The sequence below is a fragment of the Paenibacillus sp. J31P316 genome (genome assembly GCF_056269105.1).
Window position 1 is genome coordinate 288,357 of record NZ_JBWDNI010000002.1, and the last position, 56,475, is coordinate 344,831.

The window sequence follows — 56,475 nt, forward strand, 5'->3', positions numbered from 1 at the left end:
CGATCCGCTCGCCCAGCAGCTTCGCGGACACTTGCTTGAACCACCCGGACATGCCGTAGATGCGCATGTCTTTGGCAGCTTCGAAGTCCCCTGCTTTCTTGCTGATGTAGCCGAGTTTCCTCTCGATCGGCACCCAGCTGTCTTTATGACGCTGCACCCACTGGTTGTAAGCCCGATTGACGGCATAGTTGACGATCGTGCTGCCGAACAACAGCAATACGACCCATGGACTAAGCACGTTCAGCAAGGCCGAATACGCGATCAAGCCGATGCTGTTGGAACAGAGCTTGACGAGCTGCGCGAAGAATTGCTGCGTCCCGGTACTATCGCCGCCAACGGAGTTCATGGCCTTCTCCATTTTGTGCTGGCCCGAAGTGCGCTCGATGTTGTCATAGTCGGTATCCATGACCTTGTCGATGCTGAGGCCGACGTAGAGGAAGCGATTGTAAAACGCTCGAAATTGAATTATGGTCCCGATGTACATGTTCAATAAGTGCAGGATCAGCAGACCCGCGGAAATGGATGTCACGTAGACGATCAAGGCGCCCGCGGCAGACGACTCGGTCACCAGCTCGACCACGTACTTGGATAGATAGGCGGCCAGCAGCGGCAGCAGGACGATGACAGGGATATGGGCCATCGTCGCGTACACGATCCATTTGTCCATCCGATATGATTTTCGAAGCAGGAACGCTAGATTGCCGATCATGGAATAAATCGGTTTGGGCCGTTCGGTTTTCTTCATAAGACGCACCTCCTGCAGCTAACTTAGCAAACCGATGCGGCGAGCGATCGAAATTGGCACGAACGGTCGAGATTCGAGCACGAACGGTCGAGATCCGAGCACGAACGGTCGAGATCCGAGCACGAACGGTCGAGATCCGAGCATGAACGGTCGACATTCAAACATGATCGATCGTTACCGCGGCATGAATGGACGTTCACAGCGGGAGCATGACTTCCGTGGCAAAGACGCCCTCTTCGGTTTGACGATTGACGTAGCCGTTGTACTTGTCCGCGATGCGGTCGATCCGCATCAGTCCGAAGCCGTGGGACGCGCTGCCCTTGGACGTCAGGAACGATTTGCCGTTCCGAACGACTTCGCCGTCGACGGAGTTCGCGACGGATATGTACAGCTGCTGCTTCAAGAGTCCGATATAGACGCGAATAAACCGGCTGGACGTCGCCGGCTGCTTCAAACAAGCTTCCATCGCGTTGTCGAGCAGGTTCCCGATGATGACGCAGAGATCGATTTCGGAGATGCTCAGCCTGCTTGGCACGACCGCCTTCGCGTTGACGGCGATGCTCTTGGTCGCGATGAGCGACAGCTTGCTGTTTAGTATCGCGTCGACCCTCACGTTGCCGGTCTGGAGCACCGTATCGACGGAGGACAGATCGCTGTCGAGCTGGTTCAGATAATCATCCAGCTCCGTGGTTTGGCCGAGCGCCAAATGGGCTTTCATCGTTTGAATGTGGTTATGGTAATCGTGCCGCCACCCGCGCATCTGATTGTACATATGCTGAACCTCGTCGAAGTGCTTCGCGATCAGGTCCTGTTGATAAGCAGCTATGCGGCGATCCAGCATGCGCCCGAACAATCGGTTGATAAGCCCCATTTTCAATCCACCTTGTAATATTGAATAAACGCCTGGTTGACCTCGTGGTACGAGCGTCTAGCAAGCGGTATGGCCATGTCGTCATCCAGTATGACATCGGTTCTCGTTACGCGTTTGATCGCGTGCAATCCGACGAGATACGAACGGTGACAGCGTATGAAAGCCTCGCCCAGCTGCCCGCCGATCTCCGCTAGCGACAGCTTCGCTTCGAATCGCCCGGCTGCCTTATGGATGACGACGGTATGCGCGAACGCCTCGACGAAGAGGATCTCCTTCACCGGAATACGCTCGCTTTCGCCGCCGACGGCCAACAGGATTGCCCGCTCCGATTTGTTCAACTTGGTGACTGCCTTGTCCAGCACGGCGAACAGCTTGGATTCGCTTACGGGCTTCATCAAATAATGCAGCGCCGAAACCTCGTAGCCGTGCGCCATGAAGTCCGCATACCCCGTAATGAACACGAGTTGAACCGCCTCGTTGTCTTGCCGAATGCGATGCGCGAGCTCCACGCCGTTCATGGCCCCCATCTCGATATCGAGAAGGAGAATGTCCAACGCTTTATCATCGGCATAACGGAATAGGAACGCTTCGGCCGAATCGAATGTTTGCAAGGCTGCCGCATGATGATTGGCATGCGCCCATTGGTTCACCAGCTTCGACAAATAGCGGGTCTCTACCGTTTCATCGTCGCAAATCGCTATTTTAACGTTCATCGCCTGTCCTCTTTCCGACAATTAATCGCATAAAATGAAACACGTTAATACATTTCGAGATAAGGGAGAAAGTTCCTTCTGCTGCCGAACGCATCGACTCGACGAACTTGGGTATCCAAGCATGCAAAAACGGCAGCCATATGCTGGCTGCCGTTTCTTGTGAAGATGGAGCTCCTATTCAAGAAAGTCTAATTAGTCTTCGATCGCCTGATAGACCGTGGTCCAGAAGTCGTGGATCAGCCGCGCTGAATCCGGGACGGACATCCCGACTTGGGTGAGCAGGAGACCCGTGAGTTGGTTGTCCGGGTCCGCATAGGTCGAGGTTCCGCTTCCTCCGTCCCAGCCGAACTGGCCGATGGGCGCATAGTCGCCGCGGTAGGTGCGTACCGCCATCCCCATGCCCCAACCGCCGTGTTGCCCTTGGCCGAATGAGATATGGACGTTGTTGGTTGCCATGGCGTGCCTTGCGGCTTGCTGCTCGGCCGGGAGACGGTTGGTGGTCATCAGTTCCACGGCAGGCTTGGATAAGATCCGTTCGGTTCCGTGCATCCCTTGATTCAGCAGCATCCGGAAATAGGCTTGGTAGTCATCGACTGTGGAGACCAGTCCGCCTCCGCCGCCTTGGAACGCAGGAGGTTGGCTGTAGCGTCCTCCCGCGGCCTCGTCCCACACGTTGAACTCTCCGGTCTGCGGGTTTGGCGCGTAGAGTGGCGGCAGCCGGTCGATCTTGTCGGCGGGCACGTGAAATCCGGTGTCCTTCATGCCCAGGGGCTCGAAGATGCGTTCGCGCAGGAACGTCTCGAACGACTGGCCCGAAACCCTGGCGACGAGCACGCCGAGCAGATCGTTGCTGATGTGGTACTGCCAGCGCTCTCCGGGCTGGTGCATCAGCGGAAGCGTGCCGAGGCGTCGCATCCATTCATCCGGCTCAGGCATCGGCTCGGGCAGATCGGGCGTGAGCCCCTGCTCGAAGATCTTGCCCATGATCGGAGTGCCCAGCGACGTCATGTCCATGCCGAGCCCGAACGTGGAGGTCAACAGATCCCGAACGGTGATGGGCCGCCGCGCCGGCACGGTGTCGTCTAGCGGGCCGTCGATCCGCTTCAGCACCTGCCGGTCGGCGAGTTCCGGCAGCCATGTCTCTGCCAAGTCGTCCAGCCGCAGCCTGCATTCGTCGAGCAGGATCATCGCCGCCGCAATCGCAACCGGCTTGGATGTCGAGGCCATCCGGAAGATCGTATCCCGGCGCATCGGCGCTCCGCCGTCATGACGCATCGTGCCGATCGCTTCGACATGCGTCTCTCCGTCCCGGTTAACCAGGGCGACGAGTCCGGGAATCTTCCCGGAGTCGACATGTCTTGCCAGCACGTCGCGCAATTTGCGCAGCCCGGTGTCGGAGAAGCCGCTGTTTGTTCGTCCCGTCTTCGTTTGCATGTCGTTTCCCTCACTTTGCTTTTTTATATCCAACCTATTGTTTTTCACGACTGCTTCTCTATTGTTGGTTATGCTTAATCCGAATTTCTACTAGGTGTATGTGTCTATGAGGCATCAAAGAGCCGAATGCCGACAATCTAAAACCTGACTCACCTCCTGTTCGGAGTTAACGGAATATAGATAGGTCCCCCATACCATAAAATGGTAGCAGTATGTACCGAATACAGCAATGTGAATAAAGGCTTAATCGGTTGACAGGATCTGTAAAATAAAGCTTGCTTTCCATTTTCGAAAAAGATTCAGAGATCGAATACCGCATACGATCGATTTAATTAGCATCATTAATTATTTTATTTAATATCATTAATCGATTTGTTTGGTTTCACTATTCGCTTTATTTCTTGATCAGCTTATTTCGGCCTCCTCTCACTGTATTCTTTCCGATGTCTTCGCACATATGGCTGCAGACTTGTCTTGTTGTCCAGCCAGCCAACGGGAACGGGATAATGCAAAAAAGCCGCAATTTATGCGGCCTTTCATACGTTCATGTCTTGCCGCAGCTCGGTTAATGCTCTCCTAAACCTCCTGCCGCATCTATATTACTTATGCTTGCTCTGGAAGGCTTCCCGCATGATCAGCTTCAGCATGCTTGGCTGCACCGCAACCGTTGCCACCGCTGCCGTCTTTCGAAGATAACTGTCGCTGGTTAGCTGTCGAAGCAAACAATTCGCCAAATCCGCTCTGGACGTAAACCTGCCTCTGATGTGATTCTCAGCCGTTTGGTAAGGCGTCACTTCCGACGTTTCGAAGAGACCGGATGGTCGTATGATTGTCCAGTCGAGGTCTGAATGTTTGACCATCTGCTCCATGCGTCTCATATCCTCGTACAACGTCTTGCCAATCGTATTGATAATCATCGGCTGCACGATTTTCTCGAAGAAGAAGCCTCCCTGAGGATCGACATGCGGCTCAGTCGCGCTTGAGCTCACGCATAGGAGACGGCGAACGCCAAAGCCGTTCATGGCCTGTATGATGTGGCCGATGCCCTGCGAATAGACATGAATGGGCTTGCGGCTGAAGGGAACGCCAAGCGTAGACAGGACGGCATCTTGCCCGGAAACCGCGTTCTCAACGGACTCGAGGTGAAACACATCGCCGCCCAGCACGCGAAGCTCCTCATGTTCAAGCGGGAATTGCTGCGGATGACGGGTAACTGCGGTCACCGAATGCCCTTCCGCCAGCGCTTGATGCGTCAACAGTCTGCCCGTTGGGCCATTTGCTCCGAAAATGACGATTTTCATTTGGTTACTCCTTCCGTGCGGCTCATCGCAGCCTGTTTGGCAAGCGTAATGGCGCTCCAAAACATACCTATCGCGATTACCGGATGAAGCGCGGACAGGAATCCGATCCGGGACGACAAATCGGCCGTGACAAACATCAATACGACCATCGCCAATTGCTGAAAGCCTTTCAATCGATACGAGAGCGGCAACCGAGCGATGAACGACAACAAAATAATAATGACCGGGAAAACGATAAACACGCGGGCAAAATTCGTATGCGCGGCCCAATAGGCTGAATCCACGAATATCGCCAAGCCAGCGATAAATACTTGCGCCGTGATCGCTAAAGCGAAAATGCGCGCCGTCCATTTCAGAATAGGCAACGCTCGTGCCTCCGTTTGATTTCGACTCGTCAATGTATATTCATCCTTTCCGCTTGAGTGAGCGCCCACTCATTTTACATTAGTGAGTGTGCACTCACTCATCGTATAGGAACTACTTCTCCTTTGTCAAGAAGTAATCTTCAATTCAAGTCGCTACCTCCTTCATCAGGGCCGACAATACTTGATCCACAAACTGACTTCTAGCTTCCTCCGGCTCATCCTCCCCTATAAATTGCACGTGAAAGGCATGCTGAAAACACGCCCCGAGCAATAAATCCGCAACGCTGCGCGGATTCACGTCGGCATTCACTCTTCCGAGCTTCTGTTCGGCGCGAATATACGCGGTTACGATTTCGTTGGCGCGGTGCGGACCTTCGTTGCGCTCCTGAAACCCATCCCGGTGGCGAGTTAGGAAACTCGGTTCCGTAAACAAAGATGCGGTCAGAAAAATAGACAGTAGGAAATAATCGAGCGCTGCGCGCGCCACATCATCCAGATTCTCCTTGACGGTCCGTTTGCCTCGATTTCCGTTCAACTTGAAAAGGGCTGCAAGAAAACCTTCCAGATGCTTTTTCATGACCTGCATGAACAGGTCTTCCTTGCTTTTAAAATGATTATAAAGCGATCCCTCGGAACATCCGGCGATTCGCGCGATTTCCTTCGTGGTCGTCTTGGATAGGCCGCTAGTAAATATGACTTGCTCGGCCGCTTCCATAATTTTATTGCGGAGCTCCATAATATCTACCTCTTCTAGTCATGATCTTCGTTCATTCTATATCAGATTATGAGTGGGTGCTCAGCCAAAGTCAAATTCGGCCCCCTCCCTTGAGAGGGTGTATAAGATGAGTTAAAACGACTTTTACATAGATAACAAGCTTCTTGAACCATATAAATGGATATAAGGCTAATGAATTAGCAGAGAAAGGGTGTCAGGAATGAACGAATATATCAAGAAACAGCTGTTGGACAAAAATGAACGGCTAATAGACATGGTGATTGAACGCGCAAAGAGAGATTTTCCTGACGATATCGCAATCATTGGGGTTACGGGTTCTTATAGCACCGGAGACTTTCACGAAAAAAGCGATTTGGATTTGATTCTCATAACGAACTCGGACCGGGGCTGGGGAATTTCCTATTGCTTCATATTAGAGGATGTTGGTTATGACATTTATTGCACGCCATGGGATTCACGTATACAAGCGCAAGCAAATCTGGAGAGCCCCGGAGTTTCAAGCCTGACAGAGCTCGAGATACGATATTGCGCAAAGCCCGAGTACTTGGAGAAGTTCAATGCATTCAGGCAAAAAGCTCTTGATGCGCTTGCAAAACCAATAGGCAAAGACTGTCTGGATCGGGCGAAAAACTGGATTGACATCGCAAAGCAAGAATACGCAGGGACGATGCTGGCAGATGAGATCGGTCCCGTGCGCTATGCGTCCGCTGCTATGTTGTACAATCTGGTCAATGCCTTGGTCAGCATGAATAACGCTTGCATCAAACGAGGAATCAAAAGGTATTTAGAAGAAATACGGATGTATCCCTATATTCCAGACCATTTCGAATTCATATACTTGTCAGTAATCGAGGCAAAGACCGTAGATGAGATCAGAATTGCATCCTTGAATGCCTTAAAAAGCGTAACCCAATTATACAACTCCATGTGCGACAGCTTCGTGGCGAAACCTACTCCAACCTTTGATAATCTTAGAGGAACATACGAAGAATTATGGTGTAATTGTCGAAATAAGATCATGAACAGTGTCGAAATCCACGATAGATCGTATGCTTTTTTGGCGGCGCTAGGCGCTCAAAATTATCTGGACGAAATGACTGCGGAAAGAGGAACTCCAAAATTCGATTTGATGCAGTACTTTGATGCAAGCAATCTACAACTGCTCAAAGATAGGTTTCTTGAAATGTCGGATGAATACTTAGCCGAATATAATCAGGTTTGCAGAAAGGTCGAACATTTCGAGACCTTCGAGCAGCTCTACGATCATTACTTGAAAATATAGTTTCATATATAATCTAAATGCTTTTCCAGGAACGCCGGGACAGAAGGATCAATACACGGCTGTCTGTTCGCCCGGCGCTATACCCAAAACAAAAAAAGAGCCGCCTCGGTATAGCAACTCTTCGGCTCTTTGGCTCTTTGACGGGCAACGCGCAACTCCCGGGATGTGCTGCTAAGCCGCATTCGACTTTACACGGGACTTCGCTCCATCAATAGCGAGAGAAACTGCCGGGTACGCGCCTCGCGGGGCTGGCCGAAAATCTGCTCCGGCGGCCCTTCCTCCACGATGACGCCGCCGTCGAGCAGCACGATGCGGTCCGCGACTTCGCGGGCGAACTTCATCTCATGCGTGACGATCATCATCGTCCGTCCTTCCTCCGCCAACTCCCGAATGACCTTCAGTACCTCCCGCACGAGCTCGGGGTCGAGCGCCGACGTCGGCTCGTCGAACAGCAGCAGCTCCGGGTCGATCGACATCGCCCGCGCGATGCCGACCCGCTGCTGCTGGCCGCCGGAGAGCTGATGCGGGTATGCATCCGCCCGGCCGGCCAACCCGACCTTCGCGAGGAGCTGCAGCGCTTTCTCCCTTGCTTCGTTCTTCGGCCTGCGCCGCACCGTGATTTGCCCCTCCATCACGTTCTGAAGCGCCGTGAAATGCGGAAACAAATGATACGCCTGAAAGACCATGCCCGACTGGCGGCGCAGCGCGAGCACGTCCGCCTTCCGCGGCTTCGCGTTCGGGCGGAACTCCAGCCGCGCCTTCCCGATCACGACCGTGCCCGAGGTCGGGACCTCCAGTACGTTCAGGCAGCGCAGCAGCGTCGATTTCCCCGATCCCGACGGTCCGATCACGACGAGGACCTGGCCCTGTTCCAGCGTCAAGTCGATGCCGCGAAGCACGGACGCATCGCCGAATGATTTGGTTAAGTCGCGAACTTCGATCATGCGGGGCAAAACCTCCTTCGGCTTGGGCGATGCGAATCGTCAGACCGTGGTATAACGGTCGAAATACCGTTCGAGCTGTCGCTGCAGCACCGCAAGCACCGTGCAGAATATCAAATAAATCAGCGCGACCTCGCAGTAAATCAGCAGCGGCTTATAGACCGCCGCCGTGATTTGCTGTCCCTTCTGGAACAGCTCCGTCACCGTCACCGTCGCCGCGAGCGACGTATCCTTCACTAGCGATATGAACGAATTGGACAGCGGCGGCACAGAGACGCGCGCGGCCTGCGGCAGGATAATCCGGCGCAGCGCCTGCAGTCTCGTCTCCCCCAGCGAATACGCCGCTTCCCATTGTCCTTTCGGAATAGAGACGATCGCCGCGCGGATGATCTCCGATCCGTAAGCGCCGACGCTGAGCGTGAAGCCGATGACCGCCGCCGGGAACGCGTCGATTAGAATGCCTAGGCTCGGCAGCCCGTAGAAAATGATGAATAACTGGACCAACAGCGGCGTTCCGCGGATGATCCAGACGTAGAACCCCGCCACCCAGGCCAAAGGACGAAAATCGGACAACCGCGCGAGCGCCGTCAGCACCGCCAGCACCAGCCCGAGCGCAAACGATATCAGCGTGAGCGGCACGGTAAACATAATCCCTGCCTTCAGCAGCGGCAGGAATGAATCCGTGAATATATCCAGGTTCGTTCGTTCGCTCATGATGCCTGCCCGCCTTTGTTCACTTCGAGACGTCTTCGCCGAAATAGGTGTTGGAAATTTCCAGGTACCTGCCATCCGCCTTCATGTCCGCAAGCGCCTTATTGGCGGCGGTAACGAGCTCCGAATTCCCCTTGCGGAACAGTAAGCCGCTCTGCGACACGTTGTCCGTCTCCGCCACTACCTTGATCGGCACGTCGGGACGCGCTTTCTTCAGATCCAGAAACGACAGCTTGTCGTTGATGGTCGCATCGATCCGGCCCGACGTGAGCAGATCGATCGCCTGGTTGAACCCGTCGACCGCGACGAGCTGCGCGCCGTTCGCCTTGGCGATGTCGCCAAGGTCGCTGGTGAGCGACTGGCCGGACTTCTTGCCTTTAAGATCCGCCAGGCTCTTGATGCTCGAATTGTTCTGCTTCACGATCAGAACCGCCTTGGAGAGAATATAAGGCTCCGAGAAATCGTACTTCGCCTTCCGGTCGTCCCGGATCGTGACTTCGTTGGCGACCATGTCGAAGCGCTTGGCGTCCAAGCCGGCGAGCATGCCGTCCCACTTGGTTTCCATGAACTTCGCTTTGACTCCGATTCGCTTGGCGACCTCCTCCGCGACGTCCACGTCGAATCCCGTCAGCTTGCCGCTCTTGTCATGGAAGCTGAACGGCGCGTACGTGCCTTCCGTGCCGATCGTGATTTCGCCGGCCGACTTGATCGCCGCCAGCGAACCGTCCGTCGCCGAAACCGCATTGCCGTTGCCGGCCGTGTTGTCCGTCCCGGAGCCCGCGTTGTTCCCGGCATTATTGCCGGTATTCCCGCCGTTGTCGTTGTTCTTGGTGCCGCATGCCGTTCCCGCGAGCAGAATCGCCGCGGACAGCATCGCGACGCCGATGCCTCGCTGCCAAGATTGCATAGCAAATCCCTCCTTTATTCGAGGATAGTATGCCAGCTGTTCCCTTGGTTTATCCCGCCAGAGTGCCTGACAACAACAACTTGAGCATCGTAATTAAAGCTCCAACGCAGCCATCCCTTTAGAAAGAAAGGGCATGGCTTTCGCGATATATTCCTCTGCCGTAAGCGGGCTGTTCATTTGCCAGTCCAAGCAAGCTCCGTAAATTTCCCAACTCAGAAGGACCGACCAGATTCTCGCTTTATCCGTTTCCGATTCCGGGTACTGTTTCGCGATCAGATGGCTGAACACGGATTTCAGCTCTTCTTTGATCTTGTCTTCGACCATCGGGCGAATCGACTCGTAGCTTCTTTTGCAGGTTACGCTTAATTCCTTCTGAAACTTGGCGATGGCGAGGAACACCTTGCCGATCGAATCTTCGTTCAACAGCGCGTGGCACTGCAGACTGTCTCGTACGTTTTTGGCGAGATATTCGCTCAGGACCGCGTCCAGCAATTCGTATTTATCCGCGAAATGCGCGTAAAACGTGGCACGGTTCACGGTTGCGGCATCGGTAATGTCTTTAATCGAGGTGCTTTTGAAATCATTGCCGTGCAGCAGGTCTTCGAACGCATCGACGATCAGTCTCCTCGTCCGCATAATTCTCGGGTCTACTTTCATCTCCGTCGCCATCTTCTTGATCCCCTTTCGAGTTAAACGACATTTCTTCTGCATCGTTGCGTAAGCCACAAAAACCGAAAAGTAACGATTGTGTTCGGAATGTCGATCGAATAAACTCAATTCTACAACACCTGTTGCGTAAGCGAAAGGTGTGGAAAATAAAAGGGGGAGATCGTTAATGGATATTCTGATTTGGATTTTGCAAGGGTTGTTGGTCGCGATGTTCCTCATGGCGGGTTTAGGGAAAGTGTCGGGCGCGAAAGCGCAGAAAGATACGTTCGAGCATTTACGGTTGCCGCAATGGTTCCGCGGGATAACCGGACTCGTCGAGCTCGCCGGCGCTGCGCTCTTGATCGCGGGATATTGGAATACGGATTACGCGATGGCCGGAGCGCTCGTGATCGGCGTGACCGCAATCGGCGGACTCGGCGCCCATTTGCGGGCGAAGGATGGCATGAAAGAAACGTTCATGATCGTACTGTTAGGCATTATCGCGTTCTTAATCGTAGGTTTGATTTAACCGGGCACGCTTACTCCATGATTCGATTGGAAAGCTGGGGACGACAACGATAACATGCCCGGACATTCCGTACACCAGGAGGCAGTAACCATGGGAATCCTAGACAATAAAATCGTGCTGATAACGGGAACCGGGGGAGGGCTGGGCCGCATCGCGGCGCTGACCTTCGCCAGGGAAGGCGCGAAAGTCGTCGGCAGCGATATCAACGTCAATGCCAACAACGAGACGGTCGAGCTCGTGCGCAGCGCCGGAGGCGAAATGACCGGCATCGCGCCAATCGATCTTACCGACCACGAACAGGCGCGGAAGCTGGTTGAGGATGCCGTCAACGCTTACGGCGGACTCGATGTGGTCTATAATAACGCGGCCATTCAAAAATTCGGTCCGATGCCCGATTTTTCGATCGAGGATTGGCGGAAGACCATTGCGGGCGAACTCGACATTCCGTTCTTCGTATCCAAGTACGCGTGGCCGCATTTGGTGGAACGCGGAGGCGGCGTCATCCTTAACGTCGCGTCCATTTCCGGCATGATTGCCGGAGAGACTCCTCCGATGGTCGGCCATGCCGCTGCGAAAGGCGGCGTCATCGCCATGACCCGGCAGCTGGCATTGGAAGGCGCGCCCCACGGAATCCGCGCGGTGGCGATCAGTCCAGGACCGTTCCTGACGCCGGCCAGCGACCGCGACCTGGGCGACAATCAGGCCGCGCGGGATGCGGTTACGAAGAAGACGCTTCTGAAGCGCTTCGGACAACCCGAGGAGCTTGTGGAGCTCGCGGCGTTCCTCGCTTCGGATCGGGCCGCTTACATCACGGGAGTCAACTACGCCGTCGACGGCGGAGCGACCGCTTGGTAACGCCGCATCGATTGCGCGGGATATAAGAAGAATTAAGATATAAGAAGAACACCTTCGAAGTCAACTCCTTCGCTCGATGCGCGGAGATGACTTTGAAGGTGTTTTTGACTTACAGATAGCCGACCGCCCGTCCGATAACTGGATGTGCGGTTTTTTAAATCCTACTTCTCCTGCTCCTTCTGCTTGATCACCTGTTCAATCCCGAGCAGAATCAGATTTAAACCGAATTCGAATGACCCGTCAGTTCCCATCAACTCGAACAGCCCGCTCTTGAACATCCTCCGGAATAGGCCTGCATCCGCCTCGCTCATGGAATCCAGCAGGCTGACCATTTCCCCGCTCGGCAGTTCTCCGTTTTCCTTGAGAATCGCGGCCACGTTGCGCTGATGCTCATAATCATCCAGCACGAAGTAGAAAACATAGTTCATCAGCGTAAGAATCGCTTGCAATTTCTGCGCTTGCTCAAGCGGCGTAGATTCCATGCAGAGCAGCATGCGGTTCGTATAGCGGATGATGTCCGGCTCATGGGGAAGCGTCAGCATCATGAGCTGGGTGGAACAGGGGTAACGCCGAAGCACGCTCCGTACCGTTACCGCAAACTCCGCCAGCTGCTCCTTCCAGTCTCCATCGGAGCGGAACTCTTCCAAGGTGATTTTCGCTACCTGGTTGGCCAGACGTTGGTAGAGATCCTGCTTGCTCTTGAAATGCCAATAAAGGGACGGAGCCTGAATCCCGAGCCGGTCGGCCAATCGCCTCATGCTGAATTTCTCGATGCCTTCCTGTCCCAGAAGCTCCCACGAGGCATCCAAAATCTTATCTTCCGAAATTTGTGGCTGCTGCTTTTTCATCGCGATCCGCCCTTTTATCTAACAGTGTAAGTTTGATCTTTACAGCTTCATACGTTCATGATAACATCTAACACTGTAAGGCACAAACTAACACTGTTAGTCTGATGACAAAAATATATAGAGAAAGCAGGGATCCGCATGGAAACAGAAAACCTCCATTATTTCGAGAAAGCACCGGTTGCCAAAGCCGTCGCCCATTTCGCCGTACCGATGATGCTGGGCACGTCAATGAGCGTCATCTATTCCATCTTGAACGCCTATTTCCTTGGCACGCTCCACGATACGGCCATGTTAACGGCACTTGCGTTGACCTTGCCGCTATTCGCGGTCATCATGGCGCTGGGTAATTTGATCGGCATGGGCAGCGGAACCTTCATTTCCCGTTTGCTCGGAGAGAAAAGATACGATGACGTCAAGCGCGTGTCCTCATTCGCCTTTTACAGCAGTTTGGTTCTCGGTCTTATCGTCATCGCCGTCGGCCTCCCGTTAATCGATTCGATCGTTCATGGCTTGGGAGCAACGCCTGAATCCTTCGGCTTTACGAAGGACTACGTCACGGTCATGCTGATCGGTTCGCCTATCGTCGTCTTATTCTTCACGCTCGAGAACATGGTGCGCTCGGAAGGTGCCGCAATCACGTCGATGACGGGCATGATTCTCAGCGTCGTCGTCAATATTATTCTCGATGCGCTCGTTATCTTCGCATTCCACTGGGACGTGGTCGGCGTTGCCTCCGCTACGGTCATTTCCAATTTGGTCGCTAGCGCGTATTACGCCTTCCACATGGCCAAGAAGAGTCCATTCTTGACCATCTCCGCGAAATGGTTCAAAGCTAGCAAGGAAATTCTGGGCAATGTATTCAAAATCGGCGTTCCCGTCTTTATTATGAGCATCTTCCTTGGCGCCATGTCGCTCATCTTCAACCATTATCTGGTCGAGTACGGGGATCAATCCGTCGCGGCGTTCGGAATTTCATCGCGTCTCCTGCAATTTCCCGAGTTTATTCTGATGGGCCTTTGCGAGGGAGTCGTGCCGCTTATCGCCTTCTCCTATACCGCGAATAAATTGCGCATGAAGCATACGATTGGCTTCACGATCAAAGTAATCGTGGCGTTGGCAGCCGTATTCGGCGTCATCGTCTATCTGATTTCCGACCATCTGATCGGATTGTTCACGAATGATCCGCAATTGATCGAGATGGGCAGCTACATCCTGCATGTGACGTTCCTATCCTTGTTCATTACGGGAATGACCACGTTGTTCACGGGGATCTTCCAAGCAACGGCGCAAGGCACCGCCGCGTTTATTATGTCGATCATTCAAGGGATTACGCTGATTCCCGTCCTCTATTTCGCCAATCGAATGAGCGGCTTCCACGGTGTGGTCTGGTCGCTCGTCATCGCGGATGCCGTCGCGTTCCTTGTCGGGGCCGTCATGCTGTACGTGCTGCGGAACAAATTGCAGCCGGATTTGGAACAAATCCTGCAGTAACGGCCCGTTATAGCAAAACGCAATTCAGGTCTAGATCACGCGTCCACTACGGTCACGATCACGCCGTCCGTATTGTTGCCCGATATTTCATAACTGCCGATCGTGGGCACGTGAAGCGTGGTGCTCGATGATACCGGGAAGTAATAGACGACGTACGTCTTGTTCCCTACGGTCGTCGTGATCGATTGGCGCGTTTTCAGGTTATCCAAGTATTCTTCGAACGCCCAATGATTGGCCTGCATGATCGCGCTGTGCGGGAGCCCGACGTACCGGAAATGCCAAGGCTCGTCAATGACGCCGGTAATTTCCGTTTTATCCTCCGGATAACGGGCGATGAATCCGTACTTCCATGCGTTCTCCTTCAGCCACTTCCCTTCCGGGGCGTCTTTCATCTGCGCCTTCGTCGATCCGATGTCCAGCGCCAGTCCCAAGCTATGCTCGCTATGCCCCGGAACCGCCGCGATTTCCGGTCCGAGTTGTTCGTACAGCGCTTGCTGCTCCTCGTCGTTTCGGTAACCGCTGTTGATCAGAAAGTTATTAACCCCGGCTTTGGCGGCATCCTTGATCATCGAAGCGAACTTATGGGTTAAATCGGGCGACAGTCTGATCGTATTGTTCAGCAAGCCGAATCCGTCCAGCAGTTCCTTATGCTGATATAAATTAACCGCCTCGGCGTCCGCATCGTTGGGAGGAACGGCAATGTTCTCGTTGACGAGAAGCAGGTTTCCCTCGTGCACCTGATCGGCTTCGACTTGGATCGTAAGCTCGTTTTTCGGCGGGCTGCTCTCCGCTGTCGGCGCTTTCGACGGATTCACGTTCTCGGTTTGCTCCATCGGAGGCTCGACATCCGCTGGGGCCTTGAACCGATTGTAGAACACGCCTATCAATAGAACCGCCGCAAGCATGAATAGCCACTTTCTCATTTCTTGTTTCCTCCTCATTCTCTCTCTCTTTCACTCTTCCACTCTCTCTAGGTTAAAGAAATCAAATGAAAATAAAGCGGCTAAAAATCTTAAAGATTTATGAATTATCACGCGTTCAAGTGCTTGTCAAAAATCGCGAATGGATATGTGTACGTCTTCCAAGGCGGACAAGAACGTTGTCTCCCAACAGCAAAAAAAGCCGCACCTGGCGCGGCCATTCATGCGTTCCCGTGCTTGCCGCAGCTTCGGTTAAGACCTATCCTTGACCTGCTGCGGCAGCTCGCCATCAATATGGAACTGGGTTTCATACAGTTCTTTGTACAGCGGGTCGCGCTCCACCAGCTCCGCATGGGTGCCGATGGCGGCGATGCGCCCTTTCTCCATGACGACGATTTTGTCGGCATTCAGTATGGTGGAGAGCCGGTGCGCGATAACGAGCGCCGTGCGGCCTTCCAGCAGAACGGCAAGCGCATCCTGGATTTTGCGCTCGATGACGGTGTCCAGCGCGCTGGTCGCTTCGTCCAGCAGCACGATCTTCGGTCCTTGAAGCAGCACGCGCGCGATGGCAAGCCGCTGGCGTTCGCCGCCCGACAGCCGATACCCGCGCTCGCCGACTACCGTGTCATAGCCCTCCGGCAGCGAAATGATCGTGTCGTGGATTTGCGCCGCGCGGCACGCAGCCTCCATCGCTTCCGCCGTTGCCGTATCTCTCGCCAGCCGCAAGTTGCTCGCGATGGTATCATGGAAGAAGAACGGGTCCTGCGGGACGAGCCCCATCTGAGCGCGTAGCGCATGCAGCGTCAACGATCGCGTATCCATGCCATCCAAGTACAGATGTCCGCTCGCCGGATCGGAGAACCGCGGGATCAGATTCAGCAGCGTCGTCTTGCCGGCTCCGCTCGGGCCGACGAGCGCTACCGTCTCGCCCGGTTCAATGGTCAGCTCGATATCCCGCAAGGCCCAGCGGATTGCCGGCGACTCCGTCTGCTTCATCTCCGCAACCATGTCCGATTGATAGGAGAACGAGACCTTCTCCATTCGAATCCGTCCTACTACGCTATTGTCCGGAATGGTATCTTGACCGTCCTGCACCTCAGGCTCCTCGTCCATAATGCTGAAGATCCGACGAAACAGCGCCACGGAGGAAAGAATGCTGACATGAAGCTGAGCCAATTGGCTGAGCGGACCGTAGAGCCGGGAGAGCAAAGCCGTGAAGGCGACGATCACGCCAAGCCCGATCTCGTTCTGCAGCACCAGCCAGCCGCCGTACATCCAGAGCAGCGCCGGCCCGATGGACGAAAACATGTTCAGCCACATGAACAGCCACCGGCCGATCAGCGCTTGCCGCACCTGCAGGTCGCGCAGCGTACGGTTCGACTCGGCGAACTCCTTCTCCTCGGCGCTTTGCCGATTGAAAATCCGAATGAGCAGCGCGCCGCTTACGCCCAGCGACTCGCTGAGCTGCACGGTCATTTTGGACAAATAATTCTGAATATGGCCCAGCAGTTTCTGCCTGGACTTGCCGACGCGCTGCGTCGGAATGACGAAGCCCGGCACGACGATGACGGCTAGAATAGCGAGCCGCCAATCCATGCTGAACATCAGGAAGAGCGTCGCCGCAATGCTCAGCAGATTGCTGACGAAGCCGACGAGCGTCGTCGTGACGACGCTTTGAATCGCGGTAACGTCATTGGTGACGCGCGACACGAGATCGCCCGCCTGCCGGGAAGCGAAGAACCCGACCGTCTGGCGCTGCAGATGGCGGAATAACGCAATCCGGTAGTCCGCCATCACGTTCTGTGCGATCAGATTGCTCAGCCACGTCTGCAGAACGCCCAGCAGTCCCGTTCCGATGGAAATCAGAATGAGCGTCAGCGTGTATTCCACGATGATCGACATCCGGTGCTTCTGAATGCCCTCGTCGATAATCCGCTGCGTCAGCCATGCGGGAATGACGCCGCCGAACGACGTTGCCAGAATGACGATCGTGACGATAATGGTATACGGCCAATACGGCACGAACGCGCGCAGGGCGCGACGGAAGATCGCCCAGTCGAAATGCTCGTTTTGGGCAAGCTCCCTCATGCGCCAGCGGTTGCCTCCTCCGCCCTGCCCGCCTCCGCTTCCCGCCCCTAAACCCAGCCCGCGAAATTCCTGCATGCCGTCAGCTCCGTTCTATGCATGGTCTTCATGGTCTTCATGGTCTTCTTCCTTCGGCGCCACGACGACCTTGACGCCAAGCGCCTGAATCCGTTCGATGGCTTCCGGATCGGCATCCCAATCCGTCACAAGCACATCCAGGTCTTCGATCATCCCTGCCTTCGCGAACCCGTCGTTGCCAAGGGAGCGGTGCGTCGTTATGCCGATCCGTCTGCGGGATGCCGCAGCCACCGCTCGTCCGAACGCCGCCACTTCGGGCGTCGAGACGAAGATGCCCTCTTCCGAAATGCCGCTTCCGGTCACGAAGCTGATATCGAATTTAAACTGGCGGATAAACTCGTTCGCGATGACGTCCGTAATATTGCCGGATGACTTGACCCGGCCCCCGATCAAGTAGGTCTCGATCCATTCTCGCTCCCGCAGCATATCGGCGATTCGAATGCTGTTCGTCACGATCGTCAACGGCATGCGGTCGGGCAGGTACTTCACCAGTAAGTACGAAATCGCGCCGCTGCCGATAAAGACCGTGTCGTTCTCCCGCAGATAGGAAGCGGCATGCTTCGTAATCGCATTCCCCTGCGGGGAACCATCCCCGTACCGTGCTTCGGGCGGACGCGAAACTTGCCTAACCTTCCTTGAGGATATGGCCCCGCCATGCGTTTTCTTGAGCAAGCCCTGCTTCTCCATAATCGACAGGTCCCTGCGAATGGAATCGATCGATATCTGATATTTATCAGCCAAGTCCTTGGCTAGTACGCGCTTCTCTTGCTCCAGCAGCGCAAGGATCTGTTCCCTGCGCTCTTCGGCGAATAAGCCCGCTGTATCCTGCTGCTGGGTCATGCCTGATCACTCCCGAATCATCCGATATGGATTCGATTATATTCCTATATCCTCCGTCTTTCAACACAATATCATGCGGTTATGTTCATTTTTGTTCACTATTCATCTTTAAAGTCCATATGATGCGCAATAAACCTTCTGCAAGACGCAACTGCTATGCAATGAAAAATCGGAACCTAAACATGCAGAAAGCCGCCAATTGGCGGCCTTCCGGCAGAAACGGCTAACATGCAAGAAATTGCTTCTCCAGAAACGCTCGGATAGCTGAATCCATGCTCAGACCGATAGCCCTGCTGTATGCGGCGCGGGCCTCATCGAGCTTCTTCGTCCTCCTGAACAAATGGGCGCGCAGTGCCCAATAAGGCTGATAGTTCTTCACTGCTTCTGCCGGCAGTTCATCCAACAGCGCCATCCCGGCTTCGGCGCCTCGCGCTTCGGCAACCGCTGCCGCGCGGCCGACGATTGCGCCGATCGTCGGAGCGATACCCGCGAGTCCCTCGTACAGCAGGGCAATCGCTTCCCATTCCGTGCGGCTCGTCCAAGCACGCTGAGCATGCACGGACTGAATCGCCGCTTCAAGCTGGAACCGCCCGATGCGGTTTCCTTGCGCGGCAGCGCGAAGACAATCCTCCGCTTCGCCGATCATCCCGATTGACCAGCGCGAATGATCCTGCTCGGATATCGGCACATAACCGCCTGCCTCGTCGCGACGCGCTAGGCGGCGCGCTTCGCAGTGCAGCATGAAAGCCAGCAATCCCAGCGCTTCCGGTTCCTCCGGCATGAATCGCACGATCATCCTGCCCAGGAAAATCGCTTCTTCGGCCAAATCATGACGCCTGCGATCAACGCCGTCGATGTCATCCCACGCGCTTCCGTAGGCTGCATAGATCGCTTCAAGCACGGCTTGAAGGCGCTCCGGCCATTCATCCTTTCCGGGTAAATCGAATCGGATGCCGTCGCTCTTCAGTTTCGCTTTCGCCCGGGTAAGGCGCTGCCCCATCGTACCGGGCTTAACGACAAAAGCCGAAGCTATACGGGCCGCGTCAAGGCCAAGCACGCACTGGAGCATAAGCGGCGTGCGCACGGCGGGGTCGATTCCGGGATGGGCGCAAATAAACAGCATCTTGAGCCTTTCATCCGGGAATGACGTCTCGGTTCCTGCCCATTGCTGCGCATCTTCCGTCATTGCGATCAACGCTTGCTCCGCGCCGGATTGCACGCGGGCATGACGGGTGCCGTCGATCAGCCGATGCCGTGCGGCAGTGAGCAGCCATGCCTCGGGTTTGTCCGGCACTCCGGTCGCCGGCCATTTCTCAAGCGCGGCCAGGAAAGCGTCCGCCAGCGCATCCTCCGCTGCGGCCAGGTCTCGCCAGCGCACGGCCAGAAACGCAACCAGACGGCCGTAGGATTCACGGGCCGTCTGTTCGATAACGCGGCGAGCTTGCAGGATGCTCATAACGTAATCGGATGCAAGTTAGGGCGAACCTCGACCGAGCTGCCCGGACAACGTGCCGCCCATTTCAATGCGGTATCCATATCCGGCACGTCGATGATCATCAAACCGCCGATTTGCTCTTTGGTTTCGGTGATCGGGCCATCCTGAACGAGCCATTCACCGCCTCTGAGATTGACCGTAGTCGCGGTCTCCGGGGGCTGGAGACCTGCGCCATTGACGACAATGCCGGCTTCGAGCAGCGCTTTGACATAATGGGCCCAGCTAGCCGCGTACGCTTCCTTGTGAATCGGATCGTTTCGTTTGGCGAAATCCTCTGTCGTCTCGTACATTAACAGTGTGTAGTGCATGGTTATTGCTCCTCTCAACGTTCATAATAGGTTGTTTTACGATGTTTTCACTATAATGACGAGCCGGATGGATGGATTTCTACATCGTGCGAAATTTTTTTTGTTACTCTTTTACTTCTCAGTCTAGCACTTAATCTGCCGCAGGCAAGAAGAAGGCAGCGAGCAGCCTAATAAAACAAAAAAAGCCGCTAACCGCGGCTTTAAATGGTAGGTCTTATTCGAATCGAAATGATGGATGAGAGGAGCGTTTACCACGCATATGCTTGCGGAGCTTCCCCGCCCGGTCCCGGGAAAATTTCATCCAATCGTTTCATCGTTTCTTCGGTAAGCTTGATATCGACCGCACGCAGCGTATTTTGAAATTGCTCCAAGGTTCTCGGTCCGATAATAGGCGCCGTCATGGCGGGATGCATCAGCGTCCAAGCCAGTGCGACATTCGCATCGCTTTCGCCGATCTCCAGGCAAAGTTTGCTGAATCGTTCAAGCTTGTCCCTGTTGGCTTCCACCCGTTCTTGAGATCGCGTGCTTCTGCCATTTACGGCCTTCAACGCATTACCTCCGAGCAAGCCTCCGTCCAGGGGGCTCCAAGCAATGACGCCGATTCCATGTTCTTCGGCGGCCGGAAGCACTTCGAGCTCGGGAAGCCTGCACAACAGGCTGTACTTATGCTGTTCGGAAACAAGTCCCACCAGATGTCTTGCTTTCGCTTCGTATTGGGCTTTCACCAAGTCTCTTCCGGCAAAATTGCTGGCGCCCACGTAACCGATTTTCCCCTGATTCACATGCACTTGAAAAGCGCCCCAGAGCTCGTCCCAGCTTACATTGCGGTCTACATGGTGCATTTGGTACAGCTCGATATGATCCGTGTTCAAGCGGCGAAGCGATTCTTCCAAGTGGCGTCGGATTTTGTAAGCCGACAACCCGCTCCGTTGATTGGGACCATCCGCCGGATTTTCCATTTCGCCATACACTTTGGTGGCCAGAACCACCTTTTCCCTGCGGCCGCCGCCCTGCGCGAACCAGCGCCCGATGATTTCCTCGGTTCTTCCCCTGTTTCCTTGCCCGCCATAAACGTTAGCCGTATCGAAGAAGGTGACTCCGGCATCCAACGCGGCGTCCATGATCCGGAATGATTCCTTCTCGTCGGTTTCGGGTCCGAAATTCATCGTGCCCAAACATAATCGGCTGACCTTCAAGCCGGATTTTCCCAGATATGTATATTCCATATCCAATCCCTCCCGATCTGATTGTAATAAACCGTCGTTTTAGGCAGTCAATATTTCTTCAATCCGGCTATTGATTTCTTCGCTAAGCTCGATTCCCGACGCTTTGGCGTTATCCGTCACTTGCTCCGGACGGCTAGCCCCGACTAGCGCGCTTGCGACGTTGGGTTGTCGGAGAATCCAGGCCAGAGCCAGGTTTCCGACGGAAATTTCGAGCTCCTTCGCGATGCCTTCCAGCTTGCGGACCTTCGCGAGCTTGTCATCGGTGATGCCATTGCGCATCCAGTCCAGCTTGGCGGCGCGGCTATCGGCAGGAATGTCGGCGGCTGACGTATATTTACCGGTCAACAGCCCTTGCGCAAGCGGCGAAAAAACGACCTGTCCGATGCCGGAGCGTTCGCCGAGCGGAATGACTTCCTTCTCGATATAACGTTCGAACATGTTGTAGACGGGCTGGTTCACGACGATGCGGTCCAGCAGGAAGCGGTCCGCGACGCCAAGCGCTTCCGCCATCTGCGAGGCCTGCCATTCGCTGACGCCGACGTACAGCACCTTGCCCTGCCGTACGAGATCGTCCAACGCGCGGAGCGTCTCTTCAAGCGGCGTTTCCTGGTCGTAGCGGTGACAGTAATAAAGGTCCACATAATCATGGCCAAGCCGCTTCAGGCTGGCATTCGCCTGTTCGACGATATGCTTTCTGGACAGGCCGCGATCGTTCGGTCCGTCGCCCATAGCCCCGAACACTTTGGTCGCCAGCACGTACGATTCGCGCGGATAGGCTTTCAGCGCTTCCCCGACCAGCTCTTCGGCTGCGCCCCGTTCGTATACGTTCGCCGTATCGAAGAAGTTGATGCCGAGCTCGTAAGCCGTTTTAATCGATTGGACTGCATTTTCACGCTCGACATAACCGCCGTATGTTAACCAACTGCCCAGGCTTATTTCGCTCACTTTAAGGCCTGTCCCGCCTAATTTTCGGTATTTCATGAAGAATTCCCTCCTAAGTCGATTTTGTATCCTCTTTACGAGAAGACCCCTTCATTCTAGAATAGTTTATATCGGATTTAAAGAAGTGAAATTTTTTTCACTATATTATAGAAGATATACTTGCTATACTTTTGTAAAGTAATAGGAACGAACAACAAACGGGGAGCGAAGCGCGCAAATGACAAGCAAATCGAACAGTTATATCCCTAAGGTACCGGACCAAATCGAATGCAACATCGAGAAGACGCTGGATGTGCTTGGCGGAAAATGGGCCTTTCTGATCATCCGCGAATTGTTCGGCGGCACCAAACGCTTCGGTGAATTGCAGCGCCATATCCCGAATGTCAGCCCGCGGGCGCTGACAAGCACGCTGCGCCATCTCGAGGAACAAGGCGCACTGGAACGCCATGTATTTCCTACCGTGCCGGTGACCGTGGAATACACGCTTACGCCGAAAGGCACGGATTTGCATAAGGTTCTCAAGGAAATGAAGCTGTGGGCGGCACGCTGGACGTAAGTACTCCTCCGGCCCTAAGGGCTTTGACAGAGTAAAGATTTGACCAAGGAAAACAATGCTTGTTATTGTTGGCATACGTGAACGACGAAAAGCCCGGCCTCCCAGCCGGGCTTTTCTAAATGTCACGATCGTTTCCCTACTCGTTGACCATGACCATCTTGATCGCGGATCCGCGATCGTCGCGCAGCGCCTTCATCGCGTCCGGGAACGCGTCCAGCGCGAACGTATGCGAGATCAGCGCATCGCCGTCGACGGCGCCCGACTTCAGCAGCTCGATGCATTTCGGGAAGAACAGCGCCGGCGTCGCGTGGGAAGCCCGCAGCTGCAGCTTCTTGAAATGGAACTCGTTCGCGTCGAACGAGATGTTCGCGCCGGCGCCGTATTCGATGCCGATGAAGCCGATCACCCCGCCCGTCCTTGCCGCCTTGAACGCCGACGGAATCGTCGATGGCGGCGCCGACACGAGCACCCGGTCCACCCCGCCGCGGTCGAAGGCGTACGTCTCTAGCGGGGTCTTGTCCGTATAAATGATTTCGTCCGCCCCGAACGCAAGCGCAGTCTCGATGCGCTTGACGGAATGGGAACGGGCCGCGGCGTAGATTTTGCGCGCGCCGCGAAGCTTCGCGAGGCGAAGCGCCATCAGGCCGATCGGTCCGAGGCCCAGGACAAGCACGTCGTCGCCCATGCGGATGTCGACCGTCTCCGTCAGGTCGATCGCGACGCCGAGCGGCTCCGCGAGCGACGCGACCGCGAAGGACAGCCCTTCGAACGGCACGACGACCTCCTTCGGCGCGACGATATAATCGGAGAAGCCCATGGAGAAATTCCGACCCCAGAAGCTCGGCCCTTTGTTGCATAGATCGTAGCGGCCGTCGCGGCACCATTCGCAAGTCCGGCAAAACGTGCTCGTCTCCAGCGTTACAGAGGAACCTTCCTCGACATGGCTCACGCGCGCGCCTTTGCGGACGACGACGCCGGCGATTTCATGACCGATCGCTTCCCAATCGGCCGCGGCCGACTTCACGCTCGTCATGTCCGTGCCGCAGATGCCGCAGGCTTTGACCCGAATCAGCACCTCGTCTTCCCCGATCTCCCCCAGCTCGCCCTCGCGAAGCTCAAACTGAAACGGCGCCTTGGCGTACCAAGCATTCGTTTTCATCCCCGTATCCTCCCTAGCCAAACCGTATTCGTGTCCTTTCGACAACTCCCTCCATTATAAGCCTTCGCGCGGAAACGGAAAGTCCGTTATCGCGCCAAGCTATTCCGCTGCCTCGCCGTCATTGCCTTGCCATAGAAAAAAAGCCTGATTGCTCAAGCTTTCATTTCAAACCTTATGTAGCACGGGTTATGTCTCGATCGTCCGTGCGGCCATCGCGCCGAAGAATTCCAAGACCACTTCGCGGAATTCCAGAGCGGCCGGCGATATATATCGTCCTTTGTGCCACAATAAGGCGATTTTCCGCACCACTTCATGCGTCTCGACCTGGAGGTAGTTGATTTGCGCCCGATCGTTCCTTGCCGTGCTTGGTATGAAGGCTATGCCGATCTCGGCTTCCACCAGATTGACGAGTCTTGCCGGTTCATCCCCTTCGTACACGTAATGAGGCTCGAATCCGACCGATCTGCATACCGCGTCCATCAGATCGCGCGTACCGAAGCCGATCTTTACCCCGACGAACCATTCATCCTTCAGCTCGGTCAAGGATACGCTGCTTCGACCCGCCAGCCGATGCCCCTTCGGAACGGCGACAAGGATGGGATCGATGAACACGATTTGACATTCGATGTCATCCCGTTCGACGGGGGGCGAGGACAAACAATAATCCACCTCTCCCCTTTCCAGCAGCATAATCATTTCCTGCGTGGTCAGCATTTGCACATGAAACTGAATATTGGGCCGCTTCTTGCGGAATTCCCGAAGAATGTCGGGCAATACGCTTGCGCTGGTCACCCCCAACTCAAGCGTGCCGTGATCGGGACTGGATAATTCGCTTAGCTCCAGCTTCCCCTGCTCCAATTCGAACAACGCCCTTTCCGCGCGCCGAAGAAATCGTCTCCCGAACTCGTTCAATTGCAGCTTCCTGCCTTTTCGATCGAACAGCGAGACCCCCAGATCCTCCTCCAGGCGTTGAATCGTTTTGCTTAACGAGGATTGCGTAACGTGCAAGCTCCGGGCGGCTTCGGTCACGTGTTCCGAACGGGCTACCGCAAGGAAATAGCGCAGTTGAAGAAGTTCCACGATCGCACACTCCGTTCATTCCTTCTAGTCAATGAGATTATAGCATGCAATGCGTTGGAATAAATAATAGATTTCAAGTACGATGACAATAACAGTGCATAGAAAGGATTGAACAGCATGAATCGGAAATTCATTGTTTATCTGGTCGCGTTTGCCGCATTTCTCGGGCCGTTCACGCAAACCATTTACACCCCGGTGCTGCCCGAAGTCGCCAGTCAACTCCACTCCACCTCATTCGTCGTCAACTTGACGATTTCAGTGTTTACGTTATTTCTGGCCATCATGCAGATGATCTATGGTCCGCTCACGGATTCGAAGGGGCGCCGCAGCGTCATTCTATTCGGGATATCGCTGTACGTGCTCGCTTCGGTCGGGTGCTTTTTCTCCGGAAACATAACGCTTCTGCTGATCTTCCGAGCGCTGCAGGCGATCGGCATCGCAGCAGGCTCGGTCGTTGCCGTCACGGTCATCAGCGACTTGTTCGACGGAAGGGAACGCGGCCAAGCGATGGGAACCTTTCAAATGCTGGTTTCGCTTGGCCCCGTGCTCGGGCCGGTCATCGGCGGCTTCCTCAGCGGATTGTTCCATTTCCACTCCGTGTTTCTCGCGCTTGCGGCAACGGGTCTGCTCGTGCTGATTTTCAACTTCCTCTATTTGAAGGAAACGAAGCCGGACAGCGTCGAATCGGGCCGGTTTCAACTGCGCGATTTTGCGGCGATTCTTCAGAATCGGGTCGGATCGTCCATTATTTATCTGGGGTTTATTCAATATTACGTGTTTTATGATTTTCTTGTCTTCCTGCCGAACATCCTAAGCGACCGTTACGGCTTGTCGGCCGAGCAGAAGGGATTGGTATTTCTGCCGTTGTCGCTTTGCATCGTCGTCGGCAGTTTTGTGGGCGGGAAGATCCAAGCACGGATAGACGGAGAAAAGCTGCTCGTGCTGATGACGTATCTAAACGCTGTCTCGGTGTTGTTTTTCCTCTTGTTCTATTCGATTTCATTAGGTTGGCTGCTGGCCGGAATCGTCTGCTTCGGGCTATCCCTCGGACTTTCGCTCCCCGTGCAGACGACGCTGTTGACGGGCGCTTATGCGAAAAACCGCGCGACCGCCGTCGGTGCCTACAACTTCTTCCGTTATATGGGCATGGCTTGCAGTCCGATCGTCGGCAGTTTGGTTTATAAACTAGGCGGCTATTACCTGTTGTTCGGTTTCGTCGTGTTCGTCTTTCTGGCTTATGCGCTCGTGTTGTCGCGACGTCTCCTTGGCGCGCGGGCAATGCCTTCCAAAGTCGTAGACTTGGATTAGCACCTGCCATCATCTAATTACCGTGCACGAACAAGACGCCTCCCATGATGGGGGGCGTCTTGTAGTTTGCGTGCTGATCATAAGTCTCGACCGACTCGCTCTAGCCGTTGAAATAGTGTCCCTGCTCCAGGTCCGCGATAAGTCCAGGCTGCTTGGGCTGCCAGCCAAGCCATTCTCTCGTCCGCGCGCTTGATCTATGAAGGTCGAGAGACGCGATCAGACCTAGAAAACCGAATTGAGCTTCCGCTTGCTCGCGCGGAATGCTGACGACCGGCACGTTCAAATGACGACCGATGACGCCGGCAATATCACGGAACGGAATACCCTCATCGTCCACGCCGTCCAGACGTGCGCCTGCAGGCGCGGATTCCACCGCAAGACGGAACAAGGTTGCCGCATCCAGACGGTGAACCGCCGGCCAGCGGTTGGTTCCGTCTCCAATGTAGGCCGATGCGCCTCTTTCACGGGCAATTTGGATCAATCTCGGCACGAATCCTTGATCTCCTTCGCTGTGCACGGACGGAGCAAGGGAAACGACCGATGACCGTACACCTCGCTCTGCAAGCGCGAGCACCGCATCTTCCGATGCTTGGCCATTCGCGTGAGCAGTGATGACGAATGGCTTTCCAGAACCGGCGAGAGCCTCTCCCATTGCCTCGACGGCGCGAAGATCGGTCGCGAGCGATCCGGCGAAATCCGAGAAATCGTGATTAAACGCCAGATGAATGACGCCGTCCGCCGAGGCCGCGCTGCCGCGAAGGCAATCCAAATCCTCTAGAGCTCCCTTCTGCACTTCAGCTCCTAATCTCTGCAAGACCTCGGCCCCCCTATCAGAACGGATAAGGCCTACGACCTGATGGCCAGCCTGGATAAGTTCTCTGACAACGGCGGTACCGATATAGCCAGCCGCTCCGGTTACGAATAAACGCATGATATCTCCTCCTTAAGCATTTGACGACGTGTACAACTCCAGTCTAAACTATGAAGTGCACTTTAAGGCAAGCATGTTGGAGGAGGCGTATATACGGATGAAAATTCAACAATTGGCTGACAGGATGGGCTTGACGCCGCAAACGATACGTTTTTATGAAAAAGAAGGCTTGCTTGACAGTAGGCATATTCAACGAGAGAAAAATAATTACCGCAACTATTCGGACGCCGCGATCGAACGATTGAAGATGATCAAGAAGTTTCAAGGCATCGGCTGTTCGTTGGCCGAGCTGAAGACGATTCTGCAAGACCATGATACGAATGCGCGCACCAATCAAGAAGTGATCGCGTGGATTGGCCTGAAGATCAGCGAGATCGAGCGCAAGAAAGCCGAATACGACCAGATGATCGAGACGCTGAACTGGATGCTGAACTATAGGAAGACGCTGATCGCGGATCCGCAGAAAGCGGAGGCAATGTTGGCGGAAGTGCAACAACATGATCGCGATTGATTGAAGTCCCATCAGGATAACTTCAGGGAATTGCAAGCGTCGCGAAAGCGGCGAAGCGTCGCCGACCCCTCGCCGGCGAATGGCGTTTATAAAGCAAGGCGTTGGAAAAAATGGTACATGCATCGACATGCTAACGTCCTTATTTTGCTTTTTTCGACCGCAGCCAAGAGTTGTTCCCGGAAACGCCGGACCTCGCGGAGCGGAATTGACCTTCTGGACACAACCAAGGCAAACAGAAAAAGACCGGTCAAAGAACCGGTCTTTTCTCTGCTAACATCGCTTAATGCCTCTGAATCGGCAATGCGTCAGGCGGCCGGCAAGCGCCGCATCTAGCCTGCACCCGCCACCCTTGAGGAGTTATTCCTTACTGCGCGAGCCATTCGTCCAGAATGAGACGGGCGACCGCGGCAAGCGTCTGGATCGTGATCTCGCCGTTGTCGAACACGTCGGCTGCCGCTACCGCGGACCAGCCTTCGTCCGTCGATGTGATGCCGAAATGCTTGATGAGCAGCATAAGATCCTTGATGGTTACGCTCGTTTCGCCTGGAATGAGCGTAATCAGCTTCGTGAGGAACGTCTGCACCGCCGCGTTCAAGGTGCTTGTCGCCTGGTCGACCTGCGCTTGCGATGGCTTGGTGCTTGTATTGACCGCGCTGGCGGCATCGATCGCGGCTTGCAGCGTCGCTTTCGAGCCGGCTGCGTACTTGCCGATCTTCGTGCCTTCGACGGCCGCGTTATGCTTGCCCTGCGCGGCGCTGATCGCCGCTGCCAAGGCGGTCCTGTCGGCCGGCGCGACGACGATCTTCGCGTCGAATTCGCTCACCGCGGTCGCGAGCGCCGCCGCGGCATCGTTGATCTGCTGCTGCGTCGCGGTCGCGTTGGCGAGCACCGCCGAAGCGCTGTCGATCGCAGCCTGCAGCGCCGCTTTCGCCCCCGGCATGTACTGGCCGATGCCGGAGCCTTCGACCGCCGCGTCATGCTTCGCTTGCGCGGCATTGATCGCCGTGCTGAGCCCGCTGCTGTCGATGGTGATCGCGATGCTTGCCGCAGCGCTCGTCACGTCGGCCGCGACCGTAACGTCGTCTCTCGTCAGCGACAAGGACAGCACGGATAGCGCAGCCGAACCGACCGTCGCAGCCGCCTTCACTTTGCCGTGCAGCTGTAACAGAGCGCCGTCGGTCGATATGCTCTGGCTGCCGGTTTTGGCCAGCAGCAGACGAATTTGCCCAATCGCCGGCTTGACGGCGCTGCCGATAACGTTAATGCCGTCTCGCAGCGACGCGTACGCGCTCTCGGCCAGACCCAAATTGCCGTCTTCGTCCGTCGTCGTAGCGAATTCGAGTCGCGACGGATCGTAGTTCACGATCAGATCGCCGACCGTGTACGACTGATTCACGCCGGTAACGCTGATGGACGTATCGAACGACTGGCCTGGCCCGACTGCCGAAGGCGCCGACAGCGTGCCGGTCAGCACGGATGGGTTCGTCGGCGGTTCAGAGGAATAGGCAATCCGAATTTCCGTGGCGGACGCGCGCCCGGAAGGATCGGATTCGTTCTGCCCGGCGGCCGTAGCCACGAGCTTCACGTAACGCGCCGTCACGGGAGCGAAATCGTCCGTTCTCCATTGGCCCGAAACGTTGGGCCATTCGCCCGCGTATGCCTTCGTCCAGCTCGCGTTATCGGTGCTGACCCAAATTTCGTGGCTCGTGATGCGGCCGGTCCATTCGTAGTCGCCCAAAAAATAGCGCAATTCCGAAACGTCGGTATAAGTCGTGCCCAAGTCGATCACCAGCGATTGGGGCATAGCTTCCGTTGTGCTGGACGCCCATTTCGTGTAGATATTGTCGTCGATCGCATTGGCTGGCCCTTCGTTCCAGCCGCCGCCGGTCTCGCTGGATGCCCAAGCGGTCGCATGGGTCAAATCGATGTCCGTTACGCCGCTATTCGCCGCGGCGAATGTGCTCCACGTGAATAACGAAGCAAACAACGTCGTGCTTAACAGCGCGAGCATCGTTCGTTTGAGAGGCTTCCCGTATTTCTTCATCCCTTCTGTCCTCGCTCCTTGTATTCGATTTGCCTGCTCGAATGTGTCGTATCTGGGCATGGTCGATGCTAAAAAGCGGATGCGGCGCTGCTCCCTTTCCTGTTTCAATAGCCGGTCAGGCCGAGCATGCAAACTGGCTCCGATCCCCTCCTTCCAAGACTGGTCGACTGCGGCCACCATGCGGTGCCCGTCCTTTCCATCATAGCGCAGCATGTAAGCCTTTACATCAGACAAAAATCAGCTTTTTCACGGGTAATACTACACTTTGTATCGAAAATTCCATTGCAATGTTCATTTTTGTATCCCTATTAGCAAAAAAAATCCGCGCTTAGGCGCGGATTCATGTGCATAATCGCAATTTTATTCGGCTGCCGGCGCGTCGTTAGGATTGACCGGCGCAGGATGCGCCTTCAAGTAGGCGACGGCGTTATCGACGGCTTCCTGGGCTTGCGCAAGCGTCAATTCGGCTTTCGGCTCGAAGCTGCCGTCGGCGTTCAATTTCACGATGCCGTATTTGAGCGCGCGTTGAATGGCGCCGGAGTTGACGACGTCGATCTGGTCCGCGTCCTTGATATCGGCCGGGACGATGTTGATCATCGGCAGCTTGCCCGCCTTCTCCATGGCTTGTACGAGCAGCGTCGTGAACGTTTCGCGCGTCAACGCGGCGTTCGCATCGACTTCCTCGCTCAGGGAAGGCGTTACGCCCGTCGCATCGGCGATCAATTTCACGCCTTGCGAGACGGTTACTTTGCCGTTCTCGCCGGCCGAGGCGACGTGAGCTTTCAAGTACTCGAGGGCATTATAGATTTCTTCGGCTGCTTCCGACCGGGAGATGATCGCTTTCGGATTCACTTTGCCGTCCTCCCCTAATTGAAGGATTCCGTAGTTCAGGGCGCGCACGATCGATCCGGAGTAATCCACGTTGATGTCGTCTTGATCGGCGATCTCGACGGCAACCGGCTTGATCATCGGCAGCTTGCCGGTGACTTCGATCGCGTGAATCAGCTCATGAATGAATTCTTCGCGGGTCAGCAGCTGATTCGGGTTCAAGTTCTTGGGAAGTTCCAGTCCGTTGACCGCCGCGACGATCAGCGCGTTCGCATACCAGGCGTCGTCTGTGGCGTTCGGGAAGTAATCCGAAGCTTTAGGCTCCTTCAAGAACCGGACCAAATCCAGGTTCAGGTTCAGCGCGTTTACGATCAGCTGAATGCCTTGCGCCTCCGTCATGATGGCGCGCGGCGCGAATTGATCGGCCGAGATGCCTTGGATCAAGCCCCGCTGCTGCAAGGAAATGATTTTATCTTTTGCCGCATTGTTGCCCAGATCCGTAAAGTCCGAAGTCGCCGCGAAGCTTTGCCCCGCGAAAGCAACCATCATTGCCGCCGTTGCCGTCATTGTTACCATCTTGAATGTCTTTTTCATTCCGTTCACCTCATGTAGTCGATTTTGTTCGTTCACATGGTAGACGGGCATTGGCTAAATAAGGTTACAGTGCCAAGGCTCTTTTTAGTGTTAATCTCTTGTAAACGATCTATGCCATCCTTCCCCGCGAAAAAAAAAGCCGACTCCGGTTCGTTACCGAAGTCAGCTGTTGAAGTTTAGTTAAGAAGCGGAGTTGAATCGCTTCTTAATTAGAATGTTTTTGCGATTTCACGCGCTTTTCGGATCGTCTTGTCTTTGATCGTCTGCGCTTGATCGGAAGCTGCGCCCATGCCTTCCACGAAGATTCCTTCCAGACTCGGAACGCCAAGAAACTTCATGATCACGTTCAAGTGGCGATGCCCCATTTCGAAAGCGGCAAAGTCCGATCCGGGCGACAATACGCTTCCGCTGGCTTGGATATGAACCGCTTTTTTACGGTCCATTAATCCGACCGGACCTTTGTCCGGCACATATTTAAACGTTTTTCCGGCTACGCAGATGGAATCGATATAGGCCTTCAACACGGGCGGGAACGAAAAGTTCCAGATCGGATTCACGAACACGTATTTATCTGCTTCCACGAATTGATCGACCAGTTCGTTCAAGCGAGCGACTTTGGCTTGTTCCGCGGCGGACAACGGCTTGCCCTCCCCGGCATTCCTCCATCCGTTCAGCACGTCGGCATCGATTTCCGGTATGTTCGACTTATACAGGTCAAGATGAACGACTTCATCGTTAGGGTTAGCTTTTCGATACGTATCGATAAATGCAGCCCCGACGGACATGCTATAGGAAGTCTCCTGATTGTTCGGATGAGCCGTTATATAAAGCACTTTTTCCGACTTGCCTTTGCCGTTGTCAGAGGAGCCGAATATTTTTTTGAGAAATGAGACCATTATAGGATGACTCCTTTATGACTTAAAATGTTTTTGCCAGTTTCCATGCTTGTTGGATGGCATTTTCTTTGATTTGACGCGCTTGATCCGAAGCGGCGGCCATGCCTTCTACGAAGATCGCCTCGAAGCTTGGAATACCGATGAATTTCATGATCACGTCCAAATGGCGATGGCCGATTTCCAATTCCGCGTAAGCAGAGCCTGGCGACAATACGCTTCCGCTAGCTTGAATGTGGATCGCTTTTTTCTTGTCCAGCAGGCCGATTGGGCCTTTTTCTGTATATTTGAAAGTCTTGCCCGCCACGCAAATCGAGTCGATGTAGGCTTTCAGGACCGGCGGATACGAGAAGTTCCACGTCGGGTTAACGAATACGTATTTATCCGCTGCGACGAATTGATCGACCAACTCGCCCAGGCGGGCGACTTTGGCTTGTTCCGCACTCGTTAGCTGATCGAATGCCGTGCCGGCTCCCAATTTGCCCCAAGCGCTGAACACGTCGGCATCAAGGCGCGGGATATCCATTTTGAACAGGTCAAGATGAACGATTTCGTCGTTCGGATTAGCTGCCGTGTAAGCCTCTAGGAACTGTTTGCCAACCGTCAAGCTATATGAAGCTTCGGTGTCATTCGGGTGAGCGGTGATATACAAAACAGTAGACATAATGATAATCCTTCTTTCATTTTTTATTCGGAATTTGTATCCGTTCATGAACGGCATGAGCAAATACCGTTATCTTAAGCTTCTTACTTTTTGTATGTTACTATGGATAATGGGTAGGCGTCAATCATTTTTTATCTGAATTTCAAACTTTCTAACATTAGGAGAAAATGAAATCATGAAAAAACGGCAAAGCGCCGATCGCCTTGCCGTTCATCTTATTAATTCCCCTCTTCATAGCATCGCTCGCATCAAGCACGCTTCTCCGCGATGATCCGTCAGGAGAATGAATTAGCGGAGGAATAGGTTAACTTGTTCCGCGAAAGCCGAAGCATGCTGGAAAAGGAAGCCGTGTCCGGAATCCGGATACAGAATCAGCTGCGCGTTCGGAATTTGCTTGTACAGCAGATAGGAGTTAAAGGTAGGAGCCATTAAATCCCGGCTGCCGTTTGCCACCAGCACGCGTTGCGGAATGTCCTTCAGCTGCTCGAAGACCGACTGTTTCTTCCAGCTTCCGAGCGCGTTTCCTTGCGCTTGGATGGACGCCGCTTTGACCAGAGGACTTCGATCGGCTTGGCGCTCCTGCAGCCGGGACCAATACTGCCGTCCTGCCGCTTGGCTCGATTCCGAGTCTTCGAAGAAGATATACAGGAAGTCCTCCTCCGTGTTCTCCGGTTTGATGGCGACTTGGAAGGCATCCGTCACGGTCGGCTCGTCATCCTTGCCCGCTCCCGACGTACCGGCCAGCACGACATTCCGCACGAGGCCGGGACGCGCCACCGTCAGCTGCTGCGCCACGAGACCGCCCATCGAGAAGCCCAGGATATCGGCCTGCTCGATATCCAGCGCGTCGAGGAACGCCGCAGCGCCCTCCGCCATGCCGGCTATTTGATCCTGCGTGTCTCCCGTCGAGAGGCCGATGCCGGCATTGTCGAAATAGATGACCGTCCGATCGGCGGCCAGCGCGTTGACGAGCGCCGGATCCCAATCGTCCATCGTGCCGCGGAACCGGTTTAACAAGACTAGAGGATAGTCGGACGGTTTCCCTAATTTACGATAGGCATACCGTACGCCCCCTGCTTCCACATAAGAGTTTGGTACCGTTTGAGCTGCTGCTTCTATAGATTTCATTATCTGTATCTCCTTTGGTTTAGTCAGCGTTTAACCCGTTATCGAGAACGCCATTCCAATTCACTTCCAGATCGATTTGCTCTGACTCGATCGGAAGTAACTATAGCACATTTGAGAACGATCGGTAAAGAATGAGGAATGACCATTTTTTGCTGTCCACGAAACGGGAACGCTACTGTCTCCGAGCTGCGAGCTGCTTCTTCGCGAACACGATGATCGCAAGCATAGGCAAATAGCCGAACACGATCGCCATGCCGGAATAAGAGGCCAGCGAACCGAGCATTCGGCCGCCTGCCGGGCTTCGAAACGCGAATACGATCGCGAATACGAGCACCGCCGACACCCATAGGCCGTATCGCGAGACCATGCCCGTAGATCGCTTCAGCATTCGGACGCCGCACCAGAGCGAGATGCACGCGGATGCCGCGACGATGAACATCCAATTGAAAACATACACGTAATCAAACCTCTCCAAGACGGTCATTTTAATGATTTTGGATAGGTACAACGTCGGCCAAATGACGATTTTGAGCTGATTCAGGTTAAAATAAGCGAAGGTCACGATCAGAATGATCAAGTATAGCAGCGTCGTATGAAGGATCGCGATATGCGCCCAACGCTGGGATTTGCTGTTATCCTTGATATAAGGATAGTAAATAAGCAGAAATTCAGCCCCAAGAAATACGAATACGGACGATTTGCACGATTCCGCATATTGCCGTAGATCATGATTGAGGAGCGGCAGGAAGTTGTCCCAGTGCGCGTATTGGAGCGGATAATACAAGGTTGGAATCAAGAACGTCGGCAAGATGACGGAGAAGAACGCAACGCCAGCCACGACCCGGAAACCTCCCGACACGATGTACGCGCAGGTAAGCAGGACGAGAAACACCGTCACCATGAGCCGGCTGTTCGGGAATGCCCATACGGAAATGATTTCGGCGTACGACCGCAGCTGCACCGACATCGCAAGCAAACAATAGATGTATATCGAAAGGTTCAAGCCTGTCCCGACGTACCGTCCCAAGAGTCCGTTATTAAGCGAGACGATGTCTCCGTCCTTGGCGAATTTCAGTACGTAATAGATGATTGCAACCAAGACGTGGAACGCCAATCCGGTGACAATCAACGATAGCCAACTGTCCATCCCCGCACCGTTCGCCAAGCCGATCTCGAAGTTCAACATACCGACGCCCGTCTGCGATGCATGCATAATGAACCACAAGAGATACGGGGATACCGTTAAACTCTTTTTCACCGTGCTGCCCATAGCGTTCCTCACCTCGTTACTTGCCTATGCTCGCTTGCTTCAACTTCACTTCCGTTCGTACTTTCAGCTTCAAGACAGGATAAGCGCGCGCGTAAAAATCGCGTTCCTTCCAATCCCGATCGTGCGCCCGCACGAAAGCGCCGATGCCGAGCGGATCGATTCCGCGCTTTTGCAATTTCAAAAGGAGCGCCTGCAAATTCCGGTCGATATCCTTTTCTATCGCTTGCTCCATATGTCCGTAATCCGTCCGGTTCCGAATGTCCAAATCTTCTTCTTGATCCTTCAAGTAGCCGTCTATTCTCGAATGAATCGTGATCGAAGTCACGCCTTCCGACTCGGACATGTGCATGTCGCTCTTCCCCGATACGATCGTCAGTACGGCAGGAAGCCCTTGCTTGGATTCGTCGAACCGGACTGGGATAAATCCGTTCTCGAATCGGGGCTGCATCAGTTTAAAGGCGATCGATTCCGGCTTGTTCAAGACTAGCGCCAGCTTATCCCCGCTGAAGAGCGCCATCCCCTTTACTTCAATGCCGTCGCCTTCTCCTAAGCCGATATAGGGCACGAATACGTCCCTGCCGTCTCCGTAATAATGAAACAAAAACGTGTGCAGGTTGGTAACGGGCAGATTGCCCGCCTCTTCGTTTTGTTCGACGAGCAGATTCGGCAGATGATTCCGTTCTTTATTATCCAAATACTTGAGAACGGTCTCCGTGGTCTGGTCGGATACGGCCACGATGACATAGCTGCTGACGAGCGGGTCGATGCAGAGCGAATGAATGAATTGGACCACGCCATGCTCGGCCAGTTCCCTATTGAACAGCAGCATTCGCAGCTTGCCGAGTCGCAAAGGCTTCGTCTCGTGCATCTGCATCTCGCTGAACGCCAATTGCATCGTCCTGCCGGTCCCCTGCGTGAATTTCAGCTTTTCTTTGCGGTCGTAATTCGGATAGATCGCATTGCCGACGAGTTGATCCTCGCGATTGTCGATACCAAGCACATTGATCATATGAATCCGATCGACGATCTGCTGCCGTCTGCAGCCCGCCAACAGAACCGACGCAGACGCGAGGAATATTAGCGCGTACTTCCGCCATGCGAAACGCCTCCTAGTCTTCATCCGGCTTATCTCTTCTCGCGGTTGGTTTATATCGCGTAACCGTCTGCGGCCTCAGGAATTGGCTGCGCTTCGTCGTGTACAGATACGACGCGCGGATAAAGCTATCCGCAATGCTGCCTCCCCGGAAAGGGTAGACGGGCACAAGGTAAGGCATGCCGAGCGACTTCAATCGCAGCAGGTGGCCTAACAGCAGCAGCACGCCGGTAATAATGCCGAACCCTCCCCATAATCCCGCTAGCAGAATGAACGGAAAACGGATCAAGCGAACCGCATTGGCCATCTTGAAGATCGGCGTCGTATAGGACGCGAGCGCCGCAAGCGCCACGATGATGAGCAGTATATTGCTGGTGAGCGCCGCGCGCACCGAAGCCTCGCCAATGACGAGGCCGCCTACGATGCCAAGCGTCTGCCCGATCTTGGTCGGCAATCTGGCTCCCGCCTCCCGCAGCAGCTCGATCGTGATTTCCAGAAACACAGCTTCGATCATCGGCGGGAACGGTACATGGATTCTTGACTCGATTAAAGGGACGAGCATGATGTCCGGAATGACTTCAAAATGAAACGTCAGCACGGCAACGTAGATCGGCGTGGCGAAAATCGATAAAATGACGCACGTCAGCCGGATCATTCGGAAGAAAGAGCCTAAAATCCATGGCAAATAATAATCCTCCGGCGATATAAAGTACTCCATGAAATTCGATGGCCCCGTAATCGCATAAGGGGATCCGTTGGCCAATATGGCCACCTGGCCGCAAATAATGGCATAGGTGACGCGGTCGATCCGTTCCGTGGACAGAAATAACGGAAACGGCGTGTTGGCGTGATCGGAGATAATCTGATCCAGCTGCGAGCTGTCGAACACGACTTCGAAATCGATATCGCCGAGCCGCTGCCTTGCCGTCCGAACGAGCTCTTCGTTCGTCACGCCCTGCATATAGACGATGACGACGCGCGTCTTCGAAACCGAACCGACGGTGAGCTCCTCTACGATCAACTCGGGGACCTGCAGCTGAATCCGGAGCAGATGGATGTTCACGTCAAGGTTTTCCACAAACCCTTTCTTCGGCCCCACTACGCTGAATTCGTTCTCCGTATCGTTGTTCGGACGCAGGCCGAGCGAATCGTCCTTGACGTCCACGAGCAGATAAGGTTGATTCTCCTGCTTCAAGCGTATCAAGATATTGCCGCTGATCAGAGCCGATTCTACCGACAAGGGATCCTTCGTCAATATCACTTTTTGAAACGGCAAACAGGCCCGCAGCGCGCTGGCGTCGGTGATCGCATCTTTATGCTCTTGGAGCGGCTTTAACAGCAGTTCGCAGGCCATGGCTCCGTTCACTAGGGAGTTATAGTAATGAAGGGTGATGCTCTCCGCATCCGTTAGCGGCGCAACGGAACAGAAATCGCTGGACTGCGCGGCTTGTTCCAGCACTTCCTCTATAGTTGACCGCTTGCGGCCCGAGCCGGGCGTATCGGCAGCAGCGATAGTTCATTCCTCCTCTCCCCGGAATTGAGTCCGATTTATTATGCGAAACCGTCACCTTCCTTATTCAACCATCCGCGGCCAAACACGCTCAATGCAGGAATGAATGCCCAGCTTATTGGACATCCTTAACGAAGCATAAGAAGGAGGTACATCGTGACATGGCGCAGCAGGACCAGAACCTCGCGGATCGGATCATGGAACGGCTGGGCGTCTCTCCGGACGTGGTGCATCGCCATCTTCGCACGGAGGCGGGGTTCGAGGTATCTTGTCTGTTCCTGACGTCGATCGCCGATCAGAAGGTCGTGGACGATACGATTATTCGTCCCATCCTTCATGCCGCGCGATTGCCGGATTCGGATTCCGCCTCGTTCGAGCCTCTCTCCTGGCTGGCGGCGACTATTTTCCATGGACAAATGAAAGAAAAGGACGGTCTGGATGCCTGCGTGGAGGCGATTCTGGACGGCCACTGCCTCATCCTCCTTCCGGGGAAGCAGCAAGCGCTCGCGATGGATGTGTGCAAACGGGAACAGCGCAGCGTGGAGGAGCCGGCTACGGAATCGACGATCCGGGGCCCGCGGGAAGGGTTCGTGGAGGATCTGATCCGCAACCTGTCCCTCGTTCGCAAGCGCGTGAAGAGCGATAAGCTGGTCTTCGAATCGATGGTCATCGGGACGGAAACGAAAACGATGGTCTGTCTCGCCTATATGCGGGGTATTGCCGCGACGGAGCTGGTGGATGAATTTCGCGGACGCCTGCAGGCCATCGATACGGACAGCATTCTCGAGAGCGCTTATATCGAGGAATGGATTCAAGACAAAGTGCTGACGCCGTTCCCGCAATTGATCGCGACCGAGAGGCCGGACGCCATCGCCGCGAAGCTGCTGGAAGGACAAGTGGCGGTCTTGACCGACGGCACGCCGATCGCGCTCGCGGGACCGACGACGTTCTTCCAGTCGTTCGCCGCTCCCGAGGACTATTATCAGCGCGCCGACATCGCGACGCTGCTGCGCTGGCTGCGCATGGTTGCTTTCCTGCTCTCCATATTCGTTCCCGCGCTGTACATTTCCATTGTCAGCTTCCATCCGGAATTGCTCCCGCCTTTGCTGCTGGCCAATTTGGCCGCCCAGCGGGAGGGAGTGCCCTTCCCTGCTTTCATCGAGGCCACCCTGATGATGTTCACGTTCGAAGTGCTGCGGGAAGCGGGCTTGCGCATGCCGAGGATCGCCGGCCAGACGATCTCGATCGTCGGAGCGCTCGTGCTCGGGCAAGCGGCGGTGGAAGCCGGAATCGTATCCGCGGCCATGGTCATCGTCGTCGCGATTACCGCGATCGCCAACTTCGTATCGCCCACCTACAGTTTCGGCATCGCGCAGCGGATCGTCCAATTCTCGTTCATGGCGCTCGCCGGCATGCTGGGGCTGTTCGGGCTGATGTGCGGGGTGTTTTTCCTGTTGATTCATCTCGCTTCCCTCCGTTCGTTCGGAGTCCGGTACTTCGCGCCGTTCGCGCCGGTCATCCTGGCGGATTGGAAGGATACGTTCGTGCGCGCCCCGAGACCGATGCTGAAGCGCCGGCCGAAGCTGTTTCAGCCGGGCAAGTCCGAGAGGTGATCCGCGTTTGAAAGGGCTTCTTGTCTTCTGCCTGCTGCTGATGTGCACGGGCTGTTGGGATATGAAAGACATTAACGAACTGGCGATGGTAGATATGGCCGCAGTGGACATCGTTCCGGGAACGGACCGGCTCGTCGCTTATTACCAGGTCATCAATCCGACCGGCAGCGCGTCCCGTCAGACCGGACCTGCCAAAGCATCCGTCTACACTTATACCGTCTCGGAAGATAGCCCGGGCCTATTTAACGAAGAGACGCGCAAGATCATGTCGCGGATGCTGTTCACGCAGCACATCCAATGCTATGTATTCACCGAAAGGTTCGCGAAGACGGGAATGATCGACCTCTTCAATTATTTGGAGCTGAATCCCGAACGGCGTACGAATGTCTATGTCGCCGTGACGGATTCGCCGATTCGCAACGTCATGGAGAGCTTCACGCCGCTTGACCGGGTACCCGGGCGCAATCTTCGGATGCTGATGGACCTGCAGGCCAAATCGGCCGGCTTCACCCGTAAACTGACCCAGGTCAAAGATATCGTGGCCGGAATTCCGCTGAGCCGGCCGACGGTCATTCCGATGCTTCATTACAATGGCAAAGGCCCGGCTTCCCAATCGGATCGGGTCGAGTATATCCAAGCTGCGGATCCCGGCTTCGAAGTCTCCGATGGCGCGGTATTCGTGCACGCGAGAATGGTCGGGCAGATCGATCAAAGCAAGAAGAAGCTGTACTACATCCTGAACGGCGATGCCCGCAAGGGAGTGGAAAAACTCGACGTAAACGGCTCCATCGTGGATTTGGAATTGAGGGATATCAAGGTGCATCGAGAATGGGGACCCTCACGGCTCCGCATCACGATCCATGTCAAGCTTCGGGGATTGTTCAATGAACAGAAGAAGCCGCTCACGAGCCGGAATTTAGAAGAAGTCGAACGGACGTTCAACAAGACCTTCAAGCAACAGGCGGAGGAATTCGTTCGGTTCGGGCAGGAGAAGAATTGGGACCTGCTAGGTATCGGAGACGTCAAACAAGGACGCGGAAGGTGGCGGGACATCGCGGTGTCGTTCGAGGTGAAGTCCAAGGCGGTCCTGATCGGCAACACGAGGACGCCTTACCAATAAGGAGTGATAGACATGGAAAAGCCTTTGCAGCTAAGCGGTTGGCAACTATTCGGCATGACGAGCGCATTCGTCGCGGGGACGACGTTTATCCTGCTCCCCGTCGGACTCATCTCCTCGGCCAGGCAGCTCGCATGGCTCGTCCAACTGTGGAGCGTGTTGTTCGGATTGGCGGCCGGAGGGTTCTGGCTATACGTGGCAAGCCGGTATCCCGGACTGTCCCTGGTCCAAATTTCCAAGCGGGCGCTCGGCAAGCATGTCGGGGGCTTCGTCTCCCTCTGTTATATCGTGTTTTTCATTCAAATCGCGGCATGGGTGACGCGAAACATGAGCGACTTCATGCAGATCAACCTGATGCCGAAGACCCCGCTCAGCATGTTTAACATCTTGGCGCTCCTTGTATGCGCCTACGCGGTGACCAAAGGCATCGATACGATCTCGCTGGTGAGCGTCGTTATTATTCCCTTGTTGACCATTGCTTTCTGGACGCCGTTTACCGTCATGCTGAGAGAGTGGAATTGGAGTAATTTCGATTATCCCGGCAGCTTCGAATTCTGGCCGACGCTCGCGGAGACCAAATACGCGCTCGGCTTTCCATTCATGGAAACGGTCGCCTTCACGATGGCATTCCCGCTCGTGCGGACGCGGCTGAAAACGGCCTTTTTGGGCGGAATCGCGTTCATGGGTTTCCAGCTATCGCTGGCGATCTTTTTCACCGTCGGCATTCTCGGCGTCTATCGGAGCTCGCATTTGACTTATCCGATCTATAACATCTTCCGCGAGATGCAATTTTCCACGTTCTTGGAGCATCTGGAAGCCATCGTCTCCGTGACCGCCCTCTTGCTCGTATTCGTGAAGCTGAGCGTAATGTTCTATTGCGCCGTGTCGTCGATCTGCCAGCTGTTCGCCGTCGAGAACCGTGCCATCGTCGCCTATCCGCTCGTATGGGTCATATCGGCGTATGCGCTGTTCTTTGCCAACATCGTCGAGAACTCGGAATGGGTCCAGAATTACTTGTTTATCTACTACGTGCCGTTCGGCATCGGCTTTCCCCTTCTGTTTCTGGTCGCGTCATGGTTTCGCGGTCGTAGCGGCATCGCGAAGGAGGCGGCGGCATGACTTGGCTGGCGCTCTTGTACGTTGCCTTCCTCGTACTGGGCTTTGCCATCATGAAATCCGGGAGAGCCGGACATGCGGGGCGAAAAGAAAAGGTGTTGTTTGTCGCCATCACTTCAATCGGTTGTGTCTTGTGGGTGAGCCTGCTGCTGCACAGGCCTCTCGATCTCAACAAAGCGATCGGCATGGCCATCGATTTCTTTTTTTGAGCCCTCTTCTTTGAGCCCTTTTTGTGAGCCCTTTTCTTTGAATCGTCGCTTCAGCCCGCTTGTCGATGCTTGGTTTCGACGCCGTACAGGAGCAGCATGATCGTCCCGATCAACAGCGCCGCGGCAAACACGCCGAATATCGAGGCATAGCCGATCTTCGCCTGAACCAAGACGCCGACGAGGTACGGCGCCGCCACGCTGCCGAGCCGGCCGAAGCCGGCCGCAAAGCCGGATCCCGCAGCCCGGATGGCGGCCGGATAATTTTCAGGCGTGTATGCGTACAAGGCACCCCATGCCCCCAAATTAGAAAAGGAAAGCAGCGCACCCGTAATCAGCAAGATCGCCGTGCTGTCGCTGGACCCGAATCCCAGCGCCATTGCGCCGGATAGGACCAGGAACGCGGCCAGCGTCGGCTTGCGGCCCCATTTCTCCACGAGATAGGAGGCGGTGAAATAACCGGGCAGCTGGGCGAGCGTCATGAGCAGGACGTAGCGGAAGCTTTGGATCATCGTGAAGCCTTTGTCGACCAATATGGAAGGCAGCCAAAGGAACATGCCGTAATAGGAGAAGGCGATGGCGAACCAAACCGCCCATAGCGCGATCGTTTCCCGCTTATAGGACGTGAACAGCTCGCGGATTCGGATGCGTCGATCCTCCTTCAGCCTGAACTGCGGCGACTCCTTCACTTCGCGGCGAATCCAAAAGGCAAGCAGGATCGGCAGCGCGCCGACGGCAACCGCGATTCGCCAGCCGTACGGCGGGATTACGAAATAAGCGAGAACGGCGGCCAAAATCCAGCCGACGGCCCAGAAGCTTTCCAGCAGGACGACCATCCGGCCTCTGGATTCGGGCGGCGCAAATTCACTGACCAGCGTAGAGGCTACCGGCAGCTCGGCCCCAAGCCCAACCCCCATCAAGAACCGGAGTATCAGCATGAAGCTGAACCCGCTTGCGAAGGCGCTGCCGAAGCTGAATGCGCCGAACACCACCAGCGTGAACAAGAAAACGGGACGCCGGCCGAAGCGGTCGGCGAGATACCCGCCCCATACCGCGCCGATGGCCATGCCGACCAAATTAACGGTTCCGAGCAAGCCCGCCTCCTGCGCCGACAGCCCCCATTCTTTTCGCAGCGCGACGAGGATGAAGGACAGCAAGCCGACGTCCATGGCATCGAACATCCAGCCGAAGCCGGCAGCCCAGAATACCTTTCGCAGCTCGCGTTTGGGACCGGCAGCGGCGGCATTGATTTGGCTCATAGGGATACTCCTTTTGTGAATCTGAACGACGGATAAGCAAGCAGGTGAAGGTTGTTATGTTGAGTGTTCCTTATCGGGCATGCGCTTATCCGTATCGGACATGGACGCCATTATAATTAATGCCATTAATGAAAGGGATTAATTCGGATGCCCCAGGCGAACAACAATTCTGGAAAGACCGTTGTTGGCAGTGTCGTCCCCGCCGTTAACCCGCTGGCAGCGACCGATCCCCATATTGAATTTGGCTTATTATTGCCGCAAGCGTATCTCCCCCTACCGAATCGACGGCAGCGGCCCACTTTTGCTTGCCCAGCGCCTTCAATTTACCTTCGGATACTTCTTCGCGCGAAATGTGCACGGATAAAGCAGCCGTGAAGCCGGCAGTACCTATGATCATGGTTTCTTTGAACCTCGTCATCTTGTTTATCGACCACGAGTGCATCAAACGGCTCGATCATCGTTCATGGTCCCTCCATTCATTCGTTTCTGTAAGGCTCTCAATTCACCGTTCTGATTAGATAGACTTTATGTAGTACCACATTGTCCATACTCCCCGAGTTTCATCCTCCGCGAAAGGTCGTATCTCGGTTGCCGTCGTTACTTTATTGTTACTTTTTCGACACTCATTTGTAACGAACTCTCCCCGCATCCCGGGTAAGATGAGCTTGTAACCAACAACGTCCCTTCAGCCGGTCACTAAATATTGTAAAGCGATTCACTGCAACCTATCAACGCCGCTTACGTCGATAAGGTTGTAACACATTTAATAGAGCGGACAAGATTCCGACACTATGAGGAGGAAATTCAAATGAATTTATATACATCTGCTAAAAAAACCGCGATCGCGACGGTGACTGCCGGAACGCTGGTCTTATCCATCGCCGGAGCCGTCCCATCCTATGCCGCGGCTACTACAGCCGCTCCTGCCGCTGCTCCCGTGGACGCGCATATGAAGGCTTTCCAAACGTTGATGAGCTTCTACAAACCGGCTCTTCAAGGCCAGTTCCCGAATTTCCACGGCTTTACGATCGGATCGACTTCGCATGAGACGGTCATTAAGGCAATCGGCAAAGCCGAGTCCCCGGCCAAGGATGCCGACGGCTTCGACGTCTATCATGCCGAAATGGGCCACCCGGGCTACGCGTTGAATTACAAATTGGATAAAATACGCGAAATGCGCTACTTCGGCACGAACGTCGAGCGTCAGACGAATCTCGGCGGCATATCCGCTCGCATGCTGATCCAGCACTGGGGCACTCCGAATCAGTCCGTCTTGATCAAGTCAGGCAAAACCGTACAAAAGAAACTCACCTATGTCCGCGGCAAATATCAATTGGAATTCATCTTCAACAATACAAGCGGATTGGATTTGGATCATATCAACCTCGTTAACAAAACGATTAAGTAACCCCACCGCGCAGCCAACTATAAGCACGCCAAAACAGCGACCAGTTCAAGGTCGCTGTTTTTTTGCGTTTCCCCGCCATTTCTAAACCAATATCCTCCGGCCAACCAGCATCCATTTCCCATATTATATTGTGCAAAATATAATTGACCAATATCGTTTTTGGTTATATACTCATAACTGTGATAATAAGTAGTGCACAATATAATTTTAGGCTATATAACAGAAAGGGTGAACGAACATGTCCAACGTGTCCAACATGTCCATTTACGATTTTGAGGTTACAACGGTCCGAGGCGAAACCAAATCGCTCCGCGAGTACGAAGGCAAAGTGCTGCTGATCGTCAACACGGCCAGCAATTGCATGTTCACGTCCCAATACAAGGAGCTTCAAACGCTCTATGCCAAGTATAAGAACGAGGGCTTGGAAATTTTGGGCTTCCCCACGAACCAGTTCGGCAGCGGCGAAAAACGCTCGAACGATGACATTCATAGCTTCTGCGAAATCAATTTCGGCGTCTCCTTCCCGCTCTTCGAGAAAACCGAAGTGAACGGCGACAACGCCCACCCGTTGTTTCGGCACCTAAAGCAAGCCGCTCCCGGCGTGCTCGGCTCGAAGTCGATCAAATGGAACTTCACTAAGTTTCTCGTCGACCGCAGCGGCACCGTGCTGAAACGATTCGGCTCCGCAGAGAAGCCATCGGACCTGGAAAAGGACATTGCCGGCTTGCTGTAAACCGGTCTTCCCCGCCAAAAAAGGAGCAATCGCGCAGATTCCACTCTGCCGATTGCTCCTTTTTGCGTACCGAACGAAGAAAGGTGAACACAACAATAAAGAGAGGCGATCCGACGCCTCTCTTTCTGCTGTTGCCGCATATTTTACCGACTTCAATCGCGTCCCGATAATACCTGCGCTTGTTTCAACAGCGCTTGGACGGCCGACAGCGTCTGAACGTAATTCTCTTCGGACTTGCAAAGCTCGACGAACAAATTCCGCGATACGTCCTTCATCCGCGCTTCCAAAGCCGCCCCCTTGTCCGTCAACCCGATCTCCACTTTCCGTTCGTCTTCGATCGAGCGTTTGCGGGAAATGAGCTCCGCTTCCTGCAGTCTTTTCAATAAAGGCGTTAACGTACCGGTATCGAGCAGCAGCTTGTCGCCTAATGCCATTACCGTCGTATTGCCATGCTTCCATAGCACGACCAAGACCAAATATTGCGGATAGGTCAGGTCGAATTGGTCTAGAATCGGTCGATACAGCCGCGTGATTTCACGGGAGGCTGCGTAGACGGAGAAACAAAGCATGTTTTCGAGATCCATTTCCATGTCCGGCGGATGCCTCCTTAGCTCGTGATCGAATATCGTCATTCCATTATATATCTTTCCCATTAAGTTTTGCACGATTAAATTTGTACAAACTAACTTGCTCCGCTGCATAACCTTTCGACAAAAGAAACGCCAACTCGCCCCTGTGGATCGACTTACTTTTCAGCCGTTTTCTTATAAAATTCTTGTATTCCAAACATATGGATGCATTCCAAACGTACAAAAGGAGAATTCGACCTCACAAATGAAAAAAAGAGAATCGTACTCGCAGTCCACTTTCGAGGCACATTTATCGCGCATGGTGATCACAAGAACGAAGAAGCAAGCGATCGAAAAGGCAGCCTACGAGCTGAACAAGTCCAACCTTCCGCTCGATTGGATGACCTTGGAGAACGAGCAAGGCGAGTCGAAAGATTTTCAGGTCAGCCGGGTGGAGCTGCTGGAATGGCATGCCGCGGAATTCACGGATGTCTGTCATCAGTTCAAAGTACTCGGGCGGATTATCTTAACCATCACCCCGCGGCAGACCGCGGACGATCCTGGGGAGACCGAGCACGGCATCTACAAGCTTCCTCAACCCTTCGTATCCGATAAACCCGTTCTCGTGCTATCGGAAGGCATGAATCACTTCTTCCTGACGGTGCTGCAGCAGGAAATGAAATGGGATTCCCCAATGATCAACGTCGTTAATCCCTTAAGCAAGCTTGCATAAAAACGCCATCCATACCACCAAGGGAGTTGGAAGCATGAGGACGATCTACGAAAACTACAGAGGATTTAAGGTTTTCCAGCAAACGAACACGTACATTGCGATCCATAACAAGACGGACGATGGCAATCGGGAGATTGTGTTCTGCCAATGGCGGCTCATCGAGGTCTTGAACACGATCGATGCATATATTGAAAGTTAACTAATAAAAGTTGTCCGATAAACGCAACGAAGCAGCCCGCGCCCGGTCTCATACCGGATCGGGGCTGCTTTTTTTGTGCGCTATCCTTCGTCAGACTCTCAATTTATACACCTAGCTTTTCAGATAACTGTAACTTTTGACAAATCGGCTTCCAAGCCTTTAAGGGCCGCATAGGTCAACTTATCCATCCTCGCGCCGTCAAAGCAGATGGTTTTGATCGCACGGTAATATTTCTTGGTCAACGTAAAGCCGGAGAGGAACGAAACATTTTTGAGTACTGCGCCTTTGAACGAAGCTCCGTTCAATGCCGACTTCTCGAACGTAACGCCTATGAAGGTCTGCCCGTCGAATCGCTGACCGCTCAGATCGGAATAGTTGAAGTCCACGCCTTCAAAGGTACAGCTATCAAAGACGGTTTCTCGGAGGTCGGTCATCGTTAACTTAACGTCAATGAGCTTAACAGCGATGAATTTTGCTCGATCCAGGTCCGACTTGCTGAAGTTGGTGCGTACTAGGATCGACCTATTGAAGCTTGCGTTCGAAAGCGTGATGGCGGATAAGCTGCAGTCAGTCAGATTCGCGCCGTCAAAATTTGCTTTCCTTACGTCGCTTGCATCAAACGAACTGCCGGTCAAGTCTGCGCCCGCGAAGTTGGAACCAAGCAGCGCGCTGGACTTAAATTGTCCTTTATGCAACGTAACGCCTGCAAAGTCGCTCTTGGGAAGATTGCTCGCGCTAAAGTTTATCAGTGCTTGCCGCTTGATCGATTTCTCATTCATCTCATCCAATCCCCTTATAATCAATTTTTGACGACGTCGTTTGGATACTCCCTCCTACCGATAACGGCCAGCTCCGGCAAAACCGTAAGATCGGCGCATCGGTAGTTCCACGCAGCGGGTCGGATGTATTGGCGTTCTCATCCTTTACTCACCTCGTATTTACATAATACGCCATACTACCATGACAGTCAAGGTAGTTTTATAAATATATTACTTTGCCTAGAAATTCGCATGTTCGTTATTATTATTCATTCGGTGGTTTGAACGTTCGATCACTTTCATAACAAGACCAACTCCGTATATTAGCATTTGCTAATATAACTGTTTGCTTATATAATCAGTCCTGTATAATACTTAGCTGCCGAATTGCAACATCGAGCTATTGAAAGGAGATTGATCCGAGTTGCCCGCCATCGAAGAAATATCCGAAACCCTTAAGCTCCTCTCCGATAAAACCAGGCTGTCGATCATGGCCTTGCTTCGTCATAAAGAGATGTGCGTATGCGACATTGTTGACTTGCTGGAAACAACGCAGCCGAATATCAGCCAGCACCTGAAAAAATTAAGGACCGGCGGATTGATTAATGAAGAGCGCCGCAGCCAATGGATATATTATTCTTTAAACGTGGACGACAAGCCCTATTTGAAGCCCGTTATCGATCAACTTCCCTCCATGCAAGAGCGGATTGAAACGTTCCGATCACAGGGCTGTACCTAAACTCAGGAGGCACTATGCTCGCTATCGCGTCGATCCTATTCCTTGTTACGTTAGTCTTCGTTATCTGGCAGCCTAAAGGCCTGAGCATCGGTTGGTCGGCCTGCGGCGGGGCTGTCGTCGCCTTAATCTTCGGCGTTGTCGATTTTCACGACGTATGGGCTGTCACCCAGATCGTTTGGAATGCCACGCTGGCTTTCGTAGCCGTTATTCTGATCTCGCTCATTCTCGACGAAATCGGGTTCTTCGAATGGGCTGCCCTTCATATGGCTCGCATCGCCAAAGGAAACGGCACTCTCATGTTCGTCTATGTCATCTTGCTTGGAGCAGCGGTCGCCGCCTTCTTCGCCAATGACGGTGCCGCGCTTATCCTGACGCCGATCGTACTGGCGATGGTACGCGCATTGAAATTCGATGAACGGATGATCCTTCCGTTCATCATGGCGAGCGGATTCATCTCGGATACGGCCTCGCTTCCGCTCGTAGTCAGCAACCTCGTGAATATCGTGTCATCGGACTTCTTCGGCATCGGATTCTCCGAGTATGCCAGCCGGATGATCGTCCCGACGCTCTTCTCGGTCGCGGCCAGCTTGCTCGTGCTCTTCCTCTTCTACCGGACAAGCATCCCGAGGCGCTATGACTTGGCACAGTTGAAAAGACCGGTCGATGCTATTAAAGATCCGAGAATGTTCAAGATCTCGTGGATCATCCTTGCCGTTCTCCTTACGGCCTATTTAACGAGTGAGTTTATCGAGGTTCCGGTATCCATCCTTGCAGGCGCAGCAGCACTCGTCTTCTTGTTCCTTGCAAGGCGGAGCCGGGAGATCCGGACCTGGAAGCTTGTAAAAGGTGCGCCATGGGCCGTTGTCGTCTTCTCCATCGGCATGTATGTGGTGGTATATGGCCTTCGCAACGTTGGCCTGACGGATGAGTTGGGCAAGCTCTTCAAATGGACCGGCGAACATGGCCTGTATGCCGCTGCCGTCGGTTCCGGCTTCATCGCAGCCATTCTATCTTCCATCATGAACAACATGCCGACCGTGATGATCGATGCGTTGGCCATTAAAGGCACGAACCCGACGGGCATTCTGCGAGAAGCATTCGTATACGCGAATGTCATCGGATCGGATTTGGGGCCGAAGCTTACGCCGATCGGATCGCTAGCCACCCTGCTCTGGCTGCATGTACTTGCCAGCAAGGGCGTTAAGATCTCTTGGGGCGCTTATTTCAAGACTGGCCTCCTGCTCACTGTACCCGTATTGTTCATTACGTTGTCCGGGCTTTATTTATGGCTTAAGGTTGTCGAATAATTTCTCGCGAATCGCCATTTTAATCGTAAAAGGGGTTTTTCAAAATGAGTACCAAACCGCTGGTCTATTTCCTCTGCACGGGAAATTCTTGCCGCAGCCAAATCGCAGATGGCTTTCTGAACGCGCTTGGAGGCGATCGATACGAAGTGAAAAGCGCCGGTTTGGAGGCGCATGGCTTGAATCCCCGCGCCGTCCAAGTCATGCAAGAAGCCGGCATCGATATTAGCAATAACAGCTCCGATGTCATTGATTCCGCAACGTTAAACCGCGCGACCTACGTGATTACGCTGTGCGGACATGCCGACGAACATTGCCCCGCGATCATGAACAAGGATGTCGTCAAATGGCACTGGGGCTTCGAGGATCCTGCCAAAGCGATCGGAACCGAAGATGAAATTATGGCTCAATTCCGGAACGTTCGTGACGCCATTAAAGCCCGCATTGCGCAATTCCTAAGAGATGGCCAGTAAGAATGACAGCCGCATAATGGCTGATTATTAACAAAAAAAAGGAAATGCCTCTATGTTGAGGCATTTCCTTTTGTAGTTGAAGCGTTCTCCGAGGCGTTTACGACCGATTTGATGCCGGTGCGCGTGACTGCAGGACAAATCTCTCAATGGCAACAGCAACGCCATCATTATCGTTAGAATCGGTTACGTGGGCCGCGCAATGCTTCAGTTCGATGATTGCGTTCTCCATGGCGACCGGAAATCCGCACATCCGGAACAAGCCCAAATCATTAAAATCATCCCCGAATACCATTGCATGTTCAGCTCTCACTCCGATATCGCCTAACACCCATTCTACGGCTTGTTCCTTCGAGGCCGATCTAGGCATAATTTGGACCAATACGCCTTCATCGGTTGCGATTACGTTCACCTGGTCGCCGAATTCCTCGCTTATGTCCGTCCATGCGCCGCAACCGAGAACCAATATTTTGGTCGGGGAAAGGGTACGCATATTCGCTTCATCAACAACCTGCGGTTTCGGGTCGTTCGGGCGGATGCCCAATTGAGCGCACTGGGAGTCCGGAACCGGCCTGCACGTATAACATGAATCATTCACCTCGTAAGAAATGAACGATTGAGGCGCTCGCAGCGCGATGAATGCGTAAATCTGTTGGCTGATCTCCATCGGGATACTTATGTGCCGCTCATATGGCTTGGATTTGCATGTCACTAAAGCGCCATTGTAATAAACCATGTAGTCTACGAAAGGGAACTTCTCCACAAATGTATTCGCCGCTCGCGGCGGCCGCGCCGTAGCAACAATAATGGGAATGCCCGCATCAAAACAACGTTTGACGGCCTCATAATTCCTTGGCGATATCGATTTATCACTGCCGAGCAAAGTGCCGTCCAAGTCCAGTACGATGGCCTCAATATTAGGCATCCGCATCCTCCCCGCATGAAGTTAAATTGGTAAAATAATACTACTTCATATAGGAGCCGTCAACAGAAAAGTAGCAGGAGCTAGCCCGTTAGCGTATCGGAAACATAACTGCCCGTTACTTCATCAAATAAAAAAGGAGCTGCCGGTTGGCAAGCTCCTCCGCTGTCGAACTCCGTTTTCAGTACTGACCGGCCGCTTTCATTAACGCACGATCTTTCTCTTTCAGACGCGGGCATGTATAACAATAGTTGAATGCCATATTCCGGCGATTCGGAAGGCAATAAGCAAGACAGCAAGACGTCTTCAATGACGTTTTTTTGTCAGGATCCGCAGGATCTTCAATATATCTGCGTTTCGTTGCAAATGGATTCTTCGGAAGTCCGAACGCACCGGCCTCGATATCGGTTAGACGTGTCTGATAGTGATAGATAATGGCCAGCCTTCGTTCCTCGTCCGTAACTTCGCCGAGTTCCTCCTCCAATTGATCATAAGCGGCATCCACGATTTGTCCCCATAGTTCAAATGGCTTCATTCCAGCCAGACGCGACAGCAGTTGGATCAAAGGCGCTGCTTGTTCCCTGTAGAAGGAATCCAGCTCTCTCTTGAACCAAGCATTGCGGCCCTGTTCAGGAATTTCTCGGAATAGGTTATCGTTGATTCGAAATGAAAACTCAGGATAGGATGCTCCGGCAACTAAATGAAGAGTCAAATTAGAGAAGGATACATCCAAGACAGCGTCGCTCCAGTGAAACAACATATGCTGCACCGCACCGCACACGCCCGCATACCAACTGATGAAGATCGCTGCGACTTCAGGCCGTTCTTCTGCTTGGATTAGCGGACTGTATGCATTCAATAGATGCAGCAGCTTTTCTTCGTTTAATAAATCTGCCGCGGGCATGATGAGCACGGTTTTCTCCGCCTCCCTCGAGGTCAGATAGAACTTCTCCTCGAGTTGTCCCAAGTCATTCGTACTCACTGCATGCCCTCCTTTTATTATTGTTTTTCTCCGAATGCTTGGACGACTTCGTCAACGGCGTTGCTATCGGCCAGCGGAGACATGCCAAGGTTGAACCATTCTTCGCCTCCCATGAGATAAACCTGGTTTTTCTTTACCGCCGTCATATGCTTCCATAAAGAGCTATCGAGCATTTCCTTATACCGATCTTGAATGACTTGGTTAGACTCGTCGCTCATTTGCAAAATGATATGATCCGCGTTGTATTCAGGAATTTTCTCCAAGGAGATCGCAAGGCTGACTTCGTTTTGCGGGAAATTTTTGATCGCGCTCAAACCCAGCTCTTTGTGAATAAATTTGCCGCGATCGCTGTTTTCGCCGTAAATGAAGATTTCCTTATCCATGATCTCCATATAGAGGACGGTCTCGTCGCCGACTAATGCATCAAGCTTCTTCTCGGCTTCCTCTTCCTTGGCTTTCAAATTCTGAATGACCGTTTCGGCCTGCCCTTTTTTACCGAGAACATCGCCGATATCCCGTAATTCGTCGCGCCAATTATCCCGCTCCGGCAGAAGAACGGTAGGCGCGATTTTGGATAGCTGCCCGTAATCCTTATCGGACCACCAAGTGGGCGCAATAATCAAATCGGGCTTGGCAGCTAAGATCGCTTCAAAATCCGGTGTTCTTGCAATGCCCATTTTGATCGTATCTTTAAAGGGCTCCTTCACGTAAGAAGGAAACTCCTGGTGATAGTTTTGAACGGCAAGCGGCGTTACGCCAAGCGCGTACAGAAACTCCGGATACACAACGGATAGGCCAATGATCTTCTTGGGATCGGCCGGGATGCTGACATCCCCTTTCAAGGTCTTTATCACGCGTTGTTGATTGGTTTCTTCTGCGGTCGCGGTACTATTCGCACTCTCGCCACTAGCATTGTTAGTCGTGCTCTTATTATCGTTGCTGGCGTTACCAGTATTCTCGGCTGCCGTATCGGGCTTATTCGACGATGTATTAGCCGACCCGCAAGCCGTACTTACCATGATAAGGAATACGATAACTAACCCTCTGACCCAACGTACGTTTTGCTTCATTTCTCCGGTGCTCCCCCTGAAATAGCTAATTTGAAAATGACGCTCACTAATTAAAATTGATTATCATTATCATCTACTAGGAGTATAAATGAATTTTCAATTTCGGAATATTGATGATAGCGACATAAACTTATGCACGATTCCGCCAAAGCTTGAGTGCTTCGTCAAGCATGAGCTCGTGCGTAAACGCCGTGTATTCCACCCAAGGATAGGAGGGAATGAACGCTACCCGATTTTTCCGGACCGCTTCCAGCCTGTTCCAGTCCCCGGAATCGGCTAGCGTTTGCCACGTAAGTTGGGATAGTGGATCCTCGTCCACGACAAGCAGGATTCGGTCGGCCGCGAATCCCTCCAGCTCCGCCGGATGCACTTTCTGGTCCGGTTTCATGCGATCGACGCCGTTCGCGGGCAACAGCTTCAGATCATCGTAAAATACCGTGGCTAGACTTCGGCTTGCCAACACGGTGCAGCCCTCTCCCGTAATTCTCAGGATGAGGAGACGATCGTCTCTCAGCGCATCCTGGACTTCTTCTCTGACGAAGCGAGCTTTACGATCATAATTATTCAGCCAAACCTCGGCGGCGGCAGACCGATCAAGAAACTCCGCGATTAATCGCAAATGCATGCGCCAGTCCACTTCCATCCAGGGCACGAAATACGACGGTGCGATTGCCTTCAACTCGTTCTGCTCCTCGACTGAGGCGTGGATGTCGATCCCGATGATGAAATCAGGGGCGGCGAGAGCAATTTCACCTTTCTTTGCCCGTTCGATCGAGCTGAGCGGTATTACGGCATCCGTCTCGTATTTTCTTCTATAATAGTCGGTCCATGGATGATCGGCCGGCGCGGCGCAAGGCGTGATTTGCAGGGCAATCAGCTGCCCGATATTCGCGTTATGATACGCGACGATCTTCTTTCTGCTGTTCTTCATAAATGCCGCTGGCGGGATACCCGAGACCTGTTTGAATTTACGCCGGAAATAAATATCGTCCTGATAGCCGACATGCCGCGCGATATCCCGGAGCCGATCTTGTCCGCCTGTCCGAATGAGCTGCTGCGCCTGTTTGATCCGGTAGAACGTCAAATAATCAATCGCGCCGCTGCCATACCTCTTCTTGAACAATCGCATGAAATGACGCGAACTGATGCCTACCAAATTGGCCAACTGCTCAATCGTCAGTTCCTGCTGATAGTGCTGCTCGATATAGCCTTTTGCATAATCCAACGCTGCTTCCAAGCCGTTTTCTTGGACGAGAAGCGCCTCCTCCAGAATGGTTTCTATCAATTCGTGGAACAGAATTTGGCTCCGGAAGCGTTCCAAAGGTTCTTCGCTCTTCATGTATTGGTCAATCGTCCGGCATGCAACGTGCACCGATACCGGCGAGGCAACGATAACCTCCCCTTGCACCGGAAACGGACTGTTCCGTCTCACCTTCTGTATCGCAAGCGAAGTCGCAGGATCGTCGCTGAAAACATCGAAGCCCAACTCGTAAAATCCGCGTTCATCCAGCGAATGAACGGCGGCTTCTATAAGTTGGCCCGGTTTTAGCACATACACGCCGCCTTGCCGAAGCTCCATGAAATGTCCATCTATATGAAGACGGCCTATACCGCTGGCCATGACGAGCATCATATGTTTCTCGATAAATTGAAGCTTAAGTTCCCATTCATTCATGTGCTTCGTATGCGAGATATCCCGAAGCTTAAATACCAGGCCTTCCAGCGAGGCGTATACGTTGTGCTCCTTATTCTTGTTTCTGTCACCCAAAGCAAGACCACCGCCCTTGTACGATCTAAGAGCATTTTAGCTTACAAGCATGCGGACGGCAATTACTATCCGCGCATAACAAAACCGGCACAGGCCTGCTAATGGCTTGTGCCGGCTATTGGCAATTGCTTAATCAACCGTAACGCTTGCCCAGAGGTTCCGTCATGCGATAAACCGTCAGCCGTTCTCCATAATGATATGGCCCAGAGCGGGCTCGAACAAAACGAAGCCAGCCATCTCCCGCGCCCGGCATTCGATTCGGCGATTCCGCCCCGCAAGCAGCACGTTCCGCACTTCGGACGCCCTGCTCGCGGGAAGCATGAAAGCCGACACGTGCGAGAACGTTTCCCGCATCGTCGCGTAGAGGGCGCCGATCAGCCAGTCATCGGGCCCTTTGCCCGTCACGTTCAGCACGATCGTCCCGCTGGCGTCGAGCTTCTCCGCTGCCGTCATGAAGAAACGGTTCGTCGTCAAATGCCGGGGCACGCCGCTGTCGGTGAAGGCGTCCACGACTATGCTGTCGTACGTCTCCGCTTCCTCTTCCTCCAATATACGGCGGCCGTCGCCTATCGCGACGGTCTCCCCGGCGCATCCGAAATAGCGTTCGCTCGCCCGGACGATCCTTGCGTCGAGTTCTGCCGTCTTGAACCGCGCTCCCGGGCAATGCCGGGCAATCGTTCCGATCCCGTGTCCGATTTGAAACACGCGCTCTAATCGCGGATGATTGTGCGTCAGCAGATGAACGATTGCCCGCGGATATTCGAACACGATTCGTTGCGGGTCGTCCAAATCGAGCGCTCCCTGCACGGCCGCATCCGAAAATTGCAGCACTCGAAAATTCCCTTTCTCGCCGTAGATCTCGTTCACGTCGCCCACGACGAATCCGTCGCGGCCTTCCTCGGCCACCGCTTCATAAAGCACGCGCATGCAATGGGCCTCCTTTCTATTCTGGTGCGTTCGGGACTTCCGAACGGTTGAGCTTCAACGGAAAAACAGCCCCATCCGGGCCACCCGGCGGGACTGCTCTCGGTTGATTTCATTCGAGCGCATATTCATGAACGCCATGAAACGACTCACTCTGCTATTGTTCGGTCTTCCGTTCGCGCAGCAGCTTCGCTATTTCTGCGTCGAGGTCATCCGACTTGCCCTGCCGCAGCTCCGTCAACGCCTCGGCGGTCAGCGACTCCTGCGTCAATCGCTCAAGCTCGGCATCGCGACGGCTTGACGACACGGCTTGCCTTGCTTCCCGTTCGGAGGACGCGGTCAGCTTCCTGAGCATCAACTTGTCATGTTTGCCGCCAGCCTCGTCTACCGCTTGCTTAAACGCGGCGTAGCGCTCTTTCGTCTGAAGCAGACCCTCTTCCATGACACGTGCCGAGGCCTGCGACGATTCCATCCTCTTCTTCGTTGCGAACTCCCGTTCGAGCCACATCCGCGCGCCGTCGGAATCGCTTCGCGCGGCAGCCTCTTCGGCTGACGCGCGGAAGCCGGCTGCTTGGCGCTCCAATCCGCGCATGCGGTCCTTTGCGCTCAGCAGCTCGGATTCCAGCTTGCTGATCGCGACGGCGAACTCGCGCAGTTTCTCGCCCGCCGCCTCCAGGTAGGCTTCGAACGACGCTTCGTCGCGGCTGCCGGACGGCTCGGCGGATCCGAACAATCCTTTAATCCG

General features: G+C 54.0%; 56 protein-coding genes and 3 pseudogenes (2 of these 59 running past the window's edge). 18 read left to right on the plus strand and 41 right to left on the minus strand.

Going from position 1 to position 56,475, the window contains the following annotated elements; translation table 11 throughout:
• The 8 genes and pseudogenes from AC0YNU_RS06650 to AC0YNU_RS06685 form a co-directional block, all read right to left on the minus strand.
• Positions 1-745, minus strand: the beginning of a protein-coding gene (locus AC0YNU_RS06650; RefSeq protein ID WP_475754502.1) for an ABC transporter ATP-binding protein. 1,070 nt of this gene lie to the left of the window's left edge; 745 of the gene's 1,815 nt are visible here — the first part of the coding sequence; its start codon is at positions 743-745; its stop codon lies beyond the left edge, outside the window.
• 196 nt (positions 746-941) lie between these two features.
• Positions 942-1,616 carry a sensor histidine kinase gene (locus AC0YNU_RS06655; protein ID WP_475754504.1) on the minus strand — a complete coding sequence of 225 codons (675 nt, stop codon included), beginning with the start codon at positions 1,614-1,616 and terminating at the stop codon, positions 942-944.
• Positions 1,617-1,618: 2 nt separating this feature from the next.
• Positions 1,619-2,329: a LytR/AlgR family response regulator transcription factor gene (locus AC0YNU_RS06660; protein WP_475754506.1), complete on the minus strand. Its 711-nt coding sequence runs from the start codon at positions 2,327-2,329 to the stop codon at positions 1,619-1,621.
• A gap of 192 nt (positions 2,330-2,521) precedes the next feature.
• A complete protein-coding gene (locus tag AC0YNU_RS06665; RefSeq protein WP_475756197.1) occupies positions 2,522-3,763 on the minus strand; it encodes a serine hydrolase domain-containing protein in 1,242 nt (413 codons plus the stop codon).
• Between the two features lie 599 nt (positions 3,764-4,362).
• The gene (locus tag AC0YNU_RS06670) at positions 4,363-5,064 is read right to left on the minus strand and encodes an NAD(P)-dependent oxidoreductase (RefSeq protein WP_475754508.1); all 702 of its coding nucleotides are present in this window, start codon (positions 5,062-5,064) and stop codon (positions 4,363-4,365) included.
• Positions 5,061-5,429 carry a DUF6220 domain-containing protein gene (locus AC0YNU_RS06675; RefSeq protein ID WP_475754510.1) on the minus strand — a complete coding sequence of 123 codons (369 nt, stop codon included), beginning with the start codon at positions 5,427-5,429 and terminating at the stop codon, positions 5,061-5,063. The genes AC0YNU_RS06670 and AC0YNU_RS06675 overlap by 4 nt, the downstream gene beginning before the upstream one ends.
• Positions 5,430-5,574: 145 nt before the next feature.
• Positions 5,575-6,015 carry a TetR/AcrR family transcriptional regulator gene (locus AC0YNU_RS06680; RefSeq protein WP_475756277.1) on the minus strand — a complete coding sequence of 147 codons (441 nt, stop codon included), beginning with the start codon at positions 6,013-6,015 and terminating at the stop codon, positions 5,575-5,577.
• Between the two features lie 9 nt (positions 6,016-6,024).
• Positions 6,025-6,165: pseudogene (locus AC0YNU_RS06685) on the minus strand (TetR/AcrR family transcriptional regulator); the annotation flags it as partial.
• A 199-nt stretch (positions 6,166-6,364) separates the two neighbouring features.
• Between AC0YNU_RS06685 and AC0YNU_RS06690 the strand changes: the two are divergent.
• Positions 6,365-7,447 carry a nucleotidyltransferase domain-containing protein gene (locus AC0YNU_RS06690; protein ID WP_475754512.1) on the plus strand — a complete coding sequence of 361 codons (1,083 nt, stop codon included), beginning with the start codon at positions 6,365-6,367 and terminating at the stop codon, positions 7,445-7,447.
• Positions 7,448-7,635: 188 nt separating this feature from the next.
• Here AC0YNU_RS06690 and AC0YNU_RS06695 read toward each other — a convergent pair whose 3' ends face one another.
• The 4 genes from AC0YNU_RS06695 to AC0YNU_RS06710 all read right to left on the minus strand — a co-directional run bounded on the left by AC0YNU_RS06695 (position 7,636) and on the right by AC0YNU_RS06710 (position 10,675).
• Complete coding sequence (locus AC0YNU_RS06695; RefSeq protein WP_475754514.1) at positions 7,636-8,391, minus strand: amino acid ABC transporter ATP-binding protein; 756 nt, start codon at positions 8,389-8,391, stop codon at positions 7,636-7,638.
• Positions 8,392-8,430: 39 nt separating this feature from the next.
• Positions 8,431-9,102, minus strand: coding sequence for an amino acid ABC transporter permease (locus AC0YNU_RS06700; RefSeq protein ID WP_475754516.1), 672 nt, complete (start codon positions 9,100-9,102; stop codon positions 8,431-8,433).
• 19 nt (positions 9,103-9,121) lie between these two features.
• The gene (locus AC0YNU_RS06705) at positions 9,122-10,006 is read right to left on the minus strand and encodes an amino acid ABC transporter substrate-binding protein (protein ID WP_475754518.1); all 885 of its coding nucleotides are present in this window, start codon (positions 10,004-10,006) and stop codon (positions 9,122-9,124) included.
• A gap of 93 nt (positions 10,007-10,099) precedes the next feature.
• On the minus strand, positions 10,100-10,675 hold the full coding sequence (locus tag AC0YNU_RS06710) for a TetR/AcrR family transcriptional regulator (protein ID WP_475754521.1): 576 nt from the start codon (positions 10,673-10,675) through the stop codon (positions 10,100-10,102).
• Between the two features lie 166 nt (positions 10,676-10,841).
• On the opposite strand from AC0YNU_RS06710, the gene AC0YNU_RS06715 reads away from it, so the two are divergent.
• Complete coding sequence (locus AC0YNU_RS06715) at positions 10,842-11,183, plus strand: DoxX family protein (protein WP_475754523.1); 342 nt, start codon at positions 10,842-10,844, stop codon at positions 11,181-11,183.
• A gap of 90 nt (positions 11,184-11,273) precedes the next feature.
• Complete coding sequence (locus AC0YNU_RS06720) at positions 11,274-12,038, plus strand: SDR family NAD(P)-dependent oxidoreductase (RefSeq protein ID WP_475754525.1); 765 nt, start codon at positions 11,274-11,276, stop codon at positions 12,036-12,038.
• A 161-nt stretch (positions 12,039-12,199) separates the two neighbouring features.
• On the opposite strand, the gene AC0YNU_RS06725 is transcribed toward AC0YNU_RS06720, so the two are convergent.
• Positions 12,200-12,886 (minus strand): TetR/AcrR family transcriptional regulator, encoded by a 687-nt coding sequence (locus AC0YNU_RS06725; RefSeq protein WP_475754528.1) that lies wholly within the window; start codon positions 12,884-12,886, stop codon positions 12,200-12,202.
• 138 nt (positions 12,887-13,024) lie between these two features.
• Between AC0YNU_RS06725 and AC0YNU_RS06730 the strand changes: the two genes are divergently transcribed.
• The gene (locus AC0YNU_RS06730) at positions 13,025-14,377 is read left to right on the plus strand and encodes an MATE family efflux transporter (RefSeq protein WP_475754530.1); all 1,353 of its coding nucleotides are present in this window, start codon (positions 13,025-13,027) and stop codon (positions 14,375-14,377) included.
• A 35-nt stretch (positions 14,378-14,412) separates the two neighbouring features.
• Here the strand turns inward: AC0YNU_RS06730 and AC0YNU_RS06735 are convergent, their stop codons facing one another.
• The 7 genes from AC0YNU_RS06735 to AC0YNU_RS06765 form a co-directional block, all read right to left on the minus strand.
• A complete protein-coding gene (locus AC0YNU_RS06735; RefSeq protein WP_475754532.1) occupies positions 14,413-15,300 on the minus strand; it encodes a M15 family metallopeptidase in 888 nt (295 codons plus the stop codon).
• A 249-nt stretch (positions 15,301-15,549) separates the two neighbouring features.
• A complete protein-coding gene (locus AC0YNU_RS06740) occupies positions 15,550-17,460 on the minus strand; it encodes an ABC transporter ATP-binding protein (RefSeq protein WP_475754535.1) in 1,911 nt (636 codons plus the stop codon).
• A 15-nt stretch (positions 17,461-17,475) separates the two neighbouring features.
• The gene (locus tag AC0YNU_RS06745) at positions 17,476-18,300 is read right to left on the minus strand and encodes a DeoR/GlpR family DNA-binding transcription regulator (RefSeq protein ID WP_475754537.1); all 825 of its coding nucleotides are present in this window, start codon (positions 18,298-18,300) and stop codon (positions 17,476-17,478) included.
• A gap of 223 nt (positions 18,301-18,523) precedes the next feature.
• Positions 18,524-19,756 (minus strand): RNA polymerase sigma factor, encoded by a 1,233-nt coding sequence (locus AC0YNU_RS06750; RefSeq protein WP_475754539.1) that lies wholly within the window; start codon positions 19,754-19,756, stop codon positions 18,524-18,526.
• A complete protein-coding gene (locus AC0YNU_RS06755) occupies positions 19,753-20,103 on the minus strand; it encodes a YciI family protein (protein ID WP_475754541.1) in 351 nt (116 codons plus the stop codon). The genes AC0YNU_RS06750 and AC0YNU_RS06755 overlap by 4 nt, the downstream gene beginning before the upstream one ends.
• 248 nt (positions 20,104-20,351) lie before the next feature.
• On the minus strand, positions 20,352-21,329 hold the full coding sequence (locus AC0YNU_RS06760) for an aldo/keto reductase (RefSeq protein WP_475754543.1): 978 nt from the start codon (positions 21,327-21,329) through the stop codon (positions 20,352-20,354).
• A gap of 39 nt (positions 21,330-21,368) precedes the next feature.
• Positions 21,369-22,310 carry an aldo/keto reductase family protein gene (locus AC0YNU_RS06765; protein WP_475754545.1) on the minus strand — a complete coding sequence of 314 codons (942 nt, stop codon included), beginning with the start codon at positions 22,308-22,310 and terminating at the stop codon, positions 21,369-21,371.
• A gap of 178 nt (positions 22,311-22,488) precedes the next feature.
• Between AC0YNU_RS06765 and AC0YNU_RS06770 the strand changes: the two genes are divergently transcribed.
• The gene (locus tag AC0YNU_RS06770; protein WP_475754548.1) at positions 22,489-22,827 is read left to right on the plus strand and encodes a winged helix-turn-helix transcriptional regulator; all 339 of its coding nucleotides are present in this window, start codon (positions 22,489-22,491) and stop codon (positions 22,825-22,827) included.
• Positions 22,828-22,963: 136 nt separating this feature from the next.
• Here the strand turns inward: AC0YNU_RS06770 and AC0YNU_RS06775 are convergent, their stop codons facing one another.
• Positions 22,964-23,986: a zinc-dependent alcohol dehydrogenase gene (locus AC0YNU_RS06775; RefSeq protein WP_475754550.1), complete on the minus strand. Its 1,023-nt coding sequence runs from the start codon at positions 23,984-23,986 to the stop codon at positions 22,964-22,966.
• A 186-nt stretch (positions 23,987-24,172) separates the two neighbouring features.
• A complete protein-coding gene (locus AC0YNU_RS06780; protein ID WP_475754552.1) occupies positions 24,173-25,066 on the minus strand; it encodes a LysR family transcriptional regulator in 894 nt (297 codons plus the stop codon).
• A gap of 117 nt (positions 25,067-25,183) precedes the next feature.
• On the opposite strand from AC0YNU_RS06780, the gene AC0YNU_RS06785 reads away from it, so the two are divergent.
• The gene (locus AC0YNU_RS06785; protein ID WP_475754554.1) at positions 25,184-26,374 is read left to right on the plus strand and encodes an MFS transporter; all 1,191 of its coding nucleotides are present in this window, start codon (positions 25,184-25,186) and stop codon (positions 26,372-26,374) included.
• Between the two features lie 100 nt (positions 26,375-26,474).
• Here AC0YNU_RS06785 and AC0YNU_RS06790 read toward each other — a convergent pair whose 3' ends face one another.
• Positions 26,475-27,305 (minus strand): SDR family oxidoreductase, encoded by an 831-nt coding sequence (locus AC0YNU_RS06790; protein ID WP_475754556.1) that lies wholly within the window; start codon positions 27,303-27,305, stop codon positions 26,475-26,477.
• A 97-nt stretch (positions 27,306-27,402) separates the two neighbouring features.
• Between AC0YNU_RS06790 and AC0YNU_RS06795 the strand changes: the two genes are divergently transcribed.
• The gene (locus AC0YNU_RS06795) at positions 27,403-27,816 is read left to right on the plus strand and encodes a MerR family transcriptional regulator (protein WP_475754558.1); all 414 of its coding nucleotides are present in this window, start codon (positions 27,403-27,405) and stop codon (positions 27,814-27,816) included.
• A gap of 364 nt (positions 27,817-28,180) precedes the next feature.
• On the opposite strand, the gene AC0YNU_RS06800 is transcribed toward AC0YNU_RS06795, so the two are convergent.
• From AC0YNU_RS06800 to AC0YNU_RS06835, 8 genes are all read right to left on the minus strand, one after another.
• Positions 28,181-29,860 carry a discoidin domain-containing protein gene (locus AC0YNU_RS06800; RefSeq protein ID WP_475754560.1) on the minus strand — a complete coding sequence of 560 codons (1,680 nt, stop codon included), beginning with the start codon at positions 29,858-29,860 and terminating at the stop codon, positions 28,181-28,183.
• A 360-nt stretch (positions 29,861-30,220) separates the two neighbouring features.
• The gene (locus AC0YNU_RS06805; protein ID WP_475754562.1) at positions 30,221-31,282 is read right to left on the minus strand and encodes an S-layer homology domain-containing protein; all 1,062 of its coding nucleotides are present in this window, start codon (positions 31,280-31,282) and stop codon (positions 30,221-30,223) included.
• A gap of 209 nt (positions 31,283-31,491) precedes the next feature.
• A complete protein-coding gene (locus AC0YNU_RS06810) occupies positions 31,492-32,178 on the minus strand; it encodes an NAD(P)H-dependent oxidoreductase (RefSeq protein WP_475754565.1) in 687 nt (228 codons plus the stop codon).
• A 22-nt stretch (positions 32,179-32,200) separates the two neighbouring features.
• Positions 32,201-32,839, minus strand: coding sequence for an FMN-dependent NADH-azoreductase (locus AC0YNU_RS06815; protein ID WP_475754567.1), 639 nt, complete (start codon positions 32,837-32,839; stop codon positions 32,201-32,203).
• A gap of 288 nt (positions 32,840-33,127) precedes the next feature.
• On the minus strand, positions 33,128-33,967 hold the full coding sequence (locus tag AC0YNU_RS06820; RefSeq protein ID WP_475754569.1) for an alpha/beta fold hydrolase: 840 nt from the start codon (positions 33,965-33,967) through the stop codon (positions 33,128-33,130).
• A gap of 172 nt (positions 33,968-34,139) precedes the next feature.
• Positions 34,140-35,237: a GerAB/ArcD/ProY family transporter gene (locus AC0YNU_RS06825; protein ID WP_475754571.1), complete on the minus strand. Its 1,098-nt coding sequence runs from the start codon at positions 35,235-35,237 to the stop codon at positions 34,140-34,142.
• Between the two features lie 16 nt (positions 35,238-35,253).
• The gene (locus tag AC0YNU_RS06830) at positions 35,254-36,357 is read right to left on the minus strand and encodes a Ger(x)C family spore germination protein (protein ID WP_475754573.1); all 1,104 of its coding nucleotides are present in this window, start codon (positions 36,355-36,357) and stop codon (positions 35,254-35,256) included.
• On the minus strand, positions 36,347-37,789 hold the full coding sequence (locus AC0YNU_RS06835) for a spore germination protein (protein ID WP_475754575.1): 1,443 nt from the start codon (positions 37,787-37,789) through the stop codon (positions 36,347-36,349). The genes AC0YNU_RS06830 and AC0YNU_RS06835 overlap by 11 nt, the downstream gene beginning before the upstream one ends.
• 212 nt (positions 37,790-38,001) lie before the next feature.
• Between AC0YNU_RS06835 and AC0YNU_RS06840 the strand changes: the two genes are divergently transcribed.
• From AC0YNU_RS06840 to AC0YNU_RS06855, 4 genes are read left to right on the plus strand one after another with little or no spacing between them, the layout of a single operon-like run.
• Positions 38,002-39,453 (plus strand): spore germination protein, encoded by a 1,452-nt coding sequence (locus AC0YNU_RS06840; protein ID WP_475754577.1) that lies wholly within the window; start codon positions 38,002-38,004, stop codon positions 39,451-39,453.
• Positions 39,454-39,460: 7 nt separating this feature from the next.
• Positions 39,461-40,573, plus strand: a complete 1,113-nt coding sequence (locus AC0YNU_RS06845) for a Ger(x)C family spore germination protein (protein ID WP_475754579.1) — start codon at positions 39,461-39,463, stop codon at positions 40,571-40,573.
• A 12-nt stretch (positions 40,574-40,585) separates the two neighbouring features.
• Positions 40,586-41,689 carry a GerAB/ArcD/ProY family transporter gene (locus AC0YNU_RS06850; protein ID WP_475754581.1) on the plus strand — a complete coding sequence of 368 codons (1,104 nt, stop codon included), beginning with the start codon at positions 40,586-40,588 and terminating at the stop codon, positions 41,687-41,689.
• Positions 41,686-41,895 (plus strand): hypothetical protein, encoded by a 210-nt coding sequence (locus tag AC0YNU_RS06855; protein ID WP_475754583.1) that lies wholly within the window; start codon positions 41,686-41,688, stop codon positions 41,893-41,895. The genes AC0YNU_RS06850 and AC0YNU_RS06855 overlap by 4 nt, the downstream gene beginning before the upstream one ends.
• Before the next feature lie 50 nt (positions 41,896-41,945).
• Here the strand turns inward: AC0YNU_RS06855 and AC0YNU_RS06860 are convergent, their stop codons facing one another.
• Positions 41,946-43,151 carry an MFS transporter gene (locus tag AC0YNU_RS06860; RefSeq protein ID WP_475754585.1) on the minus strand — a complete coding sequence of 402 codons (1,206 nt, stop codon included), beginning with the start codon at positions 43,149-43,151 and terminating at the stop codon, positions 41,946-41,948.
• 161 nt (positions 43,152-43,312) lie between these two features.
• Positions 43,313-43,503: pseudogene (locus tag AC0YNU_RS06865) on the minus strand (oxidoreductase); the annotation flags it as partial.
• Between the two features lie 456 nt (positions 43,504-43,959).
• On the opposite strand from AC0YNU_RS06865, the gene AC0YNU_RS06870 reads away from it, so the two are divergent.
• Entirely contained in the window at positions 43,960-44,559 is a 600-nt protein-coding gene (locus tag AC0YNU_RS06870) for a YjgB family protein (RefSeq protein ID WP_475754587.1), read from the plus strand.
• A gap of 256 nt (positions 44,560-44,815) precedes the next feature.
• The gene (locus AC0YNU_RS06875; RefSeq protein ID WP_475756199.1) at positions 44,816-45,292 is read left to right on the plus strand and encodes a glutathione peroxidase; all 477 of its coding nucleotides are present in this window, start codon (positions 44,816-44,818) and stop codon (positions 45,290-45,292) included.
• 152 nt (positions 45,293-45,444) lie between these two features.
• Here AC0YNU_RS06875 and AC0YNU_RS06880 read toward each other — a convergent pair whose 3' ends face one another.
• A complete protein-coding gene (locus tag AC0YNU_RS06880; RefSeq protein WP_475754589.1) occupies positions 45,445-45,882 on the minus strand; it encodes a MarR family winged helix-turn-helix transcriptional regulator in 438 nt (145 codons plus the stop codon).
• Between the two features lie 244 nt (positions 45,883-46,126).
• Between AC0YNU_RS06880 and AC0YNU_RS06885 the strand changes: the two genes are divergently transcribed.
• Positions 46,127-46,594 carry a hypothetical protein gene (locus AC0YNU_RS06885; RefSeq protein ID WP_475754591.1) on the plus strand — a complete coding sequence of 156 codons (468 nt, stop codon included), beginning with the start codon at positions 46,127-46,129 and terminating at the stop codon, positions 46,592-46,594.
• A gap of 34 nt (positions 46,595-46,628) precedes the next feature.
• Positions 46,629-46,793, plus strand: coding sequence for a hypothetical protein (locus AC0YNU_RS06890; RefSeq protein ID WP_475754593.1), 165 nt, complete (start codon positions 46,629-46,631; stop codon positions 46,791-46,793).
• 119 nt (positions 46,794-46,912) lie between these two features.
• Here the strand turns inward: AC0YNU_RS06890 and AC0YNU_RS06895 are convergent.
• A pseudogene (locus tag AC0YNU_RS06895) lies at positions 46,913-47,560 on the minus strand (pentapeptide repeat-containing protein); the annotation flags it as partial.
• A 415-nt stretch (positions 47,561-47,975) separates the two neighbouring features.
• Between AC0YNU_RS06895 and AC0YNU_RS06900 the strand changes: the two are divergent.
• From AC0YNU_RS06900 to arsC, 3 genes are read left to right on the plus strand one after another with little or no spacing between them, the layout of a single operon-like run.
• On the plus strand, positions 47,976-48,290 hold the full coding sequence (locus tag AC0YNU_RS06900; RefSeq protein ID WP_475754595.1) for an ArsR/SmtB family transcription factor: 315 nt from the start codon (positions 47,976-47,978) through the stop codon (positions 48,288-48,290).
• 14 nt (positions 48,291-48,304) lie between these two features.
• Positions 48,305-49,597 carry an arsenic transporter gene (locus tag AC0YNU_RS06905; RefSeq protein WP_475754597.1) on the plus strand — a complete coding sequence of 431 codons (1,293 nt, stop codon included), beginning with the start codon at positions 48,305-48,307 and terminating at the stop codon, positions 49,595-49,597.
• A gap of 44 nt (positions 49,598-49,641) precedes the next feature.
• Complete coding sequence (gene arsC, locus AC0YNU_RS06910) at positions 49,642-50,067, plus strand: arsenate reductase (thioredoxin) (RefSeq protein ID WP_475754599.1); 426 nt, start codon at positions 49,642-49,644, stop codon at positions 50,065-50,067.
• A 97-nt stretch (positions 50,068-50,164) separates the two neighbouring features.
• On the opposite strand, the gene AC0YNU_RS06915 is transcribed toward arsC, so the two are convergent.
• From AC0YNU_RS06915 to AC0YNU_RS06940, 6 genes are all read right to left on the minus strand, one after another.
• Positions 50,165-50,989 carry a Cof-type HAD-IIB family hydrolase gene (locus tag AC0YNU_RS06915; RefSeq protein WP_475754601.1) on the minus strand — a complete coding sequence of 275 codons (825 nt, stop codon included), beginning with the start codon at positions 50,987-50,989 and terminating at the stop codon, positions 50,165-50,167.
• A 178-nt stretch (positions 50,990-51,167) separates the two neighbouring features.
• The gene (locus AC0YNU_RS06920; protein WP_475754604.1) at positions 51,168-51,899 is read right to left on the minus strand and encodes a hypothetical protein; all 732 of its coding nucleotides are present in this window, start codon (positions 51,897-51,899) and stop codon (positions 51,168-51,170) included.
• A gap of 86 nt (positions 51,900-51,985) precedes the next feature.
• Positions 51,986-53,038, minus strand: a complete 1,053-nt coding sequence (locus AC0YNU_RS06925) for an iron-siderophore ABC transporter substrate-binding protein (protein ID WP_475754606.1) — start codon at positions 53,036-53,038, stop codon at positions 51,986-51,988.
• Positions 53,039-53,168: 130 nt separating this feature from the next.
• Positions 53,169-54,806: an AraC family transcriptional regulator gene (locus tag AC0YNU_RS06930; protein ID WP_475754608.1), complete on the minus strand. Its 1,638-nt coding sequence runs from the start codon at positions 54,804-54,806 to the stop codon at positions 53,169-53,171.
• Positions 54,807-54,983: 177 nt separating this feature from the next.
• Positions 54,984-55,733, minus strand: coding sequence for a spermidine synthase (locus AC0YNU_RS06935; protein WP_475754610.1), 750 nt, complete (start codon positions 55,731-55,733; stop codon positions 54,984-54,986).
• A gap of 154 nt (positions 55,734-55,887) precedes the next feature.
• Positions 55,888-56,475 carry the 3' portion of a hypothetical protein gene (locus AC0YNU_RS06940; protein WP_475754612.1) on the minus strand. The gene runs 15 nt beyond the window's last position, so only the last 588 of its 603 coding nucleotides appear in the window; its start codon lies beyond the right edge, outside the window; its stop codon occupies positions 55,888-55,890.

Bases quoted from the DNA above. Each gene is read 5' to 3' on its own strand.
- AC0YNU_RS06700 (WP_475754516.1), bottom strand. From the start codon at position 9,102: ATGAGCGAACGAACGAACCTGGATATATTCACGGATTCATTCCTGCCG.
- AC0YNU_RS06715 (WP_475754523.1), top strand. From the start codon at position 10,842: ATGGATATTCTGATTTGGATTTTGCAAGGGTTGTTGGTCGCGATGTTC.
- AC0YNU_RS06820 (WP_475754569.1), bottom strand. From the start codon at position 33,967: ATGAAATCTATAGAAGCAGCAGCTCAAACGGTACCAAACTCTTATGTG.
- AC0YNU_RS06720 (WP_475754525.1), top strand. From the start codon at position 11,274: ATGGGAATCCTAGACAATAAAATCGTGCTGATAACGGGAACCGGGGGA.
- AC0YNU_RS06840 (WP_475754577.1), top strand. From the start codon at position 38,002: ATGGCGCAGCAGGACCAGAACCTCGCGGATCGGATCATGGAACGGCTG.
- AC0YNU_RS06815 (WP_475754567.1), bottom strand. From the start codon at position 32,839: ATGTCTACTGTTTTGTATATCACCGCTCACCCGAATGACACCGAAGCT.
- AC0YNU_RS06915 (WP_475754601.1), bottom strand. From the start codon at position 50,989: ATGCCTAATATTGAGGCCATCGTACTGGACTTGGACGGCACTTTGCTC.
- AC0YNU_RS06665 (WP_475756197.1), bottom strand. From the start codon at position 3,763: ATGCAAACGAAGACGGGACGAACAAACAGCGGCTTCTCCGACACCGGG.
- AC0YNU_RS06855 (WP_475754583.1), top strand. From the start codon at position 41,686: ATGACTTGGCTGGCGCTCTTGTACGTTGCCTTCCTCGTACTGGGCTTT.
- AC0YNU_RS06765 (WP_475754545.1), bottom strand. From the start codon at position 22,310: ATGAAATACCGAAAATTAGGCGGGACAGGCCTTAAAGTGAGCGAAATA.
- AC0YNU_RS06890 (WP_475754593.1), top strand. From the start codon at position 46,629: ATGAGGACGATCTACGAAAACTACAGAGGATTTAAGGTTTTCCAGCAA.
- AC0YNU_RS06885 (WP_475754591.1), top strand. From the start codon at position 46,127: ATGAAAAAAAGAGAATCGTACTCGCAGTCCACTTTCGAGGCACATTTA.
- arsC (WP_475754599.1), top strand. From the start codon at position 49,642: ATGAGTACCAAACCGCTGGTCTATTTCCTCTGCACGGGAAATTCTTGC.
- AC0YNU_RS06830 (WP_475754573.1), bottom strand. From the start codon at position 36,357: ATGAAGACTAGGAGGCGTTTCGCATGGCGGAAGTACGCGCTAATATTC.
- AC0YNU_RS06880 (WP_475754589.1), bottom strand. From the start codon at position 45,882: ATGGAAATGGATCTCGAAAACATGCTTTGTTTCTCCGTCTACGCAGCC.
- AC0YNU_RS06770 (WP_475754548.1), top strand. From the start codon at position 22,489: ATGACAAGCAAATCGAACAGTTATATCCCTAAGGTACCGGACCAAATC.
- AC0YNU_RS06860 (WP_475754585.1), bottom strand. From the start codon at position 43,151: ATGAGCCAAATCAATGCCGCCGCTGCCGGTCCCAAACGCGAGCTGCGA.
- AC0YNU_RS06760 (WP_475754543.1), bottom strand. From the start codon at position 21,329: ATGGAATATACATATCTGGGAAAATCCGGCTTGAAGGTCAGCCGATTA.
- AC0YNU_RS06875 (WP_475756199.1), top strand. From the start codon at position 44,816: ATGTCCATTTACGATTTTGAGGTTACAACGGTCCGAGGCGAAACCAAA.
- AC0YNU_RS06925 (WP_475754606.1), bottom strand. From the start codon at position 53,038: ATGAAGCAAAACGTACGTTGGGTCAGAGGGTTAGTTATCGTATTCCTT.
- AC0YNU_RS06680 (WP_475756277.1), bottom strand. From the start codon at position 6,015: ATGCAGGTCATGAAAAAGCATCTGGAAGGTTTTCTTGCAGCCCTTTTC.
- AC0YNU_RS06730 (WP_475754530.1), top strand. From the start codon at position 13,025: ATGGAAACAGAAAACCTCCATTATTTCGAGAAAGCACCGGTTGCCAAA.
- AC0YNU_RS06695 (WP_475754514.1), bottom strand. From the start codon at position 8,391: ATGATCGAAGTTCGCGACTTAACCAAATCATTCGGCGATGCGTCCGTG.
- AC0YNU_RS06805 (WP_475754562.1), bottom strand. From the start codon at position 31,282: ATGAAAAAGACATTCAAGATGGTAACAATGACGGCAACGGCGGCAATG.
- AC0YNU_RS06905 (WP_475754597.1), top strand. From the start codon at position 48,305: ATGCTCGCTATCGCGTCGATCCTATTCCTTGTTACGTTAGTCTTCGTT.
- AC0YNU_RS06785 (WP_475754554.1), top strand. From the start codon at position 25,184: ATGAATCGGAAATTCATTGTTTATCTGGTCGCGTTTGCCGCATTTCTC.
- AC0YNU_RS06810 (WP_475754565.1), bottom strand. From the start codon at position 32,178: ATGGTCTCATTTCTCAAAAAAATATTCGGCTCCTCTGACAACGGCAAA.
- AC0YNU_RS06775 (WP_475754550.1), bottom strand. From the start codon at position 23,986: ATGAAAACGAATGCTTGGTACGCCAAGGCGCCGTTTCAGTTTGAGCTT.
- AC0YNU_RS06795 (WP_475754558.1), top strand. From the start codon at position 27,403: ATGAAAATTCAACAATTGGCTGACAGGATGGGCTTGACGCCGCAAACG.
- AC0YNU_RS06705 (WP_475754518.1), bottom strand. From the start codon at position 10,006: ATGCAATCTTGGCAGCGAGGCATCGGCGTCGCGATGCTGTCCGCGGCG.
- AC0YNU_RS06850 (WP_475754581.1), top strand. From the start codon at position 40,586: ATGGAAAAGCCTTTGCAGCTAAGCGGTTGGCAACTATTCGGCATGACG.
- AC0YNU_RS06870 (WP_475754587.1), top strand. From the start codon at position 43,960: ATGAATTTATATACATCTGCTAAAAAAACCGCGATCGCGACGGTGACT.
- AC0YNU_RS06655 (WP_475754504.1), bottom strand. From the start codon at position 1,616: ATGGGGCTTATCAACCGATTGTTCGGGCGCATGCTGGATCGCCGCATA.
- AC0YNU_RS06750 (WP_475754539.1), bottom strand. From the start codon at position 19,756: ATGAGCATCCTGCAAGCTCGCCGCGTTATCGAACAGACGGCCCGTGAA.
- AC0YNU_RS06660 (WP_475754506.1), bottom strand. From the start codon at position 2,329: ATGAACGTTAAAATAGCGATTTGCGACGATGAAACGGTAGAGACCCGC.
- AC0YNU_RS06790 (WP_475754556.1), bottom strand. From the start codon at position 27,305: ATGCGTTTATTCGTAACCGGAGCGGCTGGCTATATCGGTACCGCCGTT.
- AC0YNU_RS06735 (WP_475754532.1), bottom strand. From the start codon at position 15,300: ATGAGAAAGTGGCTATTCATGCTTGCGGCGGTTCTATTGATAGGCGTG.
- AC0YNU_RS06800 (WP_475754560.1), bottom strand. From the start codon at position 29,860: ATGAAGAAATACGGGAAGCCTCTCAAACGAACGATGCTCGCGCTGTTA.
- AC0YNU_RS06710 (WP_475754521.1), bottom strand. From the start codon at position 10,675: ATGGCGACGGAGATGAAAGTAGACCCGAGAATTATGCGGACGAGGAGA.
- AC0YNU_RS06670 (WP_475754508.1), bottom strand. From the start codon at position 5,064: ATGAAAATCGTCATTTTCGGAGCAAATGGCCCAACGGGCAGACTGTTG.
- AC0YNU_RS06740 (WP_475754535.1), bottom strand. From the start codon at position 17,460: ATGCAGGAATTTCGCGGGCTGGGTTTAGGGGCGGGAAGCGGAGGCGGG.
- AC0YNU_RS06935 (WP_475754610.1), bottom strand. From the start codon at position 55,733: ATGCGCGTGCTTTATGAAGCGGTGGCCGAGGAAGGCCGCGACGGATTC.
- AC0YNU_RS06825 (WP_475754571.1), bottom strand. From the start codon at position 35,237: ATGGGCAGCACGGTGAAAAAGAGTTTAACGGTATCCCCGTATCTCTTG.
- AC0YNU_RS06725 (WP_475754528.1), bottom strand. From the start codon at position 12,886: ATGAAAAAGCAGCAGCCACAAATTTCGGAAGATAAGATTTTGGATGCC.
- AC0YNU_RS06745 (WP_475754537.1), bottom strand. From the start codon at position 18,300: ATGACCCAGCAGCAGGATACAGCGGGCTTATTCGCCGAAGAGCGCAGG.
- AC0YNU_RS06755 (WP_475754541.1), bottom strand. From the start codon at position 20,103: ATGCACTACACACTGTTAATGTACGAGACGACAGAGGATTTCGCCAAA.
- AC0YNU_RS06690 (WP_475754512.1), top strand. From the start codon at position 6,365: ATGAACGAATATATCAAGAAACAGCTGTTGGACAAAAATGAACGGCTA.